Below are 55399 nucleotides of genomic sequence, written 5' to 3'. Positions count from 1 at the left end.
AGTGCCGGAGATGGGCATGCCAGTGTGCTGGTTCTTCAACAGGTCGGTGCAGACCGCGTTCTCGACCCCCGACTGGTTGTTCGTCAGGACGCGCTGGTAAACGCCTGCGATGGCGGCCGAATCGGCGGCACGCTGAAGCTCTCGCTTCCACAGCACCCACTGGATCGTATCGACCGCCAGACCGGCAAAGCCGATCAGCAATGGGAAGGCCGCAGCCGCGATCAGCAGGAAGTTGCCCCGCTCGTTCCCCAGCAGTTTGCGCAAGAATTTGACCATCTAATATCCCCGGGACGTCATCCGTTCCGGCAAGCCAATAGACGGGTTAAGGTGAGCGAAACGTTGTCGCGACTGGTTAACGCCGCACTGACCTTCTCTGCCCTGTCCCCTTGCGGTACAGCGTGTTGTTCCTATAATACAGCGGGAAGGCGCTTGCAGCGACCGGGATGGGCGTCCATTTCGTGGGCCGACAAGCGAAGACGAGGAAATTATGGCCAGCGACCCTACCGCGACCACGACTACGACGGCGACGAAGCTCAAGCTCGATCCGCCGGCCCCGCTCCAGCCATTGGTAGCAACCGAGGCGGCGGGACTGGTGCCGCTCAAGGCCGAGGAGACGAGCGAGCTCGACAGCAGGGTCGACAAATATGTCGAGGAGCTGGCGGCGCTCGACAGCAATTCGCCCGAGTTCGGCAAGAAGGTCGACCAACTGACCACCATGGGCCGCAAGGAAATCGCCGACGCGGCGGGCGCATCGAACCGCTTTCTCGACCGACCGGTGAAAGCGATCGATTCGGACAGCGGGATCGGCAGCGACCTGACCGAGCTTCGCCGCACGGTCGAGGCGCTCGACCCCAAGGGCGCAAGCAAGCCGCGCAAGCTGCTTGGCATCATCCCGTTCGGCAAGTCGGTCGACCGCTATTTCGACAAATATCGAAGCTCGCAAACGCATATCTCGCAGATCCTGAGCAGCCTGGCCAACGGCAAGGACGAGCTGCTGATGGACAATGCGGCGATCGACACCGAGCGCGCGAACCTGTGGAAGATGATGCACAAGCTGGAGCAGATGATCCACATCTCCAAGAGCCTGGACGGCAAGCTGGAAGACAAGGCCAACGAGCTTGACGCTACCGATCCCGCGAAAGCCAAGGCGATCCGCGAAAGCGCGCTGTTCTACACCCGCCAGCGGACGACCGACTTGCTGACCCAGATGGCGGTGAGCGTTCAGGGCTATCTGGCGCTCGACCTGGTCAAGAAGAATAATGTCGAGCTGGTGAAGGGAGTCGACCGCGCGTCGACCACGACGGTGTCGGCGCTGCGCACGGCGGTGACCGTGGCGCAGGCGATGACCAACCAGAAGCTGGTGCTGGAGCAGGTCACCGCGCTCAACACGACGACCGCGTCGATGATCGATTCGACCGGCGAAATGTTGCGCACCCAGACCGCGGCGATCCACAGCCAGGCGGCGTCGTCGACGATCCCGCTCGAGACACTACAGCGCGCGTTCCAGAATATTTACGACACGATGGACCAGATCGACAAGTTCAAGTTCGAGGCGCTGGCCAACATGAAGCAGACGGTCACCACGCTGGGCTCCGAAGTCGAAAAGTCGAAGGGCTATATCGCGCGGGCCGAAGGGGTGAACCAGGGCAGGATCGAAAGCAGCGCGTCGCCGCTGACCCCGATCGAGGCGCGCTAGGACCATGACGACGGACAAGGTCGAACGGGCGATTGCGCGTTTCGACCGCATTACCGAGACGCTCGATGCGCGCGGCGGGACGAGCCGTGAGGCGGCAAAGCGCGAGCGCCAGCGGCTCAACCGCGGGCTTGGCCGGACCGCGGGGCGCGTCGGCGTGGCCGTGGTCGCGGTGGGGGTGCTGACGATCGTCGTGGGCATGCTGATGCCGATCGGGATGTTCGGTTTCCTGGCGGCGGTGGCGCTGGCGGTGGGGATTGCCGCAATCCTGATCGCGATGCCGGTGCGCGAGGGGATCGCGCCGCCATCGGTGACGCCGGACCTTGCCAACGGGCCAATGGTCGACCGCTTCGACAGCTATTTGTTCCGCAGCCGCAAGGCCCTGCCCGCCCCGGCTCAGGCCGAAATCGACCAGATCAGCGCGATGTTGCCGCGGTTGAAGGAAACGTTGGTGCGGGTCGAGACTCTCGATCCCGCAGCACAGGACGCGCGGCGACTGATGTCGCTGCACTTGCCCGGGCTGATCGATCGCTATGCCAATGTGCCGGCGGGGTATCGCGGGGAGAGCGATGGCGAAGGGGTGAGCCTTGAGCAGAGGCTGGTCGACGGGCTGGCGGCGGGGCGCGCCAAACTGATCGAAGTGGCCGACAATCTGGCCCGCGCCGATGTCGCCGCGTTCGAAACGCAGGGGCGGTTCATCGAAAGCCGCTATGGCGAGGGCGATGGCGTTTGAGTGCTGAGACTGTTTAGTAGCCCATCAGCCCAAATACTTCGCGGCGGCTGCGCTGATCGTCGCGAAAGCAGCCCATGATCCGGCTCGTCGTCATCATCACGCCGGGCGTGTTGACGCCTCGGGCAGACATGCAGGCGTGGCTGGCCTCGATCACCACCGCGACGCCGTGGGGGTGGAGATGCTCCCAGATACAGTCTGCGACCTCGGCAGTGAGCCGCTCCTGGATCTGCAAGCGCCGGGCAAAGCCATGGAGCACGCGGGCCAGCTTCGAAATGCCGACGACCCTGTCGCGCGGCAGATAGGCAATCGCCGCCTTGCCGATGATCGGTGCCATATGATGCTCGCAGTGCGACTGGAACGGGATGTCCTTCAGCAGGACGATCTCGTCATAACCGCCGACCTCCTCGAAGGTGCGATGAAGATGGACCCCGGGGTCTTCGCCATAGCCGCGGGCATATTCCTTCCATGCCCGGGCGACGCGCTGCGGAGTGTCCAGCAGGCCTTCGCGGTCGGGATTGTCGCCGGCCCAGCGGATCAGCGTGCGGACGGCATCCGCGACATCGTCGGGGACCGCGATCTTGGGGGTCTGCTCGACCAGGTCGCCATCATCGGGAGAAGCAGTCATGATTGACGATCCTTGAAAATTGGTGGCCTCGGAGGGACTCGAACCCACGACCTACGGTTTAGGAAACCGACGCTCTATCCACCTGAGCTACGAAGCCACGGCGCACTCGATACGGGGAGCGGCACGCATAATCAAATGGCCGGGATCGGGCGGCGATGCTCGAGCGCGGGGACCCGGGCGCGGACCTCGGCGATGCGGGCAAGGTCGACCTCGGCAAAGGCCAGGCGCGGGGTGTCGCCGGGGCCCATGTCGAGCAGCGGTTCGCCCCATGGGTCGATCACCAGACTGTGGCCGTAGGTGGCGCGATCGTCCTGGTGGCGGCCTCCCTGAGCGGCGGCGATGACGAACAGCCCGGCCTCGATCGCGCGTGCTCGCAGCAGGATGTGCCAGTGCGCCTTTCCGGTGGGCACGGTGAAGGCGGCGGGGACGGCGATAGTGTCGGCACCCGCTTCGGCCAGGCGGGCGAACAGGGCGGGGAAGCGCAGGTCGTAGCAGATGGTCAGACCGAGCGTGCCGACCGGGGTGTCTTCGACCAATGTGACGGCTTCGCCCGGGCGGTAGGCAGCCGATTCGCGCCAGCGTTCGCCGGTGGGCAGGTCGACGTCGAACAGATGAATCTTGTCGTAGCGGCCACGGATTTCGCCCGCCGGGTCGATGACGAAGCCGCGATTGGCAAAGCGTCCGTCGCCGGCCTGGAGCGCGAGACTGCCGAGGTGGATCCACAGTCCGCCGCGCGCCGCCGCTTCGCGCACGGCGGCAAGCGTCGGATCATCCTGTTCGGCGACGACATGGCCTCGTGCGCGATCGCGGTTGGCGTCGAGCAGCCCCGACATTTCGGGGGTGAACAGCATCGCCGCCCCGCCCGCCGCCGCATCGCGCGCCGCCGCCACCAGGCCGGTGCGATTGGCGGCGGGGTCGATCCCGGTCTGCGCTTGGTAAAGGGCGACCCGCGCCATCAGCCCGCCCCGGTCACGCCGCGAGCAGTGCGTCGAGCTTGCCCCGGCTTTCGAGCGCCATCAGATCGTCGCAGCCGCCGATATGGCGGTCACCGATGAAGATTTGCGGGACCGACGTGCGGCCCTTGGCGCGCTGGATCATTTCCTCTTTCTTCGGGCCACCCTGGTCGACGACGATATTGTCGTGCGCGACCCCCTTGGTGGCCAGCAACTGCAGCGCGCGGACGCAATAGGGGCAGGTCGACTTGGTATAAATTTCCACTTTGGCCACGAACGACTCCTTGTTGGCGATGAATATCAAAGCTGGCGATGAACATCAGGCCACGAATATAGGATTGCGAACGACCCGCGACCAGCACAGCAATTCAATATGGGTCGCCCCTGCCCGCTTCAGGGTCCGGGCGCAGGCGTTGGCGGTACTGCCGGTGGTCAGCACGTCGTCGATGAGGATCAGGGTGCGGCCATCGCATGCCTCGCGAACAGCGAACGCGCCGCGCACAGTTTTCTCGCGTTCGGCAAAGTTCATTCCCTTGAGCGGCGGGGTGGCGCGGGTGCGGCGGAGCAGGCGCGGCGCGACCTCAAGCCCGCGCATCCGCCCCAGTTCACGCGCGACAAGCAGCGACTGGTTGAAGCCCCGACTGGCGAGGCGGCGGCGATGAAGCGGCACGGGCACGAGCAGGGCATCGGCGGGGATGTCCCCCAGCAGCGGCGCCATGAACCGGGCCATCGCCTTGGCGAGCGCGATCTTGCGGCCATATTTGAGGCGGATCGCGACGGTTCGGGCGATGTCGCCATATTCGACCGCAGCGCGGGTGCGCGCGATCAGTGGCGGCCGGGCCAGACAGGCGGCGCACGTCCCGCTGTCGGTCGCGGCGAGCGGGATGCCGCAGGTCACGCAGCCCGAATTGCCGAGGAAATTGAGGCTGGTCCAGCAGGGGGGGCAGAAGCTGTGAATCGCCTCGACGATCGCGCCGCAGCCGGGGCAGCGCGGCGGAAGCGCGAAATCGAGGATGACCCGCCCGCCTGCGACTATCCAGCCCCTTGTCGTGACGAAGGCACCGCTCCACAAGCCGCCGCGATGAACCATTCCCTGTTCGATGCGAGCTTGCTCCCCTTGCGCCGCGCCCGGGCCGACGCGATCGGCGCCGACTATTTCCTGCATGAACGCGCATTCGACGAATGTCTCGACCGAATTGCCACGGTGCGGCGGGGATTTGCCAGCGCGCTGATGCTGGGCGAGGCGCGACCGGGGTGGATCGAGCGATTGCGCGCGGCCGGGGTCGACGAGGTCGCGGTGATTACTGGACCGGGCGACCCCCTGCCCGCCTTCGCGCCCGAGCTGTGCGTGAGCGTCGGCTATTTCGACACGGCCGACGAATTGCCGGCACTGCTCGGGCTGCTGCGGATGGCGATGGCGCCGGGCGGATTGCTGATCGGGGCGTTTGCCGGGGGCCAGTCGCTGCCCATGCTGCGCGCGGCGATGGCGGCTGCGGACCGGGCCGACGGTGCGGCGCGAGCGCATCTGCATCCGATGATCGACGCGGCCAGCTTTGGCGGATTGCTCGGCGCGGCGGGCTTTGTCGATCCGGTGGTCGATATCGACCGGGTGACCTTGTCCTATGCAAGCCTCGACCGGCTGGTCGGCGACCTGCGGGGGATGGCGGCAACCAACCGGCTGATCGAGCGGCCCCGGCAAGGCCTGTCTCGTGCCGGGCTGGCGGCGGCGCGGGCGCAGTTCATCTCGAATGGCGAGGACGGGCGGACAAGCGAACGGATTGAGATAGTGCAATTTTCTGGATGGGCCCCCGAAGGCGCGCCCAACGAACCAAGGTCACCCCGCCGTTAACCCGGTCATCAGCAGCTTTTCTTAACCTTGCCGCTTTAATCGTGGGACCGTGGACGTGGACCAGAGGAGGGGAGGCTGATGGCTATCCCAACAATGTTGCGCAAGCTTCGCGCTGACAAGCGAGGGGCGACTGCGATCGAATATGGACTGATATGCGCGTTGATCGTGATTGCGATGGTCGGTGGCCTGTCGTCGCTTGGCGGCGGCACACTGGGCATGTGGACCAAAATCGCGGACAATGTGACGAATAGCGGATGATCGCCTTGTAGAGTGGACATTTCTCAGATGAGCCGGGACTGGACACCCCGGCCCACCCGATCTGTCAGCGACGCGAGCCGTAAACGACGAGTTTGACTTTCGAGCCGGGGACCAGCCGGCTATTGGCCTGCAGGTTGTTGAGCGATGCGAAACGCTCGACCTGGAAATTGCGATAGGCGGTCCGGCTGGCGAGCGACTGGACCGTGTCGCCCCGACGCACCGTTGTCACCGCGATCACCCTCGGGCGAATCGCCGCCGCTTCGGCCGGGCTGATCCGGCGAAGCGAACCGACCATCGACTGGAATGGCCCCAGACCCTGCCCGCCCTGCGTCAGCGTGACGAAATGATAGGCCTGGGTCGCACTCCACTGATAGGCGAAAATGCTGACATCGACGACGCCGCTGTCGGTCTGGGTGCGTCCGGTGGTGTAATAGGCCGGGATACCGTTGACATTGGTCTGCTGGAGCGGGCCCATCTGGACCTGCGCCTGGCCGCCGGTTAGCTGCTGGAGCACCTGGCCGACATAGGCCTGCATGTCGCCATTGTAGCGACCGGTCGAGAATTGGGCCTTCCCCGGCGTGCCCTCGATGGTCACCGCATCAGCGCCGTTGGACATGGTGAAGCCGGTCGGAATGGTGAATTGCAGGCGCAGGTCGGGGTGGGTGAAGGTCAGCCCCTCGACCACACCCTGTGCCGGATCATCGTCGACCTTGACCCCATTGAGTTGCGCCAGGAAGGCGTCGCGGTTGCGCATCGTGGCACCACTGCGGGCGAACTGGGCGGCAAGCTGGCGCGCCTGTGCAGAGCGGTTTTCCGACAATGGGTGGGTGCTTGCCCATTCGGGGGTCGAGCGGCCGGCCTTGCCCTGGACCCGGGCCTCGAGCGCGGCCGAGCGGGTCAGCGCATCGAGCATGGTCGACGACGCGGTCGGATCGTAGCCGGCCTGGGCGATGTAGCGGATCCCGAGCTGGTCGGCCTCATATTCCTGGCTGCGCGAGAATTTGAGCGTCGACAGCTGGCCGTAGCGCTGGAGCCCCTGGCTGATCAGGCTGCCGAACGGATTGTCGCCCACGACCCCGCCGACGATCGCGCCAAGCACGCTGAGGATGGAATTGCGCGACGACGCCTTCTGGCGGGTGCGGCTATGGTCGGCGGCGACGTGGCCGGTTTCATGACCCAGGACGAATGCGAGTTCGGCCTCGTCGCTCATCAGCCCCATCAGCTGGCGCGTGATGTAGACATAGCCGCCAGCGACCGAAAAGGCGTTCTCGACCGGCGAGTTGAGCGTGGTGAAATGATAGGCCTGGCCGGGATCGAGCGTGCCCGACTGCGCGGCGACCTTGCGCCCGATGGCCCCGACATAGGCCGCGCGGGCACCGGTTTCGGCACCGCCATATTCGGCAATGATCGCCTGATTCTGTTTCGAGGCCTCGGCGACGTCAGCGGGGCGAAGGCTGCGCAGCTGGGCCAGCGCTGGCGCGCCAATGAGGGCGGCGGCACTAAAGAAAAACAGGGACTTGCGCATAATCGACTCCGGAATATTCACGAACGGACTGGCAGGAAAGCGCGGATGTCGCGTGATGGTTCCGTAACGACTTAGCCGATGGCGAGGAACTTGGCACGCCGCTGGGCACGAAGCGCATCGGGCGTGAGGGGGGCGAGGCTGTCGAGCTCCTCGCCGATTGCGTCACGCAGCGTCTCAGATGCGGCCGCCGGATCACGGTGGGCACCACCGAGCGGCTCGGAAATGACACGATCGACTACACCCAGAGCCTTAAGGTCGGCGGCGGTGACCTTCATTGCATCGGCAGCATCGCTCGCCTTGTCGGCGGTGCGCCACAAGATCGAGGCACAACCTTCGGGCGAAATGACCGAGTAGATGGCATTTTCGAACATCAGCACGCGGTTGGCAGCGGCGATCGCCACCGCTCCGCCCGAGCCACCCTCCCCGACGATGATCGCGATCATCGGCACGCCAAGCGCGAGGCATTGCTCGGTCGAGCGGGCGATCGCCTCGGCCTGGCCGCGCTCTTCGGCCTCGACTCCGGGGAAGGCACCGGGGGTGTCGACCAGGGTAACCACGGGCAGGCGGAAGCGGTCGGCAAGCTGCATCAGGCGGATCGCCTTGCGATAGCCCTCGGGCTTGGCCATGCCAAAATTGTGGCGCAATCGGCTGGCGGTGTCGTCGCCTTTCTCATGGCCGATGAGCATGACCCGGCGCTCGCCAATGCGCGCGAGGCCGCCGAGGATCGCGGGATCGTCGCCGAATGCCCGGTCGCCGGCGAGCGGAACGAAGTCGGTCGCGATGCCAGCGAGATAATGTTTGAAATGCGGCCGATCCGGATGACGCGCGACCTGCGCTTTCTGCCACGGGGTCAGCCGGGCATAGGTATCGCGAAGCAGCTTGCTGGCCTTTGCCTCGAGCCTGGCCACATCGGCGTCGATGTCGAGCGCGCCGTTTTTCAGGGCGGTTGCGCGAAGGTCGGTGACGCGATTTTCAAGTTCCGCGATCGGCTTTTCGAAATCGAGATAGGTGATGGCCATGGCGACGTGGGGTAAGGGCGAGCGCCCGAGAGGTCAACGAATTGGCTTACAGTGCAAAAAACCGTGCCAGCCCGCTGGTACAGCACTACTTTGGAACATCGGCCAACGGATGGCGCGCGTTGACCAATTCGACCAGCCGCGCGCTGTCGACATGGGTGTAGATCTGGGTGGTCGCGATGTCGGCGTGACCGAGCAACGCTTGAAGCACGCGCAAGTCGGCGCCCCCGGCCAGCAGGTGGGTAGCGAAGGCGTGGCGCAGGACGTGGGGGCTGACCCGGGCCGGCGCGATGCCCGACGCGGCAGCCATGGCGCGGACGATCTGGAACAGGCGGACCCGGCTGAGGTGAGCCTTGCCCCCGGGAAACAGCCAGGGACCATCCTTGGCGAGGGTCTCGCGCCATTTCGCGGCGGCGGCGTGGGCGCGCTGCGAGATCGGCACGAGGCGTTCCTTGCCGCCCTTGCCCTTGAGGATCAGAAACGGCTGCTCGGGGCGGAGCGAGGCCTTGGGGAGCGAAACGAGTTCGGTCGCGCGCAATCCCGAACCGTAGAGGAGTTCGAGCAGCGCAAGGTCACGAAGCGCGGTTGGAGCGCCCGATGCGGCGCGATCCTCGGCCTCGCGGAACATGGCTTCGACTTCGTGGGTGTCGAGGATTCGCGGCAGGGGGCGCTGGTGGACCGGGCGGGGAAGCGCGGCGGAGGGATCGTCCTCGCGAAAGCCCTCGTCGAGCAGGAAGCCAAAAAAGCGGCGAAGCGCGGCGGCGCGGCGGGCGACGGTCGACGAGGCGAGATCGCGCCACGCCTCGCCGAGCCCCTTGAGCGCCTCGACATCGGCGGTCGAGACCTGGCCGAGGGCCTCGGCGCCTGCCTCCAGGTCGCGGCGATAGGCGAGCAGGGTGTTGCGCGCCGCCCCCGCTTCGGCCGCCATCATGTCGAGGAACCGGTCGACCAGCGCGCGGTCGTCGGGGGTCACGACCAAGCGCGCCGTACGGGGCGCGACATCAAAAGCGAGCACCGTACGGTGCGCGACATCAAGAGCGAGCGCCGTTCGGTGCGCGACATTAGGAGCGACTCAGTGCTTCGGCGGCGATCATTCGGGCGTTGAAGCGCTGGCCGGTCTCGTTGAGCGCCTTGACACTGTGGAGCAGGAAGCGCGCCGGGACCGCGCGCCAGGTGGCGGCGTTGAACGACAGGCCGGCGAGGATGGTCGCGCTGCCCCCCTGCCCGCGCCTGGCCGCGCCCTTGATCAGCCCGCTCCATTCATCCTGCCGCCCAAGGCCATAACCATAGCGATCGGACAGGCTGAGCGCGGTCGCGTCGTCGATCCGCCCAAGACCGGCAAGCCCGGCGACGAGCAGTGCGCCGCGGCGGCCTTCATCACCATCGTTGCGCCCGATGAAGCTGGAGATTCGCCCGCTGCTGGTATCAAGCCCGGCGGTCGAGGGCGCGCCAAGCACGAGCATCGCCCAGCAGCGGTCCTCGGCAGCATCGTCCATCTTGGCGACGACCGGTGCCCAGCGCGCGGCATCTTCGTCGAGCCCGGCGGCGAGCATCGAGGCGATGAGGTCGGGGGCGTCCTTCTGGAGCGCCGCGTCGGGGGTGATTCGGCTGGCGGCGATGCCGAGCATGGCGCGGGTCGCCTCGACTTCGAGCGGGCCCCTGGCCTTGTCCCACAAGTGCCGCATCGCCGCGAGCCTGGCATTCTGGTCGTTGCCGACAAAGGCGAGGCGCAGCTGGAATGCGTCGGTCTGGGCGAGTTCATCAGTATCGGTGCGGTCGTAAAGGGCGGCGTAGAGATCGATCAGCGACTGGCCCGAGAACACCCCGAGCCCGGCACCGGTACGCATCGCGGGCAGGCGCTGTTCGGCCGACAGCATCGGCGCCCGCGCCTGCCATGCGCGCAACTGGAGCGAGGCCTTGTCGAACAGGCGGTCGGGCGGCGCGAGGCCGGTCGCGCTGGCGAGGCCAAAGCGCCACGCACTGAGCTGTTCGACCCCGTCCCATTCGATCGTCACGGCGCGGGCGGTATTGGCGCCGGCCCCGACCAGCTTGTCGGCCAGGCTGACGTCGATCCCGCCAAGGCGACTGCGGCGACGCGACTGGTTGATGTCGGCAGCCGCAGTCTCGGGATTGCCCGACAGCGACGAGCAGATGGCATCGACCAGCGGAGCAATGCCCGGTTCGATATCGCCCATGTCGGCGCGCATCGGACAGAGAGCGGCGGGGTCGGCGCTGGCAAGTGCGCTCTGGACCGCGATTTGCGAGAGCTTGGGGGTGAAATCGGCGACGTCGACCCCGGCAACGAGCATCCGCGCGGCGTCCGCCTCGCCCATCCGCAGGAGGAGCCAGGCACGCTCTGCGACCCAGTCGGCGGGGTCGACACCATAGGGCGCCGGGGCGCGGGCGAGGAGTGCATTGCGAAGCGCGATATGCAGCCAGCGCGACGGCAATGTGCCTTCGGTCGAGCGCATCGCGCGTTCGAGGAACAGCCCGCTGGCGGCGCCGAACGGGTCACTGCCGAGGCCGAGCGCGGCAGGATCGAGCCGCCCGACGAGCGACGGATCGCGGCGGGCGGCGTCGGGCACTTCGGGCGGATCGGCGGCATTGGCTGCAGCGACGTCGGCACTGTCGAGCGAATCGCTTTCGGCGACCTGAACCTCGCTGCCACCGGTGGCAGGCGCAGGGGTGGTGTCGGTCGCGGTCGCCGGGGCGGCTTCGGTCGTAGGGGTGTCGGACTGGGGACGCGAAGTCGTTGGCGAGGTAGCGGGGCGCGGGGTGGTAGTGCCAGACTGGCGCGGAGGCGAAGGAGGGGGCGGGGGCGCGGGATCGCCGAAGCCCGGCGGCAGGATCGACGTCGGTCGCTCCTGCGCCAGCGCGGGCAGCGCCAGCACGACCAGCGCCGCTGCGGCGAAGAGCTTAGTGCGCTGCCGATTCACGAGCGACGTCGACCTCGACCGGCTGAACCGGGCCCATCTTGGCGTTGTGCGACAGGAAGAACAGCAGCCCGACGATCAGGACCAGCACGATGCCGAGCGGGACGAGCGGGTTGATCGGTCGTCGGCGCATCGGCGCAGACTGGATTTGATTGAGCGACGAGCGGGCCATGAATATGTCCTGGGAAAAAGGGTCGCTTAGGCTTTTGCCCGAGTGGGGCCCCCCATGTATAGCCCTGCCTTGTGCAAAAAATGCTTCTCCCCCTCGACCGCCCGGTTGTCCTCGTCGGCCTGATGGGGGTTGGCAAGTCGACCATCGGCAGGCGGCTCGCGCGGCGGCTGGGGATCGACTTCATCGACAGTGACGATGCCATTGCCGACGCCGCCGGCGCTTCTGCCGGTGACGTGTTCGAACGTTATGGCGAGGCGAGCTTTCGTGACGGCGAGCGGCGGCTGGTGGCGCGGCTGGTCGAGGGGCAGGTGCGGGTGATTGCCACTGGCGGCGGGGCGTTCGTCGATCCGCAGACCCGGTTGTTGCTCAACGAGCGGGCAATCACGGTGTGGCTCAACGCTCCGGTCGCGGTGCTGGCCGAGCGGACGGCGCGACGCGACACCCGGCCGCTGCTCAAGGGACCCGACGCGCGGCAGGTGCTGGAGCGGCTCGCGAAGGAACGGGCGGGGGCGTATGGCGAAGCGCATATCCATGTGACGAGCAGCCAGGGGGCGCATGGCGAGGTGGTCGAGACGATCGTCGTCGCGCTCCAGCGGCGGCTTCGCGAGGCGGGCTAGGCGGCGTCTTCGATCGCGGCGAGGAGAGCGCGGAAGGGGAGGAGGATGGCGCCGTGACGGCCGGTCCTGGAGCGCGCCGGTTCGAGGATTTCGAGGCCGGGCCATGGGGTGTCGAGAGGAGACGCTTGGACACGGTGCCGTAGCCAGTCTTCAATAGCCTCTAGGGCGGACCTAAGCTGTTGTTTCGATTGACCTATTGCGTGGGCGGCCATGAGTGCGGCGCTGGCCTGGCCGAAGGCGCAGGCGGTCACTTTTTGGCCGAGCTCCAGAACCCTCCCCTGCCCGTCCAGCCTGACCGTGACGACGACCCGGCTGCCGCAGGTGGGGGAGCGGAGGTCGGCGGTGCCGTGGGGGGCGTCGAGCAGGCCGAGGTGGGGGATTGCGCTGGCAAGGCGGAGGATGTCGCGGGTGTAGAGCGGATCGCTCACGCGCGGCGCCACGTCGTCCCGGCTGGGCTGTCCTCGAGGATGATGCCGTCGGCGGCGAGTTCATCCCGGATGCGGTCGGCGGTTGCGAAATCGCGAGCGGCTTTGGCGGCGCTGCGGGCGGCGATTTGCGCGTCGATTTCCCCCGAACCGGATCCGTTTTGGCCTCCATTGGGGGAGATGTCCGGTCCTTTGAACCAAGTCTGAGACGACATACCGAGCAGGCCGAGTATCATGGCCCCTGAAAGAGCCCGGCGAGCATCGTCGAGCACGGAGTCGGAGACATTATCGGCAAATAGCGCACCCCCAAAGCCAGCACCGATCGCAGCAATGGCGAGCGGCGTGTTGAGATCATCGCCGAGGGCTTCAAGCATCGGTGCGCCCGGGTCATGCGCGGCACGCTCGACGGGGTTAGTGGCGGATGGGCCATTGATCCGTTGATCAGCCCCGCTCTGTTTAGTCTGGTGGTCTTCGAGCACGACCTTGGCTCGGTACCAGCGGTCGAGGGTCGCCTTGGACTGAGCGATAAGCGCGTTCGTCCACGGCAGCGGGGACCGATAGTGGGCTGAGAGCAGGGCCAACCGCAACGTTTCGCCGCGGTGGCCGTCGGCGAGGAGTTGGTCGATCATCACCACGTTGCCGAGCGACTTGCTCATCTTCTCCGCGCCCATGTCGACGAAGCCGTTGTGGAGCCAGTAATTGGCCAAGGGCGCGCCGGCGTGGGCGCAGCGGCTTTGGGCGAGTTCATTTTCGTGGTGGGGGAAGATCAGGTCCTGCCCGCCGCCGTGAATGTCGATCGTCTCGCCCAGGTGCGCGCGGATCATTGCGCTGCATTCGATGTGCCAGCCGGGGCGCCCCCTGCCCCACGGGCTGTCCCAGCCGATGACGTCGGGAGTGCTTGGCTTCCACAGGACGAAGTCGGCGCCGTCGCGCTTGTAGGGGGCGACCTCGACCCGGGCGCCGGCCAGCATCGACTCGCGGTCGCGGCGGCTGAGCATTCCATAATCGGGGTCGGAAGCAACCGCGAACAGGACATGGCCCTGCGCCTCATAGGCGTGACCCTTGGCGACGAGGTCGGCGATCATCGCGACCATTGGCGCGATTTCAGCGGTGGCGTGGGGGGCAAGGTCCGGCGGGGCGACCCCGAGCGCGCCGGTGTCGGCGAGGTAGAAATCCTCGAAGCGTTTGGTGATGACCGAGGGATCGACGCCCTCGTCCTTCGCGGCGGCAATGATCTTGTCGTCGACGTCGGTGACGTTGCGGGCATAGACCAGGCTGTCGGGCCCGTAGGTGTGGCGGAGCAGCCGGGCGAGCGTGTCGAACACCACCGCCGGGCGGGCGTTGCCGATGTGAGCGCGGCCGTAGACCGTAGGCCCGCAGACATACATGGTGATGCGGCTGGGGTCGGCGGGGATGAACTCGCGCTTCTCGCGCGCCATCGTGTCGTAGAGGCGGATCATTTGCCGGTCGGCCCCTGCGCCGCGACGTGGCGGCGGGTCTCGACGAAATCGACGATCGCGCGGCCGCTGGCGTTGAGCAGGGGGAAGGTCCGCGAGGCGCGCAGCCATTCGGGGCGTTTGGCCTGCGTTCCCCAGATCATGTCGGTGCTGAGGTTGACGAACAGGAAGAACAGGGTTGCGGCGAGGAGGCCCTTGAGCATGCCAAAGCCGCCGCCGAGGAGGCGGTCGATCGGGCCGAGGATCGATCGCTTGGTCTTCCCGCCGATGTTGCGCGCGGCGAGGCGGATGGCGAAGAAGGTCGGCAGGAACAGCAGTGCGAAGGCGAGCGCGGCGGCGCCCGAAGCACTGCCGACGACATGCGCCGCGAGATAGGCCTGGACCGGGGTATGGAAGGCTTTGAGCACGACGATCGCCGCGATCCACGCCGCGAGGCTGAGAATCTCATGCGTGAAGCCACGCAGGAAACCGACGAGGGCGCCGCCGCCGATGAGCAGGAGGACGAAGATATCGAGCGCGGTCATGACAGTCCGCTAGCGAAGGCGGCGCCCCAGCGAAAGGGCTGATAGCCGCAGCGAGGCCGCGACGGTGGGTGGATGGAGCTAGGCGACCTGCATGATGCGCGGCGCCATGGCGTGCCACCACTGGGTTCCCCACAGGCCATGAAGAAAAAGCGCAAACGGCAGATTGATCATCAGCCAAATCCAGTAGGCCCGATGAACCCGTCGATTGCGGTACACATCCCATGCGAACATCGGCGCCACCGCCAGCAGCGTATAAAGATCGCTAGCCAGGAAGCTGTTCGGAATGGTCGTCGGCAACCACGCAATGCGGTCGATTCCGGCCGGCAGGGCCATGGCCGTTGCGAGTATCATCATCCGCTTATGCAGGCCGGAATCGACGCGCCGCGCGCGCAAGCCAATCAGCAGGAACACCGAGAACAGGATCCCGATCCGTAACTGGACCAGCAGGATATTATCGCGCCCCTGCATCCGCTGCACCAATTCGTCATGCATCGAGGGCGAGGCAGCCAGCATCGCGTGCCAGCCAAAGAGATACATTGTGTGTGCCAGGAGGAACCCGGCCACGACCATCGCCGGCGCGACGATAAATGATGCGACACCCAACTCGCGGTGCAAGGCCCCCCGGCCGGTCGCCATCAGGAAGGTCTGCGTCCACAACAGCACAAGGAAGCTTCCCATCAGGACGGCGTGGACGTGCATGATGAGCGGAAACGGTGGCCGTTCCCCGGCGTTGACGGCCGCGATCTTGGTCAGTGAATCGGGGATGAAGCCGAGCAGCACGAGCAGGATGAACAGCGACACGGAAATGACGTAAATCCAGCGGTCGAGGAACGCCGCGCGGGGCGTCCCCGTCAGCCGATCGGGCAGTGCCCCCTCACGCGCAAAATTCAATACCCCGGTCGCCATGATTGTTCCCCCGACTCACCATGAGAACTGGCCCCGTATGCGGCGGGTCGCATGATATCGGGATTAGGCGACTTCGACCAGACCATTGCCATGCGTCGTCTTTTGCGCGAGCTATTAGCGGCCCAAAATCTGATCCACCAACGAGCGCAAATTGCCGAAGCGGGTCAGGGCGATGCCGCCCTCTCCTTTATCCACACCGGCCGGGACCCAGGCGCGGGCGAAGCCGAGCTTGGCGGCTTCCTTGAGGCGGAGAGCGGCGTGGCCGACGGGGCGGACTTCGCCGGACAGCGCGATCTCGCCGAGCACGACCGAATCGCCGGGGACGGGGCGTTCGGATAGCGCCGAGACGAGCGCGGCTGCGACGGCGAGATCGGCAGCGGGGTCGGAGAGTTTATAGCCGCCAGCGACGTTGAGATACACTTCGGCGGTGGCGAAACTCATCCCGCAGCGCGCTTCTAGCACGGCGAGAACCATGGCGAGACGGCCTGCGTCCCAGCCGACCGCCGCACGGCGCGGGGTGGCGCCGCTGGCGAGACGGACGACGAGCGCCTGGATTTCGACGAGGACCGGGCGGGTGCCTTCCAGGGCGGGGAAGACGGCGGTGCCGCTGACGGGCTCGCCGCGCTGGGTGAGGAACAGGGCGGAAGGATTGGGGACCTGGGTAAGGCCAGCGCCTTCCATCGCGAAGACACCGATCTCGTCGGTCCCGCCGAAGCGGTTCTTGACCGCGCGGAGGATGCGATACTGGTGGCTGCGCTCGCCTTCGAAACCGAGCACGGTGTCGACCATATGTTCGAGCACGCGTGGACCGGCGATCGAACCGTCCTTGGTGACGTGGCCGACGAGGACGACCGCGGTGCCGCTGTCCTTGGCATAGCGGACGAGTTCCTGGGCCGAGGCACGGACCTGGCTGACGGTGCCGGGGGCGCCCTCGATCAGGTCGGAGTGCATCGTCTGGATCGAATCGATGACAAGCAAGGCGGGGGGTTCGCCCTGCCCCAGCGTGGTAAGGATGTCGCGGACCGAGGTGGCGGCGGCGAGGCGGACGGGGGCACCGCCAAGGCCAAGGCGGATAGCGCGCAGCCGGACCTGGTCGGCGGCTTCCTCGCCCGACAGATAGACGACGTCGCGCCCGGCGCTGGCCATGTTGGCGGCGACTTGCAGGAGCAGGGTCGACTTGCCGATGCCGGGGTCGCCGCCGATCAGCGTGGCCGAGCCGGGGACGAGCCCGCCGCCGACGGCGCGGTCGAATTCAGCAATTCCGCTGGCGAGGCGGGGAGGGAGCGCGACCGCGACGTCGAGCCCGACGAGATCGATCGCGCGGCCGCCAGTGGAGAGGTCGTGCTTCTGCGCGAATACGGTGGAGAGGGCGGCGGCCTCCTGCTGGATCGAGTTCCACTCGGCGCAGTCGGGGCATTGCCCCTGCCAGCGCGACTGGGCCGAGCCGCAGGCGGTGCAGACGTAACGGGTTTTGAGCTTGGCCATTGCGTTGGATGTAGCGGCGGGGGGATTGCGCCGCTAGAGCCACAAGGTGAATTGGATCCCGTTGCCTCTCAGAATCCCCGCATTTCGCGCTTATTGGCTGGCGCGTTGGACATCGACCATTGCCCAGCTGGCGATGGTCGTCGTCATCGGCTGGCAAGTCTATGATATTGCCCGTCGGACGATGCCGCTCAACGAGGCGGCGCTGCGGCTGGGGATCATCGGGGTGGTGCAGTTCGCGCCGTTGTTCCTGCTGGTCCCGCTGTCGGGCTATGCCGCCGACCATTTCGACCGGCGCTGGGTCGGGCGGGGGACGATATTGCTCGAGTTGGGCTGTGCCGCCGCGCTTGGCTGGTATGCGTGGCACGGCACGACGACGCTGACCGCACTGTATGTGGTGGCGGCGCTGCTGGGGGTGGCGCGGAGCTTTTCGGGGCCGGCGTTCCAGGCGCTGGCGCCCAATTTGGTGCCGCGCGAGATATTGCCGCAGGCGATCGCGCTGTCGTCAATCTCGTGGCAGTCGGGGTCGATCATCGGCCCGGCGCTGGGCGGTTATCTTTACGCGATCGGGCCGAGCCTGCCCTATTCGGTGAGCGCGGTCCTGTTCGGGATCGCAGCGGTGGCGACCTTCGGGATTCCGGCGGTGGCGCGGCCGCTGGTCGATACGAGCATAAGTTTCTGGCGGCGGACGACCGAGGGGATCCGCTATGTGCGGACCAACCGGCTGGTGCTCGGCGCGATCAGCCTGGACCTGTTCGCGGTGCTGCTGGGCGGGGCGACGGCGATGCTGCCGGTTTATGCGCGCGACGTGCTTCATGCCGGGCCCGAGGGTTTTGGCAACCTTCGGGCGGCCCCTGCGGTGGGCGCGACGCTGACCGCGATATGGTTCTCGTTCCGGCCGATGAAGACCAATGTCGGCGCCAAGATGCTGTGGGCGGTGGCGCTGTTCGGGACGGCAACGGTCGTGTTCGGCCTGTCGACGTCGATGGCGCTGAGCCTGGTCGCGCTGGCGGTACTGGGCGCGGCGGACATGTTCTCGGTCAATATTCGCCAGTCGCTGATCCAGCTCCACACCCCCGACGACAAGCGCGGGCGGGTCGGGGCGGTCAGCTCGCTGTTCATCAGCGCATCGAATGAGCTGGGCGAGGCCGAGAGCGGTTTCCTCGCCGCTTTGATCGGGCCGGTGACAGCCGTCGTCGCCGGGGGTATCGGGGCGATCGTGGTGGTCGCGCTGTGGGCGTGGAAATTTCCAGAGTTGCGCCTTGCCAAGAGTTTCGACCCACCCGATCTAAGCCCCTCGACCAAACCCCAGGAGCCCGCGACATGAAGGCCAATTCGATCCTCGACACGATCGGCAACACCCCGCACGTGCGCGTCAACCGACTGTTCGGCGGGCGCGCCGAAGTGTGGTCGAAGAACGAGCGATCCAATCCGGGCGCATCGATCAAGGACCGCATCGCGCTGGCGATGATCGAGGACGCCGAGACGAGCGGCAAGCTGCAGCCGGGCGGCACGATCATCGAGCCGACATCGGGCAATACCGGGATCGGACTGGCGATGGTCGCCGCGGTCAAGGGCTACAAGCTGGTGCTGGTCATGCCCGAAAGCATGAGCCTGGAGCGGCGGCGGTTGATGCTGGCCTATGGCGCGACCTTCGACCTGACGCCGCGCGAAAAGGGCATGAAGGGCGCGATCGCCCGCGCCGAGGAGCTGGTCGGCCAGACACCCAATTCATGGATGCCGGCGCAATTCGACAATCCCGCCAACATCACGATCCACGAAACGACGACGGCACAGGAAATCCTGGCCGATTTCAAGGACTCGCCGATCGACGCGATCATTACCGGGGTCGGCACCGGCGGGCATCTCACGGGGGTGTCGCACATCCTCAAGAAGGCGTGGCCGGGCCTCAAGGTGTTCGCGGTCGAGCCGACGCTGTCGCCGGTGATTTCAGGTGGCGACCCGGCCCCGCACCCGATCCAGGGGATTGGCGCGGGGTTCGTCCCGACCAACCTCGACATGGCCGCGATTGACGGCGTGATCCTGGTCGCGCCCGAAGATGCCAAGGAATGGGCCCGGCGATCGGCGCGCGAGGAGGGCGTGCTGGTCGGGATTTCGTCGGGCGCGAGCCTGGCGGCAATTGACCAGAAGCTGGCCGAGCTGGGCGACCATCCGCGCATCCTGACGTTCAACTATGACACGGGCGAGCGCTATCTCTCGGTGCCCGATTTCCTGCCCGAATAGCTAAGGCTAAATTTACCCGCCGAAATGGAAATATTGTTAACTTACCGCCGCTAACAAGGTCCGCGAAAGTGGACCAGTCATGCGTCAGGCGAGATTCGCGAGTGCAGTAGAAGGGATTGAGGCCGGCCGCAGCGCAAGCGTGGCCGAAGCCCTGTCCTTCGACGTGTCCCCCAAGGACAGCGCGCAGGACGAAATGCTGGCCGAACAGCGCGTTGCGCAGCTTTACCATGTCCCGCTGCTGCTTGGCGCGATGCACTTGCTGTGCGCGGTGGCACTGTTCATCAATTCGATCATGCGTGGCGACCTGGTCGTGGCGCGCGCGGTGGCCGGCGCACTGTGCGTGGCGATGGCGCTCGACCTTGTTGCGGCGGCGGCGATCCGATTTCGCGCGCAGGTCAGGCTCTCGCCCCACGTCGTCACCCGGCTGGTGTGTGCCTATGTCATCCTGGTCAGTGCGCAATGGGCGTGGCTAAGCCACAGTGGTGCGGGCAACCCCGCGCTGGTGGCGTCGGGATTGCTGCCCTTGATGATCGGCGCCGGAGTGACCGTCACCGCGATCGTCGCGATCGAATCGCCGGCGATCACGGTGCTGTGTGGCTTTGTCGGGACGACGGCGAGCGCAGTCGTCAGCGAGCGCGGCAATTTCGTGCTGGGGATTGCAGCGCTGTCGTTGGTGATCGTCGCCTATTCGGTGGCGGGCGCGCGGACGATGATCGCCGGGGCACGACGCAGGTTGCAGCTCGACGCCGACGCGCAAAAGGCGCTTCGCTTCGTCACCGAGTTCGAGAATAGCGGGCGCGGCTGGTTCTGGGAGACCAATGCGCAAGGGACACTGTCCTATGTGTCGCAGCAGTTGGCGGACGATTTCAAATGTACGGCGGCGCAGATGCTTGGGCGCCAGTTCACCGACCTGCTGTCGGTCGGGGTCAGCACCAGCGAGGGGCCGGTGCGCGAGGAACGGACGCTTGGATTCCACCTGTCGGCACGCTTTCCATTCTCCGACGTGGTGGTCCGCGCGGCGAGTGACGAGGATATTCACTGGTCGCTGTCGGGCAATCCGATTTTCGACGAGCATGGCCGATTCTATGGCTTTCGCGGGATCGGCACCGATTTGACCGAGCAGCGCCGGTCGGAGCAGGAAATCAGCCGCCTGGCGCGGTATGATTCGCTCACCGGCCTGCCCAATCGGGCGCTGATGCGGCAGACGCTCGACGAGGCGTTGCGCAACGCCGCGAGCCGACAGAAGGGCTGTGCGCTGTTCCTGATCGACCTCGACCGGTTCAAGAATGTCAACGACACGCTGGGCCATCCGGTCGGCGATGCGCTGCTCCGCCAGGTAGGCCAGCGGCTGACCAGCGTGATGGGCGACCATGGCAAGGTCGGCCGGCTGGGCGGTGACGAATTCAAGGCGGTGCTGCCGGGCATGGTCGATGTCGGCCTGCTCGAGTCGCTCGCGCGCACGCTGATCGAGCAGATATCTCGGCCTTACATGATCGAGGGCAATCGCGTGACGATCGGCGCTTCGGTCGGGATTGCGATCGGCGATCCGGGGCGGAGCTGCGCCGACAGCATGGTGCGCAATTCGGACCTGGCGCTTTACGCCGCCAAGGCCGCCGGGCGCGGCAAGCACATGTTCTACGAAGCCGCGATGCACAGCGATGCGGCCGAACGCCAGGCGCTGGAAAACGACCTTCGCCAGGCGCTCGATCGCGACGAGATGTGGGTCGCCTACCAGCCGATCGTGCGCACCGCAGGCGAGGAAGTGTGCGGCTTCGAAGCGCTGCTGCGGTGGAAGCATCCGACTCGCGGGGCAATCTCGCCCGACAAGTTCATAGAGCTTGCCGAGGAATGCGGGATGATCAGCAAGATCGGGCAGTGGGTGCTGGAAACTGCGCTGATGGAGGCCGCCAACTGGCCCGACCATGTGCGCATCGCAGTCAACCTGTCGCCGATCCAGTTCAACGATCCGGGAATTATCGATGTCGTTGCGGTCGCGCTGAGAAAATCGGGGGTTCGCGCCGAGCGGCTCGAGCTCGAGCTGACCGAGGGCGTATTCCTGGCCGAAAGCGATGCCACCGACGAGACGTTCGCCAAGCTCAAGAAACTGGGTGTGCGGCTGGCGCTCGACGATTTCGGGACGGGCTATTCATCGATGCGCTATCTGAAGAAAGCGCCATTCGACAAGATCAAGATCGACCAGAGTTTCGTTCGCGGGGCGGCGTCGAGCGTCAATCGCAACGGGGCGATCATCCGCGCGATCGTGACGCTGGCCGAGAGCCTGGACATGGATACCACCGCAGAGGGGGTCGAGACTCACGACGATCTTCAGTTGATCCGCGAATTGGGGGTCAGCCAGGTCCAGGGCTATATCTTTGGCAAGCCGGTCGGCTGGGAAGAAGCGCGCGCGGTGGCCAATTCGACGCGGGTCGAGGCCGATGGCTATGACTGCACGCGAGAACCACGCCACCGGCTGATGCGCCGCGCGGTCGCCTCGATCGGCGGGGTCCGGACCGAGATCAAGCTGCGAAACATCTCGATCATGGGCGCGCTGGTTGAAACGCTGCTGCCGGCGACTCCGGGGCAGACGCTAACAATCGATATTGTCGGGGTCGGACCCGTCGTCGGCACGGTGCGCTGGGCCCAGGCCGGTCAGTTCGGAGTGCAGTTCACCGAACAGTTCGACCTGAGCCGACTGGCGCCCAAGGCGGTCGACAACGGCCAGCCGAAAAGCACTGGCTGGCACGCGTCGGCAACGCGCAAGGCGGGCTAAAACGCCTCCATCGGCAGCGCCATCAGCGTCTCGGCACCGGCCTCGACCTTGCGGCGGAGGGCTGAAGCACCGGCCAGCTCGCGGGTCGCATAGAAGCGTGCGGTGACGATCTTGGCCTCATGGAAGCCGCGATCCTCGCTGACGTCGCCCTTGAGCTTGTCGCTGGCGGCGGCGATCTTGAGCCACATCCAGCCAAGGGTGACCATACCCATCAGCTGCATATAGGCATAAGCGCCGGCGCCGATATTCTCGGGGTTGGCCATGCCGTTCTGGGCAAACCACATGGTCGCGGCCTGAAGCTGGCCAAGGGCTTTTTCGAGCGGCTCGGCAACCCCGGCGGGATCGCCCGCGGCCTTGGCCTCCGCAATGTCACGGCTGAGCAATTCGAAATAGGCGCGGATCGCGCGGCCGCCATTCTGGGCCAGCTTGCGCCCGACGAGATCCATCGCCTGGACCCCGTTCGTGCCTTCGTAGATCTGCGCTATACGGGCGTCGCGAACGAACTGGTCCATGCCCCATTCGCGGATATAGCCGTGGCCGCCGAACACCTGCTGCATGTTGACCGCAACTTCGAACCCACGGTCGGTGAGGTAGCCCTTGATCACCGGAGTGAGCAGCGAGATGAGGTCGTCGGCCGACTGACGCTCGTCCTCGGTCGCGGCCTTGTGGGCGAGATCGACCTGGAGCGCGCCCCACAGAACGAAGGCGCGCGCGCTCTCGTTGAAGGCTTTCGCCTCCATCAGCATGCGGCGGACGTCGGGGTGGACGAACAAGGTATCGGCCTTGGCATTCGGGTCGCGCTTGTCGGGCAGCAAGGCGCGGCCCTGGCGGCGGTCCTTGGCGTAGGCAACCGCGTTCTGATAGGCGACTTCGCCCTGGGCAAGGCCCTGCAGGCCAACGCCGAGGCGGGCCGCGTTCATCATGATGAACATCGCGGCAAGTCCCTTTTCGGGCTCGCCGACCAGGAAGCCGGTGGCGCCGTCATAGTTCATGACGCAAGTCGAATTGCCGTGGATGCCCATCTTGTGCTCGATCGAGCCGCACGACAGGCTGTTCTTCTGCCCCAGCGAACCGTCGTCATTGACCATGAACTTGGGCACGATGAACAGCGAAATGCCCTTCACCGTATCGGGTGCGCCGGCAATCTTGGCCAGCACGAGGTGGATGATGTTGTCCGACATGTCGTGCTCGCCCGACGAGATGAAAATCTTCTGCCCGCTGATCGCATAGCTGCCGTCGGGATTGGGATCGGCCTTGGTCTTGATGAGCCCAAGATCGGTGCCGCAATGCGGTTCAGTCAGGTTCATCGTGCCGGTCCAGGTGCCCGCCACCATGTTGGGGAGATAGGTCGCCTTTTGCGCGTCAGTGCCCTTGGTCAGGATCGAGGCGATCGCGCCGGCGGTCAGGCCGTGGTACATTTCGAACGCCTGGTTGGCCGACAGGACATATTCGCTGATCGCGGTCGAAATGACGTGGGGCAGCCCCTGCCCGCCGAATTCCTCGGGGGCTGACAGCGTGGTCCAGCCGCCGTCGCAAAACTGCTTGTAAGCATCCTTGAAGCCGGTCGGGGTCGTGACACTGCCGTCGGGATGGCGGGTACAGCCTTCTTCGTCACCGACGCGGTTGAGCGGGGCGAGGACTTCGCTGGCGAAGCGGCCGCCCTCGGTCAGGATCGCCTCGACAAGATCGCTCGTCGCGTTCTCGAAACCCGGCAGGTTGGAGTGATTGGCAAGGCCGACGACATGGTCGAGCAGGAAGCGCGTGTCGCGGACGGGGGCGGTGTAACTGGGCATGATCAGTCCTTCGGTTGGCCGGAGACCAGGGCGATGAATTCGTGGAGTTCGGTGAGCGTGGCGTCGATGTCGTGGCGCTGGCGTTCGAGCGCGGCCACCCGTTCGCGGCAGCGTTCGAGGGTCACGAGCCGCTGGGTCTCGCGCTGGTCGCCAACATCGTAGAGGTCGATCATCTCGCGGATCGTCGCGAGGCTGAACCCGACGCTCTTGCCGCGCAGGATCCAGGCGAGGCGGGCACGGTCGCGTTCGGAATAAAGCCGCTGGAGCCCGCGCCGTTCGGGCGAGATGAGCTCTTCATCCTCGTAGAAGCGGAGCGCACGGGCGGTAACGCCGAACTGCTCGCACATCTGGCCGATCGAGAAGAGTCGTTCCTGAAGCATGGCGACGTGCTACCTGCCCTTTACGCGAACGTCAAGTTCAAGTGCGATGGTCCGCTGCTGTCAGCGCGAGGCGAGCCGTGGTTCGGCGGCCAAGCTGCTTCCCGGCAGCAGGAAACGAACGCGGCGCGTGGCGAAGTCGATCGACACCTTGTCGAAGCCGCGCAGAGCATTCATTCCCAGCAGCAGCGCTGGACGATCGCCAAGCTCAAGCTGGCCGAACACCGGCGAATCGGTGAAGGCGATATACAGATGCTGCAATTCGACCCCGTCGAGGTTGAGCGACGCGATACGGTACAGCTCGGCCTGCACCTTCTCGCCGGCAACGGTCAGCAGCTCGATCGGTTGACCCGAAGCACGATTGCCGAGCAGGCGGCGGCGAAGGGCGCCATTGCCGATCGTCACCTGGCTACCGGTGTCGATCACGACCGTCGTCGGCGAGCCGTCGACCGTTGCATGGGTGAACATCAGGCGGCCGTGACGGCGCCGCGCCTCGACCACGATCGTCCCGCTCTCGGCCGGAAAATCGGCGGCGCGCGACGGGCTGACCCCCATGATCCCGCGGCGAAAGTCGAACAGCACGCGCGATGCGACCAGGCTGTCGACGCCAAGCAACCCGTCGGCACCGATATGCTCGGTCTCGAGCGTCGGCGCGGCGACGACCGAGAAACGGCGGGTCGCGACTTCAATCTCGCCGATATCGACCGTGGCGACAATGCTCGGGCCTGCGACGCTCTGGATTCGGGTCAGCGGTCCGGGTGGCAGCGACAGACGCTGGGCCAGTTGACGCGAGATGATGGTTCGCTCGGCACCGGTGTCGACAAGAAAATGATAGGGGCCTTTGGTGCCAACCCGGACCGCGACGGTCATCCGGTTATTGGCGTCATTGGCAATGCGAAGATCGTGCGCCTGGTCCGCCGGGGTCGCTGGCGGTGGCAGTACGGGGCCCGGCGGCGGAGCGGCGGCCATTATCAGCGGAAGCAAGACGGTCAGGCGGATCGAGCGCATGGCACGGCCTTTCGCGGGCCGAGGGCTTGGGCCCGGCCGCAAGATTACGCTTGTCCGCGCCACGCGGCAAGCGTGCCGGGCAAGCGCCCTCCCCCCGGCCAGCCGCACCCTATTTTTGCTTGTGCATCCGCTTGTGCATTGCGCGGTGAGCCTTGTGATGCGCCATCATTTTGGCGCCGTGCCCCTCGTAGGTCTGGGTGCAACGATCGGTCACGGCCTTGGTGCACGGGGGCATGTCGCCGACGGCCGCAGCGGGGGTGAATACCGACGACTGGTTGGGGTTGACGGTGACCGTTGCGCCCGGCGCAATGGTCAGCGCCTGGTTGACGCCGGTCGGGGCGGTCGCTGGAGCCGAGACGACCGCGATGCCGCGCGCATCGGTCCCCGTCCCGCCACGAGACTGGGCGGCGGCCGACCCGGCAGCAAGGCTGGCGGCGATCATCGCGCCGGCGATCAGCGTGAAATTGTTCATGGCAACATCTCCTGTTGTGCGTGGCCGGCGCGCTGCGACAGCGCGACCGGGCAAGACCCTAAACGCGAGGCGCGCCGAATGTTTCATTGTCCACCAGCGGCGGGAGGCGCTGGACACCTACAATCGATTGGGTAGGCTGAAACCCCGCTTTTACAATCCTTTGATGCCACGAAGCCCCGCCAATGTGGGGCGAACCCTAACCAATCAGTAACGCCCTGAAGCTTATTCCTTGAGCACAGGGCAGCTCAATGGGGTCGCTCACGAACCAGTCACGACGGCCAGGGAGCGACTCAGTGGACGAACAGCCGGTCGAGACGACCATCTACAGCCTGTCCGAAATTCCCCCGGCGGCGCCCGATGATCGCCGCGAGGGTGAGCGTCATCTGACGCTGTATCGGGTTGGTTCGGTGACCATCGACCAGCGCCGCGAGCTGTGCCTGATCAAGAATATTTCGGCCGGCGGGATGATGATCCGCGCGTATTGCCCGATGCGCGAAGGCATGAAGCTGGCGGTCGAGCTCAAGAGTGGGCAGCCGATCAAGGGCGTCGTGTCGTGGGCTCGCGAATATAACGTCGGCGTGACCTTCGACCAGACGATCGACGTGATCGAGATCTTGTCCGCGTCGATGGACGGGCCGCGACCGCGCATGCCGCGGATCGAGGTCGAAACCTATACCACGGTCCGCGAAGGCGCGACGACCTACCGGATGCGCGCGTGCGACATCAGCCAGGGCGGAATCAAGGTTGAATCGCTGACCATCCTGCCGCGCGGCAGTGATGTCGTCGTGACGCTGCCCGGCCTGGCCCCGGTGCCGGGCGTGATCCGCTGGGTCGACGAGGGATTTTGCGGGATAACCTTCAACCGGCTGATCGCGCTGCCGCAGCTGGTCAACTGGTTGCAGGAACAACGCGGCGGCATTCGCGCGGTCGGCTGAACCCAGGTCAGTCGGCGATGTAAGGCGAGCGCGGCGACCAGCGATCGCCGATGTTGAGCTCTTCTGTGCTGAGTTGGCGCGTGTGAAGTGCTGGCCGGCGAAAGTCCGGCTTGACCCGCGGACGCGGCGCCGGGATGTGGCGAAGCACCAGGTCGGCGTCGAGCTTCTCGGCAAAAGCGAGCCCGGCGCGCTTGCCTTCGACCCAGGCGATTCGCCCTTCGAGGGTAAGCTCGGCCTTGCGAAATACCACCTCGGCGCCCTCGACCGGAAGCTTGTCGCCTTCGATCAATGCGCCTTCGGACGAGAGGTTACGAAGCTTGACCGGGAGCGAAACTCCCGACAGCTCGATCGACGCGCTGAGCAGCACGTTCGACCTGCGAAACCGGCGATTTTGGGTCGTGCTGCTTTCGTCCATGTGCCCGGACTAGCGGCGAGTGGTAAAACATCGTTTAAGATCGCCATGATCATTTCGCCCATCCGACTGATTTTTGTGGCTCTTCTGATCGCGGTCGCGGTGGCGTGCGGGATGTGGGGCGGAATTGGCAATCCGATCGACGTCGCGCTGATCCGCGACGGGATATCGGCGCGGGGGGCAGGTCCCTTTCCGACCGCGGCGGGACTGTTCCTCAACTATGTCGGGGGCGCGCCGGCGACGATCAGCTTGTTGGTGATTGGCGCGGCGATGCTCTATTTTCGGGGGCATCGGCGAGACGCGGCGTGGTTCGCGGGGATCGTCATCGTCGGGCGCGGGCTGGTCGAGGCGATCAAGCTGGCGGTGCACCGCGCCCGCCCGGCGCTCGATCCGCATCCGGTCGTCACCCATTCGCTCAGTTTTCCCAGCGCGCATGCCGCCAATTCGATGATCGTGTTCCCGGCGCTGGCGCTGTTTTTCGTACGGCCCGCGCATCGCCCGGTGGCAATGGCGGCGGCAGTGCTGGCAAGCCTGGTTGTCGGTGCGTCGCGGCCGCTGCTGGGGGTGCACTGGCCAAGCGACGTGGTCGCGGGCTGGGCGATCGGGGCGGCGTGGCTGACGCTGGCCTGGTCGATCGCAGAGCGGTCAGTGGCGGACCAGCTTCACCATGATATTGTTGGCGGGCATGGTCCGGCGATCGTCAAGCAATAGGCCGCGAGCTTTGGCCTCGCGCGCGAAGTCGGCGAGGTTGCGAAGTCCCCAGCGCGGATCGCGCGCGCGCAAGTCCAGGTCGAAGACCTGGTTGGAGGGGACGGTGGAGACGTCTTCCTCGATCCACGGGCCGTAGAGGATCAGCGGTGCGCCCGGCGACAGGATCCGCGCCGCGCCGTCGAGCAGGCCGAGCGCAGTTTCCCACGGGCTGATGTGGACCATGTTGACGGCCACGACGGCATCGGCGGCGGCGATCGGCCAGTCGGCGGAGGCGGCATCGATCGACAGCGGAGCGCCCAAATTGGTCGGCCCCGCCCCGCGCCACGCCTCGATCGACGCGAGCGCAGCGGGGTCCACGTCCGAAGGCTGCCATAAGATCCCGGGGAAACGGGCCGCATAGGCAAGCCCATGCTCGCCGGTGCCACTGGCCAGCTCGAGGATGAGCCCCGTGGGCGGGAGCCACTCGGCCAGCACGTCGCCGATCGGGCCGACGTTGCGAAGCGCCGCCGGGGCCGAGCGGCGCGGCTCGTCGCTCGGGCTCTCGTAGAAGCGGTCGCTCATCGTCCTCCCAATTCGGCCCCTTCGCCGCTGTCGGCACCATCGGGCGCCGGGGTCTTCCACGCAAGGATCGGCTTGCGCGCGGCAAGCGTCTCGTCGAGGCGGCGGCGCGGGGCGTAGATCGGGGCGGCCTTCAGTGCCTCGTCCCCTGCCCTCGCGCGGATGGCGATCGAGCGGAGCGCGACGATGAACTGGTCAAGGCTGGCCTTGCTCTCGGTCTCGGTCGGCTCGATCAGCATCGCGCCGTGAACGACCAGCGGGAAGTACATCGTCATCGGGTGGAACCCCTCGTCGATCAGCGCTTTCGCGACATCGATCGTGGTGAATCCCTCGGCAAAGCCATGGTCGGAGAAGATCGCCTCATGCATGCATGGCCCCGAGGGAGCGAAGGGCGCGTCGAGCACATCTTCGAGGCTGCGCAGGACATAGTTGGCGTTGAGCACGGCATCCTCGGCGACCTGGCGAAGGCCGTCGGCGCCGTGGCTCAGAATATATGACAGGGCGCGGCTGAACATTCCCATCTGGCCGTGGAAGGCGACCATCCGGCCGAAGGCGTCGGGGTGGTCGTCGGCGGCATGTTCTTCCTCGACCAGCTTGAAGCGTCCATCGGCCTGTTTCGCAACGAACGGCAGCGGGGCGAACGGCGTCAAGGCTTCCGACAGGACAACCGGGCCCGATCCGGGGCCGCCGCCGCCGTGGGGAGTCGAGAAGGTCTTGTGGAGATTGATGTGCATCGCATCGACGCCGAGGTCGCCGGGGCGGACCCGGCCAACGATCGCGTTGAAGTTGGCGCCGTCGCAATAGACGAAAGCACCGGCGGCATGGACCGCGTCGGAGATTGCCTTCATGTCGGGCTCGAACAGGCCGCACGTATTGGGGTTGGTGATCATCACTGCCGCGACGTCCGGCCCAAGGCGGGCTTTCAGCGCTTCGAGATCGACCCGCCCGGCAGCGGTCGCGGGGATATCCTCGACCTTGTAGCCGGCGAAGGCAGCGGTCGCGGGGTTGGTGCCATGCGCTGATTCGGGGACGAGCACGACCGACCGCGCATCGCCGCGCGCCTCGAGCGCGGCGCGGATCGAGAGGATTCCGCACAGTTCGCCATGGGCACCGGCCTTTGGCGACATGGCGACTGCGGACATTCCGGTCAGCGTGATGAGCCAGTGAGCGAGCGTGTCGATCAGTTCGAGCGCACCCTGAACCGTCTCTTGCGGCTGGAGCGGGTGGATGTCGGCAAATCCGGGCAGCCGCGCCATCTTCTCGTTGAAGCGCGGGTTGTGCTTCATGGTGCACGATCCGAGCGGGAACAGCCCGAGATCGATCGCGTAATTCTGGCGGCTGAGGCGGGTGTAATGGCGCACGGTCTCGGGTTCGGAGAGGCCGGGGAGGTCGAGGCTGGTGCGGGCAAGGCCGGCGATCCGCTCTGTCCCGGCGCGTTCGACATTAGCGAAATCGACCCCGGTCTGATCCCGCGAGCCGATTTCGAACAGCAAGGCTTCTTCCAGCATCAAGGCGCGGTTGCCGGTGGTCGTCGCGGGAGCGTTGCCGTGAACGTCGCTCGGAGCGGACGGGCGCCAGCCCGACGGGTTGATGGTCATTGCATTGCCTCCCTCAGCGCCGCTTCCAGCGCGTCAATATCCTCGTCGGTGACAGTTTCGGTCACCGCGATCACCAACCCGTTGGCCAGGCTGCCTTCAGCCGGATACAGCCGCCCGAGCGACACACCGCCGAGCACTCCCGCCGCGACCATCGCACGGACCGCGGGGCGCGCCTCAACCGGAAGGCGGAGGGTGAACTCGTTGAAGAAAGCCTCGCCAATGAGCGACACGCCGGGAATGGCGGCGAGGCGATCGGCAACCTCGACGGCGCGGGCGTGATTGATTTGTGCCAAGGTCCGCAAGCCCTTTTCGCCAAGTAGGGTCATGTGGACACTGAACGCCAATGCGCAAAGGCCCGAATTGGTGCAGATATTGCTCGTCGCCTTCTCGCGGCGGATATGCTGCTCGCGTGTCGACAGGGTGAGCACGAAGCCGCGCTTGCCCTCGGCATCGATCGTCTCGCCAGCTAGCCGCCCGGGCATCTGCCGGACATATTTTTCGCGCGTCGCGAACAGGCCGACGTACGGCCCTCCGAACTGCAGCCCGACCCCGATCGACTGGCCCTCGCCAACGACGATGTCGGCGCCCATTTCGCCCGGCGCCTTGATCAGCCCGAGCGCGACGGGCTCAGTCACCACTGCGACCAGCAGCGCGCCAGCGGCATGAGCGGCGTCGGCGATCGGGGTGAGGTCTTCGATCCGGCCGAGAATATCGGGATATTGGACGACGACGCAGCTGGTGTCCTTGTTGATCGACGCGATCAGGCGGTCGGTATCGGTACCATCGAACGTGGGAACGGCGGTATCGAGCATGTCGCCGGTGAACCTGGCCATCGTCCTGGCGACCGAGACATAATGCGGGTGGAGACCGGAGGAGAGAATTGCCCCCGTCCGCCGCGTGATCCGCCGCGCCATGCCGATCGCTTCCCAGCAGGCAGTCGAACCGTCGTACATCGAGGCATTGGCGACCTCGCACCCGAGCAGCCGTGCGACCTGGGTCTGGAATTCAAACAGGACCTGGAGCGTGCCCTGCGCGATTTCGGGTTGGTAGGGGGTATAGGCGGTCAGAAACTCGCCGCGCTGGATGATATGGTCGACCGACGCCGGGACGTGGTGCTTGTAGGCGCCGCAGCCAAGGAAGAAGGGCACTGCGCCCGCGACCGTATTCTTGGCCGCCATCGCGCCCAACTGGCGCTCGACCGACAATTCGGAGGCATGCATCGGCAAGTCCCGGATCGGCCCGTCGAGCCGCGCCTCGGCGGGAACATCGACGAACAGGTCGTCGATCGAACCGGCACCGATGACGGCCAGCATTTGGTCCCGGTCGGTATTGCTCAGCGGCAGATAACGCATCGTTTATCCCTTGGCCTTGGTGGCAAGAAAGCGGAGCCGCACATAGTCGGCGACCCAATTGCCGGCGCGGTCGCACAATTGTGGGCGAAGCAAGTCGACGACCTCGCCGATCATCGCCTCACCGCCGCCGCCGAAGAATCCGTGACGAAATGTTTCGAGCCACGCCGCCATGCCGCTGTCGAGCGGGGTCGGGCGCGGGACGAGGTCGCACGAAATGATATCGAACCCGGCGCGTGCCAGTCGTTCCTTGGTTTCGGTTACGGTCGGATAATATTGCTGGTCGGGCGCATCAACCCCGTGCCGATTGGCGACCGCCCGAATAGCCGTGCGGATCGCGGCTATATTCCCAAATCCTCCGCACTCGACCGCGAAACGCCCACCCGGGATCAGCGCCCGGTAAACACCGGCGAACACCGCGTCATGGTCCGGCATCCAGTGCAGTGCGGCGTTGGAGAAGACCGCGTCATACTCCGAGTCAAACACAAGCCGCTGGCCATCTCCCGCGATGACATCGATCCCGCGCGCCGCCGTTTTCGCCAGTAGTCCGGGATCAGGATCGAACCCGGTGACGATGGCGCCCGCGTCTACCAACCGTTGAGTCAGCACTCCGTCGCCGCAGCCCAAGTCCAGGATGCGCTCGCCCGGCTTGGGCGCCAGCAACGTCAGCACGGCCCCGCCCAACGCGGGCACGAATGCCGCATGCTCGGCGTATGCTTCGGCATCCCAACGCTGGACGGCATCTTCACTCACAGCGTTTCGCACCACGCGCGGTAGGCTGTCTCGTCCATCAGGCCGTCTAGCTCGGACGGGTCGGACAAGGTCAGCTTGAAGAACCAGCCGCCCTCCTCAGGCTCGCGGTTGGCGAGCGCCGGGTCATCGCCGAGTGCGGCATTGGCCTCGGTCACGGTGCCGCTGACGGGTGCATAGACGTCGCTGGCTGCCTTGACCGATTCGACGACCGCCGCCTCGTCACCCTTCGCCAGCGTGCGCCCGGCCTCGGGCATTTCAGCGAAGACGATGTCGCCGAGCGCGGCCTGGGCATGGTCGGAAATGCCGACCGTGGCGCTGTCGCCATCGACGCGGACCCACTCATGATCCTTGGTGAAATAGAGGCTCATCGTCAGGCTCCCTGAACTGGCATTGGTTTGCGGTGATAGCGGTGAGGGACGAACGGCACGGCGGTGACCGTAGCGGGAAAGATCTTGCCGCGTTGTTCGAGGGTGATGGTGGCGCCGGGCTGGCCGAGCGCGGTGGCCACATAGGCCATGCCGATCGGCATCGAGCGGCTTGGCGAGAAGCCGCCCGAGGTCACCCGACCGACTTCATTGCCCTCGCCGTCGAGGACGCGGGCGCCTTCGCGGACCGGCTGGCGACCATCCAGCGTGAAGCCGACGCGGGTCAGCGGGGTGCCGTTCTCGATCTCGGCGAGGATTCGCATTGCCCCGGCGAAGCCACCCTCGGCGCGGCGGCGCTTGCCGATGGCAAAGCCGAGCCCGGCCATGATCGGAGTTGTCTCGCGGTCGAGGTCGTGGCCGTAGAGCGGTAGTCCCGCCTCGAGCCGGAGCGAGTCGCGGGCGCCAAGCCCGATCGGGCGAATCCTGTCGTCGGCGGTTAGGAGATCGGCGATGGCCGTGGCGGCGGTTGCCGGGATCGAGATTTCAAAGCCGTCCTCGCCGGTATAGCCCGAGCGGCTGATCCACGCCGCCTGCCCGCCAAGCGTGAAGGCGGCGCCCTGCATGAAGGAAAGATCGGCGATTCCCGGTGCAAGCGTGTCGAGCACGGCGACTGCGTCGGGACCCTGAAGGGCGAGCAGTGCCTGCTCTTTCATGTGATCGACCACGATCCCGCGTGGCAGGCGGCGCTCAAATTCCTGAATGTCGCCAGCCTTGGTCGCGCCGTTGACCACCACATAGAAGTGGTCGCCTCGGCGGGTTGCCATCAGGTCGTCGATGATCCCGCCGGCATCGTCGAGCAGCATCGAGTAGCGTAGGCGCCCGTCCTTGAGCAGCATCAGCTCGCCCGGAAGCAGCGTCTCGAGCGCCTTGTCGACCCCGGCACCGCTGACGATCAGCTGACCCATGTGGCTGACGTCGAACAGCCCGGCATGTGTGCGGGTCCACAGATGCTCGGCGATGATGCCATCATACTGGACCGGCATGGCGTAGCCCGCGAACGCGACCATGCGCGCGCCATGGGCACGGTGCCACGCGTCTAGCGGCAGGGTAGCCGGTTCTGGCATGACGGAAGTGGCTTGATCGTCCACGGCGCAAACTCCAAGGGTCCGAGGGCAACGCCTTCGCGGTGCCTTGAAAATTCGGACCCCCGTCTGTCGCTAAGACCTGAGAGCTTTCCCCGCGGGCGATGCCCCGAGTTACCCCTTCGGCGGCCTTCGCCGACGCGGCGAAGACACTTTCCAGACTGTCAGACCCGCGCGGTCCTGGTGCCTGAGAGATTCCGGGGGCGGTTGCTCCTTCGGCGTTCGAGGCTTGCGACCCGAACTCTCCCGCGCGGCCTTCCGGCGCGAACGTCGGTGACAGATCAAGCCTTGGCGAGGGCCCAGCGCGGTGTCAACGCGCGATCGGGACCGCGACAAACATTCGCCGCTTCCGCGCCTCGCCTGCAACGAACGCCGGGGACAGGAGTTTTGCCGTCGGGCCGCATTGAGGCTCGATGTCAGGAGTACCCCTTATGCGAATCAGGATGATTGTTGCGCTGGCCACGCTGCCCGTGTCGCTGGCGATGGCGGCAAGTCCGGCCGAAGCCAAGGGCTGCATCCGCGGCGCGGTGGCCGGCGGAGTCGCAGGTCATTATGCCCACCATCACGCCGTCATGGGCGCCATGGCGGGCTGTGCCGCCGGCCATTATTACTACAAGCACAAGGCCCGCACGGCGATGGTCCGCCACTAACAGCGACGGTACCTCGCCCGGCGCTCGGCCCTAGCGAGTGGCGTTATAGCGGAGCTGGGCGTCGGACAGCTGGAAGCCGAGCAATTGCTCGAACGTCGCGCGTGCGACGGCGGCGCGAACGGCGGGCTTCGACATGGGATCGACCGCGGCCTCGATCTCGCCCGGCTTGCGATTGCGGGTGAGTTCGCGCGTGACGTCGGCGGGTAGCGTCGCGGCCGATTTCGACACCCGGATCGTGGCCTGGCCGCGGCCCGAGCCGCGTTGTGATCCAGCGGCAAAGTCGAGCGCAACGGCACTGACCTGCTTGGCAATGACGGTCGATCCGCCCTGCATCGCGACGTTGAAGGTCGGCAGCACGACCTGGCGCGCAGCCCCGCGATCGCGCCGCGTGGCGACCACATCATAGCTAGCGACGCTGGTTACCGTCGTGCCGTCGTCGGTGCAGGTGGCGCGGACGTTGGTCATGGTCGCGGCAACGTCGATCGATGCGGCGTCGATGTTTCCTGCCGGATCAAACAGGGTGACGTCGCCCGTCCCGGCCACGATCCCGACAAGCGGGCAGGAGGAGCGGGTGACGTAGACACCGCCATCGGCAATCTGTCCCTTGCGCGAGCATCCGGCAACGAGCGCGGACGACGCGACGAGGGCGATCAGGGCGGCGGTGCGAAGCTTCACGGGGCATTTTCCTTCGGACAGGCAACGCGGGCATGGTGTGGGCCGAGCGTCATAAGAATATGGCGTTCATAGGAAGCGCCTTGGCTGGCTGCAAGCAATCGCTTACATCGCCGGACAATGTCCCAGACCCCTTCCTTCAACCCGGCCCGCCCGCCGCTCGACGTGCTGATTGCCGCACCGCGCGGCTTCTGCGCCGGGGTCGACCGCGCGATCAAGATCGTCGAACTGGCCATCGAGCAGCATGGCCCGCCAGTCTATGTCCGCCACGAAATCGTCCATAACCGCTTCGTCGTCGACCGGCTGGCCGGGATGGGTGCGGTGTTTGTCGACGAGCTCGACGATGTCCCCGACGGTCGCCCGGTGGTGTTTTCGGCGCACGGCGTGCCCAAGGCGGTTCCTGCCGCCGCGCAGGAACGCGGGCTCGACTATCTCGATGCGACCTGCCCGCTGGTCAGCAAGGTCCACCGCCAGGCGGCGCGGCTGATCGAGACCGGGCGGCACATATTGTTCATCGGTCATGCCGGGCATCCCGAAGTGATCGGAACCTTCGGCCAGGTGCCACCGGGCGCAATGACGTTGGTCGAGACCGTCGAGGATGTGGCGGCATTGAACGTCGTTGACGAGAATAATCTGGCGTTCCTGACCCAGACTACGCTGTCGGTCGACGACACGGCAGAGATCGTCGAAGCGCTCCAGGCGCGCTTTGCAACCATCAAGGGCCCGCGCGGCGAGGATATTTGCTACGCCACGTCGAATCGCCAGGCGGCGGTCAAGCAGATCGCGGTGCAGTGCCAGCGAATGCTGGTTATCGGCGCGCCGAACAGCAGCAATTCGATGCGGCTGGCCGAAGTCGCCGAGCGCCTCGGCACGCCGTCGCGACTGATCCAGCGGGCGAGCGAGATCGACTGGGAGTGGCTCGGTACGCCGGCGACGATCGGGCTGACCGCCGGTGCGTCGGCTCCCGAAGTGCTGGTTCGCGAAGTGCTCGATGCGCTAACCGAGCGGTTCGACATCCATGAGCACGAAATGGCGCATGTGCCCGAGGATATGGTGTTCAAGCTGCCGCGCGAGCTGGTCGGCTGACGTGACCGAATTGCCAGTCGTCGAAATGTTCACCGACGGGTCGTGCCGCGGCAACCCCGGCCCGGGCGGCTGGGGAACACTGATCCGCATGGGCGCGCGCGAGAAGGAATTGTCGGGCGGGGAAGCGGTCAGTACCAATAACCGGATGGAGCTGATGGCCGCGATCGAGGGATTGAACGCGCTTACCCGCCCGTGTCGCGTCACGCTGGTCACCGACAGCGTCTATGTCCGCGACGGGATCACCAAATGGATCCACGGCTGGCGCAAGAATGGCTGGCGAACGGCGGACCGCAAACCGGTCAAGAATGCCGAATTGTGGCAGGCGCTGCTGACCGCGTCCGAACCCCACCGGATCGAGTGGAAATGGGTCAAGGGCCATAGCGGCCACGCCGAGAATGACCGGGTCGATGCGCTCGCTTGTGCCGCGGCGGACGCTCAGCGCCCGGCGAAGCGCTTCGGGTCGTAAGGCGCAGGGTCGATCCCGACGACCATCGAGTCCGGGTTTGTACCGAGCAATAGCGCCGCGGCAAGCCTTGCCGCTGCTGGAGCCGTCTGGATGCCAAAGCCGCCCTGCCCCGCAAACCAGAAGAAGTCGCGGCCCGGATCGTTGAAGCCGAACACCGGCAGCCGGTCGGGGGCGAAGCTGCGCAGTCCCGCCCAACTGCGCTCGACCCGCTCGACCGGCCAGTCGACCGCACGCTCGAACCGGTCGATCGCGACCGCGATATCGATCTCTTCGGGCTGGGCATCGCACGGATCGGTGGCGATCTCGTCGTGCGGGCTGACCCACACGCTTTGGTCAGTTTCGCCCTTGAAATAGAAGCTGCCCGCTGCGTCGAGAACTTGCGGCAGGCGCGATATCCCCGACCGGCCGACCTTCAGCTGGACCATCGTGCGGCGCTTGGGCGCGATGCCGATGGGGGCTATCCCCGAGGTGCGCGCGACCGCATCGGCCCAGGCACCGGCGGCGTTGACCAGGCATGTCGCCCCGACCTGCCCGCCCCGTTCCAAGTCGATGATCCAGCCATCGCCTCCCCGGGTTGCGCAAACCAGCCGCGAACCGATCCGCACCACGCCCCCGCCCCGCCTGAATTGGCGCAGATAGGCGGCGTGAAGCGCGGCGACGTCGATGTCCGCGCAGCCGGGCTCGTTTAGCGCCTGGACAAAGGCAGGGCTCAATCCCGGCACCGCCCTGTCGAGCTCGGCACGGGTCATCAACCGGGTCTCGACCGATTCGGGAATATGCACGAACGCGTCGGATCGACCGCTGGCGTCGACGTGAATCGCACCGCGAGGACGCAGGAAGCCGGCTTCCGAAAATAAAGTTGGCGGCGAATCGAGGAAGCCTAGCGACGCTTTCGACAACAGCGCGACCTGCGGCCCGCCATAGCTTTCGAGCCAGAATGCCGCCGATCGCCCGGTCGAGTGCATCGCCGGATGCTCTTCGGCCTCGATCAGCAGAATGGACCGGTCGCCCATCCCGGTCCCAACCAGCTCTGCGCCCAGGCTTGCCCCGGCGATTCCGCCGCCGATAATGACGATGTCAAAACGATCCATTTGTCCCGGTTACGGTTTGGAAAGGCCCGCCGTCTAGGGGAAGTGGCCATGACCAATTTTGCCTTAACCGATTTGACCCTCGCCGCGCTTGCGGTCCTGCTGCTGATCGCGGCGGTGATCGACATCCGCACCTTCACGATTTCGAACAAGCTGGTGATCGCGGTCGCCCTGCTGGCGCCAGTCTACTGGTATGCAACCGGGACCCCGCTGTGGCCCGACGCGGGCTATCGGGTCGCGATTGCCGTAGCGCTGTTCGTCGTGCTCGCAGGCGCCTTCTATATCGGCATGATGGGCGGCGGTGACGTCAAGCTCGCCGCCGCGCTGGGGCTGTGGTTTGCGCCATCGGCAACGCTGCTCTGGCTGATCATCATGTCGATGGCGGGGGGCGTCCTGACGCTCGTCGTGCTCATCGCCCACAAAGTCCGGTCCCGCGAGGGACGGCCCGAGATCCCGTACGGGGTCGCGATCGCGTTCGGCGGCTTATGGTTAGTCGCCCAACGGTTTCTTAACCATTTTGCCTGATGTCTGAGAAGATTGAGGTAACCCTCTAGGGGAGGCGTAATCGCCATGGACGTGAAGAAAGTTGCACTGCTCATCGGAGCACTGCTGATCGCGGTGATCACCGCGGTTATGGCCAAGAATATTTTCACGGGTGCGGGGGCTCAGACGGCCGCCGCAGCGCCGGCGGTTCCGCTTGGTCCCAAGGTGCTGGTGGCGCGCAAGCCGCTCACAGTCGGTTCGATGATCGAGCCTGACAGCTTCTCCTATCAGCCTTGGCCGAAGGAACTCGTCCAGGGCGCCTATTACTCGCAGGGCTCGGCCGATGGCGATCCGCAGAAGATGGTCGGCATGGTCGTCCGCAATGCAGTGACCGCCGGTGAGCCGCTGACCCGCGGCACGCTGGTCGGCCCGCAGGATCGCGGCTTCCTTGCCGCCGCACTCGGGCCGGGGATGCGCGCCGTCACGGTGCCCGTCACCCAGACGACCGGCGTTGCCGGCTTCGTCTTCGCCGGTGACCGCGTCGACATGGTCCTTACCCAACAGGTCGAAGGCGGCGGCGATGGCCCGGCGCTCAAGGTCAGCGAGACGATCGTCCGCAACCTTCGCGTTCTTGCCACCGATCAGGCGATGGACCAGGTCAAGGACAAGGACGGCAAGATCACGGTCAAGCCGTCGACCACGGTCACGCTCGAAGCCACCCCGCGCATCGCCGAGAAGATCGCCGTCGCCCAGTCGATGGGCCAGCTGTCGCTCAGCCTGCGCTCGATTGCCGACACGACCGCCGAGCTCGAGCGCGCCGTTGCTACGGGCCAGGTCAAGATCCCGGCTGGCACCAACCCCGCGCAGGAGCGCCAGATACTCCTGGCGGTGGCTAACCAGCCGCTCGATTCAAACACCACGTTCACCACCGGTGGCGATGTGTCGCGCTTTCAGCGTCGCACCGTTCCCAGTCGTCCGGTTTCGGAAAGCCAGTCGGCCGGCGGTTATGGCCGCTCGCCGATGATGATCGGTGCCGGTGCTGTCCCGGCCGGTCCGTCGGTCCGCATTTCACGCGGCAACTCTGTCACGATCGTTCCTGTGGGGGCTCGCTAAGATGACCAGTAATCGCACCAAGCGTCAGCACCGTCTGGGCACTGCCCTCGCCGCGCTGGCCATCGGCCTCGGCAGCGTCGCCGTCGCCACCCCGGCCACTGCGCAGCCCCAGGCCGCGCGCCCGTCGGAAACGCTCAACCTGTCGAAGGGCACGGGCAATATCGTGCGGCTCAGTTCGCCGATGTCCGATGTGTTCGTCGCCAATGACGCCATTGCCGATGTGCAGGTTCGCTCGTCGACCCAGCTCTACATCTTCGGCAAGGGTGCGGGAGAGACGACCGTCTATGCGACCAACAAGGCGGGCCGGGTGGTCTATGCCGCCAACGTCCGCGTCGGGACCAACAGCGGTTCGGTCGACGAGATGATCCACCTGGCGATGCCCGATGCCAACATCCAGGCGACGCCGATGAACAATCTGGTGTTGCTGACCGGAACGGTCGCCAGCCCCAATGACGTCGCCGAAGCCCAGCGGCTGGTCCAGGCCTATGTCGGCCCCGAGACGCAGGTTATCAGCCGGTTGCGCTCTGCGACCCCGCTGCAGGTGATGCTCAAGGTGCGCGTCGCCGAGGTCAATCGCTCGATCCTCAAGAAGGTCGGGATGAACCTGTTGTCCAGGGATGGCACCAGCGGCACGAAGTTCGGCGTTGCAAGCGGCGGCGCTGACTCTGCGGTCACGAGCAGCAATCCATTCACACTCAACAATTTGGCAGGCGGTACCAACCTCGGCATCGCGGGCAAGTTGTTCGGGCTTGACCTGCTTGGCTCGCTCGACCTTGCCCAGACCGATGGGCTGGTAACGACGCTCGCCGAGCCCAGCCTGACCGCCTTGTCGGGTGAAACCGCCAGCTTTCTTGCTGGCGGCGAATTCCCAATCCCGGTCGGTCAGGGCAACGGCGCGATTGGCGTCGAATATAAGCAATATGGCGTCGGGCTGGCCTTCACCCCGATTGTCCTCGCCGACGGCCGCATTTCGATGCGCGTCCGCCCCGAGGTCAGCGAGTTGAGCGATGCCGGCTCGGTGACCCTTGGCGGCTACAGGATCCCGGCGCTGACGACCCGTCGCGCCGAGACCACGGTCGAATTGGGATCGGGCCAGTCGTTCATGATCGGCGGGCTGCTTAAGAACAGCCATTCGAACAGCATCCAGAAGGCGCCGTTCCTTGGTGACCTGCCGATCCTGGGTGCGCTGTTCCGCTCGACCAGCTTTCAGAGGGACGAGACCGAGCTAGTGATTGTGATCACGCCCTACCTCGTTCGGCCAACCTCGGGTCAACTGGCCCTGCCATCCGATGGCTATCGCGTTCCGACCGATGGCCAGCGGGTCTGGGAAGGTCAGACGTCCGACGGCCAATCGGGTCCTCGTTCCAGCCTTTCTGCCCCTCGCCCCGGCATGATGGCCCCGGTCACCGGTGCCGCAAGTGTCGGTGCTGCCACCCCTGCCCCCGGCTTCAAGCTGTGATCGGCCAACGGAAGGACAAGATCATGCGTCATTCTCTCTTGATCCTCGCCGCGGCGAGCAGCCTTGCCGGGTGCGGCCATGTCGCCCCCGTCACCGATGCCCGACGCGGGCTCGCTCCGGTCCATGTGCCGGTCGTCACTCGCGAAGACTTTGCGTTCGACGCCGCGGCGCCCGACGGATCCCTGGCCTCGGGTGAGCGCGCTCGCCTCGATGGCTGGTTCCAGGGCCTTGCGCTGGCATATGGCGACACCGTCTATGTCGAGGGCATGGACTCGGCCGACGCCCGCAACGATGTTGCTCGCGTTGCCGGCCGCTATGGCCTGCTCGTCGCCGACGGCGGTCCCGTCCTCGCCGGCGCCGTCCCTCCCGGAATGGTCCGGATTGTGGTCAGCCGCACGCGGGCTTCGGTTCCGGGTTGCCCCGACTGGAAAGAGGCTTCGCAGCCAAACTACAACAATCACTCGGGCAGCAACTTTGGCTGCGCGACGAACAGTAACCTGGCCGCAATGATCGCCAACCCGGAGGACCTGGTTCACGGGCGTGGTGGCAGCGACGTCGGCGATACGCGCACCGCGACCAAGGCAGTCGATGCCTATCGCAATGCCGTGCCGACCGGGAACAAAGGCCTGCTCGATATCAACACTACCAAGAAGGGCTCCAACTGATGAACGCTCCCTTCCACGCTCGCGCAGGAATGCGCGACCCGTTCACGGCTTTCGTGTGCGACGACGCTACCGCCGATATGCTTCGGCCGGTCGCGGTCGAGCACGGCTGGTCGCCGGAAAAGGTCAACAAGGGCGGGCTGCGCAACGCGGTCCAGTCGCTGTCGGTGTCGGCCAGCCCGAACATCCTGTTCGTCGACCTGTCGGAATCGGGCGATCCGCTCAATGACATCAACGCGCTCGCCGAAGTGTGCGAGCCCGGGACGATCGTCATTGCCGCGGGCCAGGTCAATGATGTCCGCCTGTATCGCGACCTCGTCGCCAGCGGCATCCACGACTATCTGCTCAAGCCGTTCACGGTCGACCAATTGCGCGATACGTTTGCCCACGCTCAGTCGATCCTGGCGGGCCCGCGCGGCGAGGCCCAGGTCGACAAGCCCCACGTCATGACCGCCGTGATCGGCGTTCGCGGCGGAGTCGGCGCCTCGACGCTGGCCACCAGCCTCGCCTGGCTGCTCGGCGAGAAAGCGCATCGCTCGACCGCGCTGCTCGATCTCGACGTTCACTTCGGCACCGGCGCACTGGCGCTCGACCTCGAGCCGGGCCGCGGCCTGACCGACGCGATCGAGAACCCCAGCCGCATCGACGGTCTGTTCATCGAACGTGCGATGGTTCGTGCCAATGAGCGCCTGTCGGTGCTCTCGGCCGAAGCTCCGATCAACACGCCGCTGATCACCGACGGCACCGCTTTCTTCCAGCTTCAGGAAGAAATGCGCAACGCCTTCGAATCGACCGTCATCGACCTCCCGCGGCAGATGCTGATCCAGTACCCGCACATGGTCCATGACGCGCACGTCGCGGTCGTCGTCGCCGAGCTTACCCTCGCCGCGACCCGCGACACGATCCGGATCCTCGCCTGGCTAAAGGCGCATGCGCCCCAGACCAAGGTGATCGTGGTCGCCAACGCCGTACCCTCGGGCGGCGCGCTGGAGATCAGCAAGAAGGATTTCGAACAGTCGATCGAACGCCCTGTCGACATCGTCTTCCAGGAAGACGGCAAGCTTGCAGCCCAGGCCGCCAAGCTTGGCAAGCCGATGGCCGAAGTCGCGACCGGCAAGATGGCGGCACCGTTCGCGACCTTGTCGAACATGGTGCTTAGCCACGCCAGCGAAGACGGCGGCGCGGTCGAGACCAAGACCACCGCGCTTGGCGTCAAGCCCAGCCTGGCGGGCAATCTGAAGTCGATGTTCGCCAAGAAGGCGGCGTGATGTTGCGTGGCGGGAGCGGCACCGGATCCCCGGTGCGCGTCCCCGCCCTCACTCGGGACGGGACGGCAAGACGATGATGCTGACCATCATGCTGGCGCTGGCAATGGGCGCGGTGCTGCTGCTGCTCTTCACGGCGTTCAAGGGCCCTTCGCAGTCCAAGGCGCTCAAGCGGCGCATGGAATTGCTGAAGGAGCGGCACGCCGAAAGCGTGCTCACCGCCAACGCCAACGCGCAGATCCGCAAGCTGATGCAGGCACGCGACAGCCGCGTCGAAAGCATGGCCTCGTCCCTGATCCCGAAGCCGGCGCTTCTGCGCAAGCGTCTCGACCAGACGGGCAAGCAGATCAGCCTTGGCAAATATGCCATCATCTCGATCGGCCTGTGGTTGTTCATCGGCTCGATGCTGCTGATCAAGGGCTTGCCGTGGTACCTGGCGTTCATTGTCGGCACGTTCGTCGCACTGGGCGTGCCGCACTGGGTCGTCGGCAAGATGATCACGCGGCGCGTGAACAAGTTCAACACCAACTTCCCCGACGCGATCGAATTGATCGTTCGAGGCCTTCGTTCGGGCCTGCCGATCACCGAAACGCTCGGGATTGTCGCGCAGGAGCTTCATGGGCCGGTCGGCGTCGAGTTTCGCACCGTCACCGACAAGATGAAAATCGGTCGGACGATGGAAGTCGCGCTTCAGGAAACCGCCGATCGCCTGGGTACGGCCGAATTCCAGTTCTTCGTGATCACGCTTGCGATCCAGCGTGAAACCGGTGGCAACCTGGCCGAAACCCTGTCGAACCTCGCAGACGTCCTGCGCAAGCGCGCACAGATGAAGCTGAAGATCCGCGCGATGAGCTCGGAATCCAAGGCTTCGGCAATGATCGTCGGCGCGCTGCCGTTCATTGTGTTCGGCCTCGTCTACATGATGAACCCGACCTACATGGGCAAATTCTTCTCGGACCAGCGACTGATTGTCGCCGGACTTGGCGGCATGTGCTGGATGAGCATCGGTGTCTTCATCATGGTCAAGATGGTCAACTTCGAAATTTAGTGGGACGCAACCGATGAACCCCAATGTTCACCCGACCCTGCTTGGTTTCGACGTCATCTGGGTGGCGACGATCCTCAGCGCCGTCGCGACGATGGCCGTCCTCGTTGCCATCTATGCTGCGACCACGGTCAAGGATCCGATGGCGCGCCGGGTCAAGGCGCTTAATGACCGCCGCGAGCAGCTGAAAGCCGGCATCGTCGCGTCGACCAACAAGCGCAAGAAACTAACCAACAAGAACGAGGCTGCAGACCGCATGCGCTCGTTCCTGGGCAGTCTCAAGATGCTTCAGGACGACCAGATCCAGAAGGCGCAGATCAAGCTGGGCCAGGCCGGTATCCGGACCAAGGATCTCGCCTTTTTCATCATCTTCGCGCGCTTCATCCTGCCGGTGGTGCTGGGCGGCACCGCGATCATCGCCGTCTACGTTTTCAACGCCTTCCCCAGCTGGGGCTGGTTCAAGCATTATGCGTTCGTCGCCGGCACGCTGATCCTAGCCTACAAGGCGCCCGATATCTGGCTCAAGAACAAAGTCACCAAGCGCAGCCACATGGTCCGCAAGGGCTTGCCCGACGCGCTCGACCTGCTCGTCATCTGCGCCGAGGCCGGGCTCACCGTCGATGCCGCCTTTGGCCGTGTCGCTCGCGAACTGGGCAAGGCCTATCCCGAGCTCGGCGACGAATTTGGGCTGACCGCAATCGAGCTTGGCTTCCTCAACGAGCGCCGCCAGGCGTTCGAGAACCTGGCCCAGCGTGTCGACCTGGAATCGATCCGTGGCGTGGTCACCACGATGATCCAGACCGAGAAATACGGGACGCCGCTGGCCTCTGCCTTGCGCGTGCTGTCGGCTGAGTTCCGCAACGACCGGATGATGCGTGCCGAGGAAAAGGCCGCTCGCCTGCCCGCGATCATGACCATTCCCCTGATCATGTTCATCCTGCCGACCCTGTTCGTCGTCATCCTCGGGCCCGCAGCCTGTTCGATCAACGACAGCTTCATCCACGGCCATTGATGCCCCGCAAGGGGGTCCGTCGCCGAGGCTGACCGCCGCCGCTCCCTTCCGGGGAGCGGCGGTTTTCGTTTCGCAGCCGGTCGGATGGAACACTCGGCAATCCTGCGCGCTTATGGCCTCGTATATCGTTCGAGGAGCAGCATATGTTGACGTTCACCAGCGACCAGTGGGTCATCGTTGCCCTGATCTTCGTTCTTGGCCTGCTGGTCGGTGCGTTCATGGCTTCGGGTGGCGGGCGCAAGTGGAAGCAGCGCTACAACACCGAACTCGACCGCCGTCGCGAGCTCGAGGGCACCCACACCGCCCGCGAAAAGGAATGGCGTGAACAGGAAAGCCTCCACGCCGCAGCGCTGAAAGACCGCAGCCGCGATCCCGTCGTCACGCCGCGCGATCCGGTCGTCAATCGTGGCCCAGCCATTGGCAGTCGCGATTCCATTCCGGTGGTGGATCGCAATAACGACGGCGTGATCGACGATCGCGATCGGTAACGGCAATTCCCTCTCCCCCCGGGAGAGGGCGACTACCCCTCGATCTTCGAAAAATCCGCCACCCGGTGAACGGCGTCCTTGAATCGCGCGAGCAAGTTCAGGCGTCGCGCTCGGATCGCCGGGTCAGGGTCATTGACGATAACCCCCTCGAAAAACGCATCGATCGGCGCGCGCAGTGAGGCGAGTGCAGCCATCGCTGAAGTAAAGTCCTCGGATGCGATGGCAGCATCGGCACGAGTTTCGGCCTCACCAAGCGCAGCCACGAGTGCGATTTCTTCGGCGGGTCCTACAGCGTCGTCCTGGGCTTGACCCGGGACCCGCATTCCGTCGTCCACCGACAAGGCAGGCCCCGGGTCAGGCCCGGGGTGACGACCGTCGCTAGGGCTTTCCTTCTTTGAGATATTCGCGGCGCGCTTGTAGCCAGCATGAAGGTCGCGCCCCTCGCCCGTCTCGACAAACGCCTGCAACGCCTTCACGCGAGCGAGCAAGCGAACAAGATCATCTTCTCCGCCGAGCGCAAACACGGCATCGATTAGGTCATGTCGAACGCCGGCTTCGCGCTGTTGGACTTTTAGTCTGTCGGCGAAGAAGTAGCGCAGCTGTTCGAAGCCGTCCGCCAAGCCAAGATAATCTCGCGACGCAAATTCCGGATATTGCTCGAAGACATATGAAAGGCGCGTTCGAAGGTGGCTCTCTACGATAAGCGAGATCGCGCCGATGGCGGCTCGACGTAATGCATATGGATCCTTCGATCCCGTTGGAAACATGTCACTCCCAAAGAACGCCATTAGCGTATCCAGCTTGTCCGCCAGACTCACCGCGACCGTCACCGGCGCGGTCGGCACTTCATCGCCCTGCCCGACCGGCTTGTAATGATCGCGGATGGCGTCGCTGACCGCTTTGGACTCGCCCTGCGCCGCCGCCAGATAGCCGCCGATCACCCCCTGCAACTCAGGAAATTCGCCGACCATGCCAGTGACCAGATCGGCCTTGCATAGTTCCGCCGCGCGCCGTGCGTCCGCCGCCGAGCAACCTTTCACAATCCCTTCGGTCACCAGCCATTCCGCCAGCTTCGCAACCCGCTCGACCTTGTCGGCGACGCTCCCCAATTTCTCGTGGAATACGATCCCCGACAGCTTGGCCGCCTGCTGCTCTAGCGGCACCTTGACGTCCTGCTCCCAGAAAAAGCGCGCATCCGACAGCCGCGCGGCAAGCACCCGCCGATTGCCTTCGACGATCGCCGCCCCGCCCTCGTTCGCGGCAATGTTCGCGGTGCACACAAACGCCGGTGCCAGCGATCCATCATCGCGCCGCATCACGAAATATTTCTGATTGGTCCGCGCGGTCAGTTGGATCACTTCGGGCGGCACGTCGAGATAATCGGGGTCGAACATCCCCAGTAACGGCACCGGCCACTCGGTCAGCCCGGCATTTTCGACCACCAGCCCCTCGTCCTCGACCAAGGCATGGCCCGCTTCGGTCGCAGCCGCCTTCGCCCCGTCGCGGACAATCGCCTCGCGCTCCTGATGATCGACGATTACATGGCAGGCGCGCAATTTCTCGGCATAGTCCGACGCCCCGCCGATCGTGATCGGCCCGGGATGATGGAAGCGATGCCCCAGCGTCGTCGCGCCGCACGTGACGCCGTCGATCGCAACCGGCACAATCTCGTCGCCCAGCAACGCCACGATCGAGTGCAGCGGCCGCACCCATCGCAGCGCGCTCATGCTCGCCGAGGCCGCGCCCCAGCGCATCGATTTCGGCCACGCGAAATCGCGAATGATCCCGGCCACCGTTTCGCCCAGCACTTCGACCGCCGCCCGTCCCGGCTTGTCGATCACCGCGAACCAAACGCCGTCGCGTTCCTCGAGCTGGTCCTGAGCCAATCCCGTCTTGCGCAAGAAACCCTCAAGCGCCTGCGCCGGCGCCGACGAGCGCGGCCCCTTCACCTCCTCGCGCACCGCCTGCGTCTCCGACGGCACCTCACGCGCGATTAGTGCCAGCCGTCGCGGGGTCGACCAGACGTCGATCGCGCCGTGCGACAGCCCGGCCTTGGCCAAGCCTTCGGCAAACATCCGCCCCAGATCATTGCGCGCCTTGGCCTGCATCCGCGCCGGAATTTCCTCGGACAATAGCTCGAGCAGAAAATCATGGTGCGTCACGCCGCATACCCCTTGGCGTCCATCCATGACGCACACGCGCCCTTCGCCAGGTCGCGGACGCGGCCGATATAGGCCTGCCGCTCGGCGACGGAGATCACTCCGCGTGCCTGGAGGGTGTTGAAGATATGGCTCGCCTTGATCGCTTGCTCATAGGCCGCGATCGGCAGTTTGACGGCCAGGCAATTCTCCGCCTCCGCCGCCGCCTTTTTGAACAGGTCGAACAATGCCTCGGTATTCGCCACTTCAAAATGATAGGCCGACATCTGCCGCTCATTGTCACGGAACACGTCGCCGTAGGTCACGCCTTCGTTATTGAACTTGAGGTCGAACACATTGTCGACCCCCTGAATATACATCGCCAGCCGCTCGAGCCCGTAAGTCAGCTCTCCCGCCACCGGCTTGCAGTCATAGCCGCCGACCTGCTGGAAGTAAGTGAATTGCGTCACTTCCATTCCGTCGCACCACACTTCCCAGCCAAGTCCCCAGGCGCCCAGCGTCGGGCTCTCCCAGTCGTCTTCGACAAAGCGAATGTCGTGCTTCAATGGATCGATCCCGATCGCATCCAATGACCCCAGGTACATCGCCTGCAGGTCCGCCGGGCTCGGCTTGAGCATGACCTGATATTGATAATAGGCGCCAAGCCGATTGGGGTTCTCGCCATAGCGGCCGTCGGTCGGCCGACGACACGGTTGCACATAGGCGCATTTCCACGGATCGGGCCCCAGCGCGCGCAGCACCGTTGCCGGGTGGAACGTCCCCGCGCCCATTTCCATGTCATAGGGCTGGAGGATCAGGCAGCCCCGATCGCTCCAATAATGGTGGAGGGTCAGGATCAGGTCCTGGAAGGAAAGCGGCGCGGTCATGGCCAGCGGCTTTGGCCGATCAACAAACCCCCGGCAAGTGGACGTTCATGGCCCGCGTTCCTACATTAACGCTCAAAGCTGGTTTCAAGGAAGTATCGATGCGCCTGACGACATGGATGAAGCGCAGCCTTGCGTTGCTCGGCGGGGCCGCGCTGGCCAGCTGCGCGACCGTTCCGCCGCCTGCCGCGACCGCGGCCGCCAAGCCGGCGCTGTGGCGCGTGTCCGACCCCGATACGAACATCTATCTGTTCGGCACCTTCCACATGCTGCCCGAAGGCTATTCGTGGGAGACCCCGGCGATAAACGACGCCGTCGCGAAATCGGGCCAGCTCTATGTCGAAACGCTGATCGACGAAAAGCATCCCGAGCTGATCGCCGCCGAGCTTGGCCGGCTCGGCTTCGACGCCAGCCTGCCGCCGCTCGCCAACCGCATCGACCCCGCGCTCCGCCCGCAACTCGCCGCCGCGATCACGGCGAGCGGGGTACCTGCCGCTTACTATGACAAGATGAAAAGCTGGGCCGCCGCGTTCACGCTGGTCGGCACCCAGTTCAAGCAGCTCGGGCTCAAGGGCGAGGCCGGGGTCGAACCCGTGCTTCGTCATCAATTCGAAGGCGCGGGCAAGCCGGTTGGCCAGCTCGAAACCAATTCCGAACAGCTTGGGTTCTTCAACAATCTGTCCCTCCCCGCCCAGCGCGCCTTCCTCGAAGGGGCCATCAGTGAGCCCGACAAGCTGAAAGGCGAGTTCGCCGGCATGCTCGCCAGCTGGACCAAGGGTGATGTCGCCGGAATCGCCAGCAGCTTCAACGCCGACCTGTCCGACAGCCCCGAGTTGCGCGCGGCCCTATTGTCACGCCGCAACGCCAACTGGACCCGCTGGATCGAACAGCGGATGCAGCAGCCCGGCACGGTCATGGTCGCGGTCGGTGCAGGTCACCTTGCGGGTGACGAGTCGGTGATCAAGATGCTGGAAACGCAGGGGTACAAGGTGACCCGGGTGCAGTGAGGGTCAGGCTGCGCGGGCAGCCGGGGATCCGCGCAGCAGGCCCTCGGTGCTGAGGTCCTCGTCGATTTCCGGCCAGTAAATGCCATAGCCCGCGCCCGCCTTTTCCCAATGGGACCGCTGCTTGGCGGTGGCGTGAAGCAGGCGAGGATACCAGGCAAGCGGGACCGAAATCGTCCGTCCGTCCATTAAATCGACGATCAGGCTCGCATCGTCGAAGCGCACATCTAGAACGCGCTCGTCGGTGATCTTAGCTGAAATATTCATGCCACGCCTCCGACAGCCGCTTCCGGTGCTCATCGATCATCTCAACAATGCCACGAATCTCGTGCGCGCGGAAGCCACGGCTCTTCGCGACTTCGACCGGTTCCAGCCAAATCTTGATCGTTGCCTCTCCGCGGTCAACGTGGACGTGCGGCGGTTCGTTTGGCTCGTGGCTATAGAAATAGAAGCGAAACGGGCCGATCCGCATGACGGTCGGCATTAGGCAACCTCCTCCCCCACCGGCGGCTTGTTGTGCCCGAGCAGCCGCAGCACCTCGTCCGCCGCGTCGGCCAAATTCGTCCCCGGGCCGAAGATCGCCTGCACCCCCGCCGCGCGGAGCATCGCATAGTCCTGTGCCGGGATGACCCCGCCGGCAAACACCTTGATGTCCGCCCGGCCCATGTCCCGCAGTTGTTCGATCAACTCGGGGATCAGCGTCTTGTGCCCGGCGGCCAGGCTCGACGCACCAACCGCATCGACGCCCCTTTCGACCGCTAGTTCGGCTGTCTCGCGCGGGGTCTGGAACAGCGGTCCGGCAACAACATCGAAGCCCAGATCGCCGAACGCCGATGACACCAGGTTCGCCCCCCGGTCATGCCCGTCTTGGCCCATTTTCGCGACCAGCAGGCGTGGCTTGCGCCCGAGCCGCTGCGCGACGGCCTGCGTCCCGGCGATCGCATCCGACCAGCGCTTGTCGCCGCGCTGGCCGTAAATGCCCGACACCGGGGTCGGCGCGGTCGAATAGCGCCCGAACACCCGCTCCAGCGCATCGGAAATCTCGCCGAGCGAACAGCGCACCTGCGCCGCGTCCACCGCCAGCGCGAGCAAATTTTCGCCGCCTCGCGCCCCCGCCTCCAGCGCATCCAACGCCGCGCGCGCCCTCGCCTCATCACGCCCCGCCCGCATCGTCTCCAGCCGCGCAATCTGCCCGGCACGCACCTTGGCATTGTCGATCTCGAGGAAATCGAGCGTCGCCTCCTCCGCCAGTCGATATTTGTTGACGCCCACGACCACCGTCGCGCCCGTGTCGACCTTTGCCGCGCGCGCTGCCGCTGCTTCCTCGATCCGCATCTTGGGCAAGCCCTCGGCGACCGCTTTGGTCATCCCGCCATGCGCCTCGACCTCGTCGATCAGCGCCTGCGCCTTCTCCTCGAGCGACCGGGTCAGCGACTCGACGTACCATGACCCGCCGAGCGGATCGGCGACGGCGGTCACCCCGCTTTCCTCGGCCAAAATCAGCTGCGTGTTGCGCGCGATCCGGGCCGAGAACTCCGTCGGCAACGCGACCGCCTCGTCGAGGCTGTTGGTGTGCAGCGACTGGGTTCCCCCCAGCACCGCGGCCATCGCCTCGATCGTCGTGCGGATGACATTATTGTACGGATCCTGCTCGGTCAGCGACACGCCGCTGGTCTGGCAATGCGTCCGCAGCAGCTTCGACTTCTCCGATTTCGCCCCAAGGTCGGTCATGATCCGCCCCCACAGAGTCCGCGCCGCGCGCATCTTGGCGACTTCCATGAACAAATTCATGCCGATGCCCCAGAAGAAGGACAGGCGCGGCGCGAACGCATCGATGTCGAGCCCGGAGGCCTGCGCCGCCCGCACATATTCCATCCCGTCGGCAAGCGTGTAGGCCAGCTCCTGAACCGCCGTCGCCCCAGCCTCGTGCATATGATAGCCCGAAATCGAGATCGAGTTGAACTTGGGCATTTCGCGCGATGTGTAGGCGATGATGTCGGCCACGATCCGCATTGAGGGCTCGGGCGGATAAATGTAGGTGTTGCGGACCGCGAACTCTTTCAAAATGTCGTTCTGGATCGTGCCCGAGAGCAGCTTGCGGTCAACCCCCTGCTCCTCCCCTGCGACGATGTAGAAAGCCAGCACCGGCAACACCGCGCCGTTCATGGTCATCGACACCGACATTTCATCGAGCGGAATACCGTCGAACAGCAGCTTCATGTCTTCGACCGAATCAATTGCGACACCGGCCTTGCCGACGTCCCCGGTCACGCGCGGATGGTCGCTGTCGTACCCGCGATGCGTGGCGAGATCGAACGCGACCGACAGCCCCTTCTGCCCGGCCGCAAGGTTGCGGCGATAGAAGGCATTCGATTCCTCGGCGGTCGAGAAACCCGCATATTGGCGGATCGTCCACGGCCGCCCCGAATACATCGTCGCGTATGGCCCGCGCGTGTAAGGCGCGACGCCGGGATAACCGCTGTCGATTTGCGCCACATCCTCGGGCCCATAGACCGGCTTGAGGGTGATCCCCTCGAGCGTCTCGCGGGAGAGATCGGCGCCGCGCGATTCCTTGGCGGCAAGTTCGGTCCAGCGGTCAAAATCATTCGTCATCAAAAGGGCCTCAATGCGCCTGCTTGGGCGTTTCCATAATTTCGGTCAGCACCCCGCCCATGTCCTTGGGGTGGAGAAAGAAGATCGGCGTCCCATGCGCCCCGATCCGTGTGTCCCCAAGGATCCGCGCCCCCTTCCCCTCGAACCACTCGCGCGCCTCGTCAATATCCGCCACCTCGAAGCACACATGATGCTGCCCCCCGAGCGGATTTTTGGCGAGGAAATTGACGATCGGCGAATCCGCCCCGAGCGGCTCGATCAGCTCGATCTGGCAATTGGGCGCATCGACAAAACACACCCGAACGCCCTGCTCGGGCATGTCGAACGGCGTCCCGATCGCGCTCGCCCCCAGCACATCGCGATAAGTCGCGACACTCTGCTCGATCGAAGGGGTCGCGACCCCGATATGGTTGAGGCGGCCGATTTTCATGGGCGGTTTCCGTCATTGCGAGCGGAGCGAAGCAACCCAGTTTCCTGCCACTGGATGGGGTCCTCGCTTTGAGGGTCAATAAAGAGCAACGCTGTCATACAAGTCGTTCCACTCCGGGTTTGAACTTTCGATCAGCGCCAGCTTCTTCGCGCGAGAACCGCCCTTGATCTGCTTCTCTCGGGTGATTGCACCTTCCATCGTGTCGCCATTCTCGAACCACACTAGCAGCTTACAACCATATTTCTTTGTGAACCCGGCGATAACGCCTTCGCGATGTTGCCAAGTCCGTTGAACGAGGTTCGACGTGACCCCTGTGTAAAGCGTCCCGTTACGACGACTGGCCATGATATAAACTGCCGGTTGCTTCAAATGCCGAATGCCAATCCTTGCGAGGGACGCAGCGAACAAGCAATCCAGGCTTGCGAAACTGGTTTGCTTCGCTGCGCTCGCAATGACGGGCGAGGATCACAACGGAATATTGTCATGCTTTTTCCACGGGTTCTCCAACTGCTTGTTCCGCAGTTTCCGTAACCCCAGCGCCACCCGCCGCCTTGTCGAATGTGGCATGATCACCTCGTCGATGAAGCCCTTGCTCGCCGCCACGAACGGGTTCGCAAACCGTTCTTCGTACTCGCGCGTATGCTCGGCGATTTCCTCCGCCGTCTTCCCGCGAAAGATAATCTCGACCGCGCCCTTGGCCCCCATCACCGCAATCTCGGCGGTCGGCCAGGCATAGTTCAGGTCGCCGCGCAGATGCTTCGACGCCATCACGTCATACGCCCCGCCATAAGCCTTGCGCGTGATCACCGTGATCTTGGGCACCGTCGCCTCGGCATAGGCAAACAGCAATTTCGCGCCATGCTTGATGATCCCATTATGCTCCTGCGCGACCCCGGGCAAAAACCCCGGCACGTCGACGAAGGTCAGGATCGGAATATCGAACGCGTCGCAGAAGCGAACAAACCGCGCCGCCTTCTTCGACGAGTTGATGTCGAGGCACCCCGCCAGCACCATCGGCTGGTTGGCGACCACGCCGACCGTGCGCCCCTCGATCCGGCAGAAACCGATGATGATGTTGGCGGCATGCTTTGGCTGGACTTCGAAGAAATCGCCCTCGTCGGCGACCTTCCGGATCAGCTCGTGCATGTCATAGGGTGTCGCTGCCGATGGCGGCACCAGCGTGTCGAGGCTTGGCTCGGCGCGATCCCACGCATCGTCGGTTGGCCGCTCGGGCACGTCATGGCGATTGCTCAGTGGGAGGAAATCGAAAAAGTCCCGCGTCGCGAGCAGCGCGTCGATGTCGTTCTCGAACGCGACATCGGCCACCCCCGATTTCTGGGTATGCGATATCGCCCCGCCGAGTTCCTCTTGCGTCACGATCTCGTTGGTCACCGTCTTGACCACTTCCGGGCCGGTCACGAACATGTAGCTCGAATCCTTCACCATGAAGATGAAGTCGGTCATCGCCGGGCTGTACACCGCGCCCCCTGCGCACGGCCCCATGATCAGGCTCAGCTGCGGCACCACGCCCGACGCCAGCACATTGCGCTGGAACACCTCGGCATAGCCGCCCAGTGACGCCACCCCTTCCTGGATCCGCGCGCCGCCGCTGTCGTTAAGCCCGATCACCGGCGCCCCCACCTTCATCGCAGCGTCCATGATCTTGCAGATCTTCTGTGCGTGCCGTTCGGACAGCGAGCCGCCGAACACGGTAAAATCCTGCGCGAACACGAACACAAGCCGCCCGTTGATCGTCCCTGACCCGGTCACGACCCCGTCGCCCGGGAATTTCTGCGTCTCCATCCCGAAGTCGGCGCAATTATGCTCCACGAACATGTCGACTTCCTCGAACGAACCCTGGTCGAGCAACACCGTCAATCGTTCGCGCGCAGTCAGCCGTCCCTTGGCATGTTGCGCTGCAATACGTTGCTCGCCTCCGCCCAGTTTCGCCTCGGCCCGGCGTTGTTCCAGTTCGTCGATCGTCGTTGCCATCATTCGCTCCTGCCTGCTTTCTCCCTTCCACGCCGTGCGATTACCCGTCAACCGCGTGATCTTTTCGCATGTGCACAAATCTGTCGTGGCATAGGGTCGGTCGCGGAACCGTCGGCCGGTGCACACCGTTGTAATGAGGTAATGTTTTCAACAGGGAGTAGGCGATGATCACTGGTGTTGGCGTATCGGTCGGTTCCGCTGGAGAGGCTCTGCGCCCGCCCGAACATGCACCGATGATCCTGTGCTTTTCGCACCTGCGGTGGGAATTTGTTTTCCAGCGTCCCCAGCACCTCCTTACCCGCTTCGCCCGCAAGGCCCCTGTCGTCGTGTGGGAAGAACCGATCGATGCCGATGACGGCGCCTCGCCCTCGCTCCACATCCGCCCCGCCGCCGATTGCGCTGCAGTTACGTTGATCACTCCGCGCCTGCCGCCCGGCGGGTCGGAGGATGAGCGCGACGCCCTTTTGCGCCAATTGCTCGACGGCTATCTTGCCCGGATCGATCGCGCCTTCGTTGCCTGGTATTATACCCCGATAATGCTGTCTTTCTCGGCGCATCTGAAGCCCGCCTGCACGGTCTATGACGCGATGGACGAACTCGCCAATTTCCGCTTCGCTCCGCCCAAGCTGCTCGATCTCGAGCGCCAGCTGCTCGAGCGCGCCGATGTCGTCTTCACCGGCGGCTACTCGCTTTATGAATCCAAGAAGCAGCGCCACGGCAACGTCCATCCCTTCCCTTCGTCGGTCGACGTCGCCCACTTCGCCCAGGCGCGCGCCGGACTGCCCGATCCCGCCGATCAGGCGGCCCTTGCTCACCCGCGGCTCGGTTTTTATGGCGTGTTCGACGAGCGGATCGATCTTGACCTGATCGCCGCCGTTGCCGACGCACGCCCCGACTGGCTGCTCGTCATGGTCGGCCCGGTCGTCAAGATTTCCGAGGATGAACTCCCGCGCCGGGACAATATCCACTGGCTTGGCGGCCGCAGCTACAACGAGCTTCCGGCCTATCTGGGCGGCTGGGATGTCGCGCTGATGCCGTTCGCGATCAACGCTGCGACGCGGTTTATCTCGCCGACCAAGACTCCTGAATATCTCGCTGCCGGCGTGCCCGTGGTCTCAACCCCGATTCGCGACGTGAAACGTCATTATGAGCGTATCGCCGGTGTCCGCATTGCGGGCACTGCCGAGCAGTTCA

At 65.3% G+C, this 55399-nt stretch carries 59 protein-coding genes, 1 tRNA gene and 2 riboswitches (2 of these 62 cut by a window edge); of the genes, 23 read left to right on the top strand and 37 right to left on the bottom strand.

Annotated features, from left to right (window positions below; genetic code table 11):
* A protein-coding gene (locus tag U1700_RS14175) for a TadE/TadG family type IV pilus assembly protein (RefSeq protein ID WP_332753330.1) crosses the window boundary here: on the bottom strand, positions 1 to 276 show its 5' end (the start). The gene continues 1074 nt to the left of window position 1, outside the view; only the first 276 of its 1350 coding nucleotides appear in the window; it begins with the start codon at positions 274 to 276; the stop codon falls past the left edge of the window.
* A 211-nt stretch (positions 277 to 487) separates the two neighbouring features.
* Between U1700_RS14175 and U1700_RS14170 the strand changes: the two genes are divergently transcribed.
* A complete protein-coding gene (locus U1700_RS14170; RefSeq protein ID WP_332753329.1) occupies positions 488 to 1696 on the top strand; it encodes a toxic anion resistance protein in 1209 nt (402 codons plus the stop codon).
* A 4-nt stretch (positions 1697 to 1700) separates the two neighbouring features.
* Positions 1701 to 2426, top strand: coding sequence for a hypothetical protein (locus tag U1700_RS14165; protein WP_332753328.1), 726 nt, complete (start codon positions 1701 to 1703; stop codon positions 2424 to 2426).
* 13 nt (positions 2427 to 2439) lie between these two features.
* On the opposite strand, the gene folE is transcribed toward U1700_RS14165, so the two are convergent.
* From folE to U1700_RS14140, 5 genes are all read right to left on the bottom strand, one after another.
* Positions 2440 to 3051: a GTP cyclohydrolase I FolE gene (folE, locus tag U1700_RS14160; protein ID WP_332753327.1), complete on the bottom strand. Its 612-nt coding sequence runs from the start codon at positions 3049 to 3051 to the stop codon at positions 2440 to 2442.
* A 20-nt stretch (positions 3052 to 3071) separates the two neighbouring features.
* Positions 3072 to 3148: transfer RNA gene (locus U1700_RS14155), tRNA-Arg, on the bottom strand.
* 34 nt (positions 3149 to 3182) lie between these two features.
* Positions 3183 to 4007, bottom strand: a complete 825-nt coding sequence (locus tag U1700_RS14150) for a carbon-nitrogen hydrolase family protein (RefSeq protein WP_332753326.1) — start codon at positions 4005 to 4007, stop codon at positions 3183 to 3185.
* A gap of 13 nt (positions 4008 to 4020) precedes the next feature.
* Complete coding sequence (grxC, locus tag U1700_RS14145) at positions 4021 to 4278, bottom strand: glutaredoxin 3 (RefSeq protein WP_332753325.1); 258 nt, start codon at positions 4276 to 4278, stop codon at positions 4021 to 4023.
* Positions 4279 to 4323: 45 nt separating this feature from the next.
* A complete protein-coding gene (locus U1700_RS14140) occupies positions 4324 to 5094 on the bottom strand; it encodes a ComF family protein (protein WP_332753324.1) in 771 nt (256 codons plus the stop codon).
* Here U1700_RS14140 and U1700_RS14135 point away from each other — a divergent pair.
* Together U1700_RS14135 and U1700_RS14130 are read left to right on the top strand one after the other, a co-directional pair.
* A complete protein-coding gene (locus tag U1700_RS14135; RefSeq protein WP_332753323.1) occupies positions 5086 to 5853 on the top strand; it encodes an SAM-dependent methyltransferase in 768 nt (255 codons plus the stop codon). The two genes, U1700_RS14140 and U1700_RS14135, sit on opposite strands and share 9 nt — an antisense overlap.
* A 78-nt stretch (positions 5854 to 5931) precedes the next feature.
* Positions 5932 to 6111, top strand: a complete 180-nt coding sequence (locus U1700_RS14130) for a Flp family type IVb pilin (RefSeq protein WP_332753322.1) — start codon at positions 5932 to 5934, stop codon at positions 6109 to 6111.
* A gap of 64 nt (positions 6112 to 6175) precedes the next feature.
* On the opposite strand, the gene U1700_RS14125 is transcribed toward U1700_RS14130, so the two are convergent.
* The 5 genes from U1700_RS14125 to U1700_RS14105 form a co-directional block, all read right to left on the bottom strand.
* On the bottom strand, positions 6176 to 7636 hold the full coding sequence (locus U1700_RS14125; protein WP_332753321.1) for a M48 family metalloprotease: 1461 nt from the start codon (positions 7634 to 7636) through the stop codon (positions 6176 to 6178).
* 71 nt (positions 7637 to 7707) lie between these two features.
* Positions 7708 to 8655, bottom strand: a complete 948-nt coding sequence (locus tag U1700_RS14120) for an acetyl-CoA carboxylase carboxyltransferase subunit alpha (protein ID WP_332753320.1) — start codon at positions 8653 to 8655, stop codon at positions 7708 to 7710.
* 85 nt (positions 8656 to 8740) lie between these two features.
* On the bottom strand, positions 8741 to 9625 hold the full coding sequence (locus U1700_RS14115) for a tyrosine recombinase (protein WP_332753319.1): 885 nt from the start codon (positions 9623 to 9625) through the stop codon (positions 8741 to 8743).
* A gap of 88 nt (positions 9626 to 9713) precedes the next feature.
* Positions 9714 to 11588: a hypothetical protein gene (locus U1700_RS14110; RefSeq protein ID WP_332753318.1), complete on the bottom strand. Its 1875-nt coding sequence runs from the start codon at positions 11586 to 11588 to the stop codon at positions 9714 to 9716.
* Entirely contained in the window at positions 11569 to 11757 is a 189-nt protein-coding gene (locus tag U1700_RS14105; RefSeq protein WP_332753317.1) for a hypothetical protein, read from the bottom strand. The genes U1700_RS14110 and U1700_RS14105 overlap by 20 nt, the downstream gene beginning before the upstream one ends.
* 80 nt (positions 11758 to 11837) lie before the next feature.
* On the opposite strand from U1700_RS14105, the gene U1700_RS14100 reads away from it, so the two are divergent.
* Positions 11838 to 12374, top strand: a complete 537-nt coding sequence (locus U1700_RS14100; RefSeq protein ID WP_332753316.1) for a shikimate kinase — start codon at positions 11838 to 11840, stop codon at positions 12372 to 12374.
* On the opposite strand, the gene U1700_RS14095 is transcribed toward U1700_RS14100, so the two are convergent.
* The 5 genes from U1700_RS14095 to radA all read right to left on the bottom strand — a co-directional run bounded on the left by U1700_RS14095 (position 12371) and on the right by radA (position 17171).
* Positions 12371 to 12802, bottom strand: coding sequence for an iron-sulfur cluster assembly scaffold protein (locus U1700_RS14095; RefSeq protein ID WP_332753315.1), 432 nt, complete (start codon positions 12800 to 12802; stop codon positions 12371 to 12373). The genes U1700_RS14100 and U1700_RS14095 overlap by 4 nt on opposite strands.
* Positions 12799 to 14259 (bottom strand): cysteine--tRNA ligase, encoded by a 1461-nt coding sequence (gene cysS / locus U1700_RS14090; RefSeq protein WP_332753314.1) that lies wholly within the window; start codon positions 14257 to 14259, stop codon positions 12799 to 12801. Before cysS ends, U1700_RS14095 begins: the two co-directional genes overlap by 4 nt.
* Entirely contained in the window at positions 14256 to 14780 is a 525-nt protein-coding gene (locus U1700_RS14085) for a CvpA family protein (RefSeq protein WP_332753313.1), read from the bottom strand. Before U1700_RS14085 ends, cysS begins: the two co-directional genes overlap by 4 nt.
* Positions 14781 to 14858: 78 nt before the next feature.
* On the bottom strand, positions 14859 to 15686 hold the full coding sequence (locus tag U1700_RS14080; protein ID WP_332753312.1) for a hypothetical protein: 828 nt from the start codon (positions 15684 to 15686) through the stop codon (positions 14859 to 14861).
* 114 nt (positions 15687 to 15800) lie between these two features.
* Positions 15801 to 17171, bottom strand: a complete 1371-nt coding sequence (radA, locus tag U1700_RS14075; protein WP_332753311.1) for a DNA repair protein RadA — start codon at positions 17169 to 17171, stop codon at positions 15801 to 15803.
* Between the two features lie 61 nt (positions 17172 to 17232).
* Here radA and U1700_RS14070 point away from each other — a divergent pair, with 61 nt between their 5' ends.
* From U1700_RS14070 to U1700_RS14060, 3 genes are all read left to right on the top strand, one after another.
* Positions 17233 to 18495 carry an MFS transporter gene (locus U1700_RS14070; protein ID WP_332753310.1) on the top strand — a complete coding sequence of 421 codons (1263 nt, stop codon included), beginning with the start codon at positions 17233 to 17235 and terminating at the stop codon, positions 18493 to 18495.
* On the top strand, positions 18492 to 19412 hold the full coding sequence (gene cysK / locus U1700_RS14065; RefSeq protein WP_332753309.1) for a cysteine synthase A: 921 nt from the start codon (positions 18492 to 18494) through the stop codon (positions 19410 to 19412). The genes U1700_RS14070 and cysK overlap by 4 nt, the downstream gene beginning before the upstream one ends.
* 139 nt (positions 19413 to 19551) lie before the next feature.
* Complete coding sequence (locus U1700_RS14060; RefSeq protein WP_332753308.1) at positions 19552 to 22182, top strand: putative bifunctional diguanylate cyclase/phosphodiesterase; 2631 nt, start codon at positions 19552 to 19554, stop codon at positions 22180 to 22182.
* Here U1700_RS14060 and U1700_RS14055 read toward each other — a convergent pair.
* The 4 genes from U1700_RS14055 to U1700_RS14040 form a co-directional block, all read right to left on the bottom strand.
* The gene (locus U1700_RS14055; protein WP_332753307.1) at positions 22179 to 23975 is read right to left on the bottom strand and encodes an acyl-CoA dehydrogenase C-terminal domain-containing protein; all 1797 of its coding nucleotides are present in this window, start codon (positions 23973 to 23975) and stop codon (positions 22179 to 22181) included. The genes U1700_RS14060 and U1700_RS14055 overlap by 4 nt on opposite strands.
* Before the next feature lie 2 nt (positions 23976 to 23977).
* Entirely contained in the window at positions 23978 to 24355 is a 378-nt protein-coding gene (locus U1700_RS14050) for a MerR family transcriptional regulator (RefSeq protein WP_332753306.1), read from the bottom strand.
* Between the two features lie 60 nt (positions 24356 to 24415).
* The gene (locus tag U1700_RS14045; RefSeq protein ID WP_332753305.1) at positions 24416 to 25360 is read right to left on the bottom strand and encodes a retroviral-like aspartic protease family protein; all 945 of its coding nucleotides are present in this window, start codon (positions 25358 to 25360) and stop codon (positions 24416 to 24418) included.
* Between the two features lie 109 nt (positions 25361 to 25469).
* Positions 25470 to 25832: a hypothetical protein gene (locus tag U1700_RS14040; RefSeq protein ID WP_332753304.1), complete on the bottom strand. Its 363-nt coding sequence runs from the start codon at positions 25830 to 25832 to the stop codon at positions 25470 to 25472.
* 293 nt (positions 25833 to 26125) lie between these two features.
* On the opposite strand from U1700_RS14040, the gene U1700_RS14035 reads away from it, so the two are divergent.
* Entirely contained in the window at positions 26126 to 26767 is a 642-nt protein-coding gene (locus U1700_RS14035) for a PilZ domain-containing protein (protein ID WP_332753303.1), read from the top strand.
* Positions 26768 to 26774: 7 nt separating this feature from the next.
* On the opposite strand, the gene U1700_RS14030 is transcribed toward U1700_RS14035, so the two are convergent.
* Complete coding sequence (locus U1700_RS14030) at positions 26775 to 27182, bottom strand: PilZ domain-containing protein (RefSeq protein WP_332753302.1); 408 nt, start codon at positions 27180 to 27182, stop codon at positions 26775 to 26777.
* Between the two features lie 75 nt (positions 27183 to 27257).
* On the opposite strand from U1700_RS14030, the gene U1700_RS14025 reads away from it, so the two are divergent.
* Positions 27258 to 27890, top strand: a complete 633-nt coding sequence (locus U1700_RS14025) for a phosphatase PAP2 family protein (protein ID WP_332753301.1) — start codon at positions 27258 to 27260, stop codon at positions 27888 to 27890.
* Here U1700_RS14025 and U1700_RS14020 read toward each other — a convergent pair.
* Genes U1700_RS14020 through gcvT form a run of 6 tightly spaced genes read right to left on the bottom strand, consistent with a single transcriptional unit; the run spans position 27825 to position 33637 of the window.
* Positions 27825 to 28451, bottom strand: coding sequence for a DUF938 domain-containing protein (locus tag U1700_RS14020; protein ID WP_332753300.1), 627 nt, complete (start codon positions 28449 to 28451; stop codon positions 27825 to 27827). The genes U1700_RS14025 and U1700_RS14020 overlap by 66 nt on opposite strands.
* The gene (gcvPB, locus tag U1700_RS14015) at positions 28448 to 30046 is read right to left on the bottom strand and encodes an aminomethyl-transferring glycine dehydrogenase subunit GcvPB (RefSeq protein ID WP_332753299.1); all 1599 of its coding nucleotides are present in this window, start codon (positions 30044 to 30046) and stop codon (positions 28448 to 28450) included. The genes U1700_RS14020 and gcvPB overlap by 4 nt, the downstream gene beginning before the upstream one ends.
* Entirely contained in the window at positions 30043 to 31398 is a 1356-nt protein-coding gene (gene gcvPA / locus U1700_RS14010; RefSeq protein ID WP_332753298.1) for an aminomethyl-transferring glycine dehydrogenase subunit GcvPA, read from the bottom strand. Before gcvPA ends, gcvPB begins: the two co-directional genes overlap by 4 nt.
* A gap of 3 nt (positions 31399 to 31401) precedes the next feature.
* Positions 31402 to 32148 (bottom strand): class I SAM-dependent methyltransferase, encoded by a 747-nt coding sequence (locus U1700_RS14005; protein WP_332753297.1) that lies wholly within the window; start codon positions 32146 to 32148, stop codon positions 31402 to 31404.
* On the bottom strand, positions 32145 to 32516 hold the full coding sequence (gene gcvH, locus U1700_RS14000) for a glycine cleavage system protein GcvH (RefSeq protein WP_332753296.1): 372 nt from the start codon (positions 32514 to 32516) through the stop codon (positions 32145 to 32147). Before gcvH ends, U1700_RS14005 begins: the two co-directional genes overlap by 4 nt.
* Before the next feature lie 2 nt (positions 32517 to 32518).
* On the bottom strand, positions 32519 to 33637 hold the full coding sequence (gene gcvT / locus U1700_RS13995; RefSeq protein WP_332753295.1) for a glycine cleavage system aminomethyltransferase GcvT: 1119 nt from the start codon (positions 33635 to 33637) through the stop codon (positions 32519 to 32521).
* Positions 33638 to 33720: 83 nt separating this feature from the next.
* A riboswitch (glycine riboswitch) is annotated at positions 33721 to 33819 on the bottom strand.
* A 1-nt stretch (position 33820) separates the two neighbouring features.
* Positions 33821 to 33914, bottom strand: a riboswitch (glycine riboswitch).
* Between the two features lie 172 nt (positions 33915 to 34086).
* Here gcvT and U1700_RS13990 point away from each other — a divergent pair.
* Positions 34087 to 34305 (top strand): hypothetical protein, encoded by a 219-nt coding sequence (locus tag U1700_RS13990; protein WP_332753294.1) that lies wholly within the window; start codon positions 34087 to 34089, stop codon positions 34303 to 34305.
* A gap of 30 nt (positions 34306 to 34335) precedes the next feature.
* Here the strand turns inward: U1700_RS13990 and U1700_RS13985 are convergent, their stop codons facing one another.
* A complete protein-coding gene (locus U1700_RS13985) occupies positions 34336 to 34980 on the bottom strand; it encodes a hypothetical protein (protein WP_332753293.1) in 645 nt (214 codons plus the stop codon).
* A 117-nt stretch (positions 34981 to 35097) separates the two neighbouring features.
* On the opposite strand from U1700_RS13985, the gene ispH reads away from it, so the two are divergent.
* A complete protein-coding gene (gene ispH / locus U1700_RS13980) occupies positions 35098 to 36063 on the top strand; it encodes a 4-hydroxy-3-methylbut-2-enyl diphosphate reductase (protein ID WP_332753292.1) in 966 nt (321 codons plus the stop codon).
* Between the two features lies 1 nt (position 36064).
* The gene (gene rnhA / locus U1700_RS13975; protein ID WP_332753291.1) at positions 36065 to 36529 is read left to right on the top strand and encodes a ribonuclease HI; all 465 of its coding nucleotides are present in this window, start codon (positions 36065 to 36067) and stop codon (positions 36527 to 36529) included.
* Here rnhA and U1700_RS13970 read toward each other — a convergent pair.
* Complete coding sequence (locus U1700_RS13970) at positions 36499 to 37620, bottom strand: NAD(P)/FAD-dependent oxidoreductase (RefSeq protein ID WP_332753290.1); 1122 nt, start codon at positions 37618 to 37620, stop codon at positions 36499 to 36501. The genes rnhA and U1700_RS13970 overlap by 31 nt on opposite strands.
* 48 nt (positions 37621 to 37668) lie before the next feature.
* Between U1700_RS13970 and U1700_RS13965 the strand changes: the two genes are divergently transcribed.
* The 8 genes from U1700_RS13965 to U1700_RS13930 all read left to right on the top strand — a co-directional run bounded on the left by U1700_RS13965 (position 37669) and on the right by U1700_RS13930 (position 45144).
* The gene (locus U1700_RS13965) at positions 37669 to 38142 is read left to right on the top strand and encodes an A24 family peptidase (protein ID WP_332753289.1); all 474 of its coding nucleotides are present in this window, start codon (positions 37669 to 37671) and stop codon (positions 38140 to 38142) included.
* A gap of 45 nt (positions 38143 to 38187) precedes the next feature.
* Positions 38188 to 39213 (top strand): Flp pilus assembly protein CpaB, encoded by a 1026-nt coding sequence (gene cpaB / locus U1700_RS13960; protein WP_332753288.1) that lies wholly within the window; start codon positions 38188 to 38190, stop codon positions 39211 to 39213.
* A 1-nt stretch (position 39214) separates the two neighbouring features.
* Positions 39215 to 40672, top strand: coding sequence for a type II and III secretion system protein family protein (locus U1700_RS13955; protein WP_332753287.1), 1458 nt, complete (start codon positions 39215 to 39217; stop codon positions 40670 to 40672).
* A gap of 23 nt (positions 40673 to 40695) precedes the next feature.
* On the top strand, positions 40696 to 41337 hold the full coding sequence (locus tag U1700_RS13950; RefSeq protein ID WP_332753286.1) for a CpaD family pilus assembly protein: 642 nt from the start codon (positions 40696 to 40698) through the stop codon (positions 41335 to 41337).
* Positions 41337 to 42602 carry a pilus assembly protein CpaE gene (locus U1700_RS13945; protein WP_332753285.1) on the top strand — a complete coding sequence of 422 codons (1266 nt, stop codon included), beginning with the start codon at positions 41337 to 41339 and terminating at the stop codon, positions 42600 to 42602. Before U1700_RS13950 ends, U1700_RS13945 begins: the two co-directional genes overlap by 1 nt.
* 73 nt (positions 42603 to 42675) lie before the next feature.
* Positions 42676 to 43647, top strand: coding sequence for a type II secretion system F family protein (locus U1700_RS13940; RefSeq protein ID WP_332753284.1), 972 nt, complete (start codon positions 42676 to 42678; stop codon positions 43645 to 43647).
* 13 nt (positions 43648 to 43660) lie between these two features.
* Positions 43661 to 44656, top strand: a complete 996-nt coding sequence (locus tag U1700_RS13935; RefSeq protein WP_332753283.1) for a type II secretion system F family protein — start codon at positions 43661 to 43663, stop codon at positions 44654 to 44656.
* Between the two features lie 143 nt (positions 44657 to 44799).
* A complete protein-coding gene (locus tag U1700_RS13930) occupies positions 44800 to 45144 on the top strand; it encodes a hypothetical protein (RefSeq protein WP_332753282.1) in 345 nt (114 codons plus the stop codon).
* 32 nt (positions 45145 to 45176) lie between these two features.
* On the opposite strand, the gene glyS is transcribed toward U1700_RS13930, so the two are convergent.
* Both glyS and U1700_RS13920 read right to left on the bottom strand, forming a co-directional pair.
* Complete coding sequence (glyS, locus tag U1700_RS13925) at positions 45177 to 47333, bottom strand: glycine--tRNA ligase subunit beta (protein ID WP_332753281.1); 2157 nt, start codon at positions 47331 to 47333, stop codon at positions 45177 to 45179.
* Positions 47303 to 48169 carry a glycine--tRNA ligase subunit alpha gene (locus tag U1700_RS13920; RefSeq protein WP_332753280.1) on the bottom strand — a complete coding sequence of 289 codons (867 nt, stop codon included), beginning with the start codon at positions 48167 to 48169 and terminating at the stop codon, positions 47303 to 47305. The genes glyS and U1700_RS13920 overlap by 31 nt, the downstream gene beginning before the upstream one ends.
* A gap of 98 nt (positions 48170 to 48267) precedes the next feature.
* On the opposite strand from U1700_RS13920, the gene U1700_RS13915 reads away from it, so the two are divergent.
* Positions 48268 to 49173, top strand: coding sequence for a TraB/GumN family protein (locus tag U1700_RS13915; protein ID WP_332753279.1), 906 nt, complete (start codon positions 48268 to 48270; stop codon positions 49171 to 49173).
* A gap of 3 nt (positions 49174 to 49176) precedes the next feature.
* Here the strand turns inward: U1700_RS13915 and U1700_RS13910 are convergent, their stop codons facing one another.
* The 6 genes from U1700_RS13910 to U1700_RS13885 all read right to left on the bottom strand — a co-directional run bounded on the left by U1700_RS13910 (position 49177) and on the right by U1700_RS13885 (position 54205).
* Positions 49177 to 49437 (bottom strand): DUF2442 domain-containing protein, encoded by a 261-nt coding sequence (locus tag U1700_RS13910; protein WP_332753278.1) that lies wholly within the window; start codon positions 49435 to 49437, stop codon positions 49177 to 49179.
* Positions 49421 to 49654: a DUF4160 domain-containing protein gene (locus tag U1700_RS13905; RefSeq protein ID WP_332753277.1), complete on the bottom strand. Its 234-nt coding sequence runs from the start codon at positions 49652 to 49654 to the stop codon at positions 49421 to 49423. Before U1700_RS13905 ends, U1700_RS13910 begins: the two co-directional genes overlap by 17 nt.
* The gene (gene scpA / locus U1700_RS13900) at positions 49654 to 51783 is read right to left on the bottom strand and encodes a methylmalonyl-CoA mutase (RefSeq protein ID WP_332753276.1); all 2130 of its coding nucleotides are present in this window, start codon (positions 51781 to 51783) and stop codon (positions 49654 to 49656) included. The genes U1700_RS13905 and scpA overlap by 1 nt, the downstream gene beginning before the upstream one ends.
* 10 nt (positions 51784 to 51793) lie before the next feature.
* Entirely contained in the window at positions 51794 to 52213 is a 420-nt protein-coding gene (gene mce, locus U1700_RS13895; RefSeq protein ID WP_332753275.1) for a methylmalonyl-CoA epimerase, read from the bottom strand.
* A gap of 75 nt (positions 52214 to 52288) precedes the next feature.
* Positions 52289 to 52558: a GIY-YIG nuclease family protein gene (locus U1700_RS13890; RefSeq protein ID WP_332753274.1), complete on the bottom strand. Its 270-nt coding sequence runs from the start codon at positions 52556 to 52558 to the stop codon at positions 52289 to 52291.
* Between the two features lie 120 nt (positions 52559 to 52678).
* Entirely contained in the window at positions 52679 to 54205 is a 1527-nt protein-coding gene (locus tag U1700_RS13885) for an acyl-CoA carboxylase subunit beta (RefSeq protein WP_332753273.1), read from the bottom strand.
* Between the two features lie 164 nt (positions 54206 to 54369).
* On the opposite strand from U1700_RS13885, the gene glf reads away from it, so the two are divergent.
* Positions 54370 to 55399, top strand: partial view of a UDP-galactopyranose mutase gene (gene glf / locus U1700_RS13880; RefSeq protein ID WP_332753272.1) — the beginning only. The gene runs 1373 nt beyond the window's last position; 1030 of the gene's 2403 nt are visible here — the first part of the coding sequence; it begins with the start codon at positions 54370 to 54372; the stop codon falls past the right edge of the window.

This window comes from Sphingomonas sp. RB1R13 (assembly GCF_036663775.1).
Lineage (GTDB): Bacteria > Pseudomonadota > Alphaproteobacteria > Sphingomonadales > Sphingomonadaceae > Sphingomicrobium.
Note: the sequence above shows the minus strand (reverse complement) of the source record. Positions and strands in the feature narration are given on the sequence as shown.

Bases quoted from the DNA above. Each gene is read 5' to 3' on its own strand.
- U1700_RS14170 (WP_332753329.1), top strand. From the start codon at position 488: ATGGCCAGCGACCCTACCGCGACCACGACTACGACGGCGACGAAGCTC.
- U1700_RS14165 (WP_332753328.1), top strand. From the start codon at position 1,701: ATGACGACGGACAAGGTCGAACGGGCGATTGCGCGTTTCGACCGCATT.
- folE (WP_332753327.1), bottom strand. From the start codon at position 3,051: ATGACTGCTTCTCCCGATGATGGCGACCTGGTCGAGCAGACCCCCAAG.
- U1700_RS14150 (WP_332753326.1), bottom strand. From the start codon at position 4,007: ATGGCGCGGGTCGCCCTTTACCAAGCGCAGACCGGGATCGACCCCGCC.
- U1700_RS14135 (WP_332753323.1), top strand. From the start codon at position 5,086: ATGAACCATTCCCTGTTCGATGCGAGCTTGCTCCCCTTGCGCCGCGCC.
- U1700_RS14140 (WP_332753324.1), bottom strand. From the start codon at position 5,094: ATGGTTCATCGCGGCGGCTTGTGGAGCGGTGCCTTCGTCACGACAAGG.
- U1700_RS14130 (WP_332753322.1), top strand. From the start codon at position 5,932: ATGGCTATCCCAACAATGTTGCGCAAGCTTCGCGCTGACAAGCGAGGG.
- U1700_RS14125 (WP_332753321.1), bottom strand. From the start codon at position 7,636: ATGCGCAAGTCCCTGTTTTTCTTTAGTGCCGCCGCCCTCATTGGCGCG.
- U1700_RS14120 (WP_332753320.1), bottom strand. From the start codon at position 8,655: ATGGCCATCACCTATCTCGATTTCGAAAAGCCGATCGCGGAACTTGAA.
- U1700_RS14105 (WP_332753317.1), bottom strand. From the start codon at position 11,757: ATGGCCCGCTCGTCGCTCAATCAAATCCAGTCTGCGCCGATGCGCCGA.
- U1700_RS14100 (WP_332753316.1), top strand. From the start codon at position 11,838: ATGCTTCTCCCCCTCGACCGCCCGGTTGTCCTCGTCGGCCTGATGGGG.
- cysS (WP_332753314.1), bottom strand. From the start codon at position 14,259: ATGATCCGCCTCTACGACACGATGGCGCGCGAGAAGCGCGAGTTCATC.
- U1700_RS14085 (WP_332753313.1), bottom strand. From the start codon at position 14,780: ATGACCGCGCTCGATATCTTCGTCCTCCTGCTCATCGGCGGCGGCGCC.
- U1700_RS14080 (WP_332753312.1), bottom strand. From the start codon at position 15,686: ATGGCGACCGGGGTATTGAATTTTGCGCGTGAGGGGGCACTGCCCGAT.
- radA (WP_332753311.1), bottom strand. From the start codon at position 17,171: ATGGCCAAGCTCAAAACCCGTTACGTCTGCACCGCCTGCGGCTCGGCC.
- cysK (WP_332753309.1), top strand. From the start codon at position 18,492: ATGAAGGCCAATTCGATCCTCGACACGATCGGCAACACCCCGCACGTG.
- U1700_RS14055 (WP_332753307.1), bottom strand. From the start codon at position 23,975: ATGCCCAGTTACACCGCCCCCGTCCGCGACACGCGCTTCCTGCTCGAC.
- U1700_RS14050 (WP_332753306.1), bottom strand. From the start codon at position 24,355: ATGCTTCAGGAACGACTCTTCTCGATCGGCCAGATGTGCGAGCAGTTC.
- U1700_RS14045 (WP_332753305.1), bottom strand. From the start codon at position 25,360: ATGCGCTCGATCCGCCTGACCGTCTTGCTTCCGCTGATAATGGCCGCC.
- U1700_RS14040 (WP_332753304.1), bottom strand. From the start codon at position 25,832: ATGAACAATTTCACGCTGATCGCCGGCGCGATGATCGCCGCCAGCCTT.
- U1700_RS14030 (WP_332753302.1), bottom strand. From the start codon at position 27,182: ATGGACGAAAGCAGCACGACCCAAAATCGCCGGTTTCGCAGGTCGAAC.
- U1700_RS14020 (WP_332753300.1), bottom strand. From the start codon at position 28,451: ATGAGCGACCGCTTCTACGAGAGCCCGAGCGACGAGCCGCGCCGCTCG.
- gcvPB (WP_332753299.1), bottom strand. From the start codon at position 30,046: ATGACCATCAACCCGTCGGGCTGGCGCCCGTCCGCTCCGAGCGACGTT.
- gcvPA (WP_332753298.1), bottom strand. From the start codon at position 31,398: ATGCGTTATCTGCCGCTGAGCAATACCGACCGGGACCAAATGCTGGCC.
- gcvH (WP_332753296.1), bottom strand. From the start codon at position 32,516: ATGAGCCTCTATTTCACCAAGGATCATGAGTGGGTCCGCGTCGATGGC.
- gcvT (WP_332753295.1), bottom strand. From the start codon at position 33,637: ATGCCAGAACCGGCTACCCTGCCGCTAGACGCGTGGCACCGTGCCCAT.
- U1700_RS13990 (WP_332753294.1), top strand. From the start codon at position 34,087: ATGCGAATCAGGATGATTGTTGCGCTGGCCACGCTGCCCGTGTCGCTG.
- ispH (WP_332753292.1), top strand. From the start codon at position 35,098: ATGTCCCAGACCCCTTCCTTCAACCCGGCCCGCCCGCCGCTCGACGTG.
- U1700_RS13970 (WP_332753290.1), bottom strand. From the start codon at position 37,620: ATGGATCGTTTTGACATCGTCATTATCGGCGGCGGAATCGCCGGGGCA.
- U1700_RS13965 (WP_332753289.1), top strand. From the start codon at position 37,669: ATGACCAATTTTGCCTTAACCGATTTGACCCTCGCCGCGCTTGCGGTC.
- cpaB (WP_332753288.1), top strand. From the start codon at position 38,188: ATGGACGTGAAGAAAGTTGCACTGCTCATCGGAGCACTGCTGATCGCG.
- U1700_RS13955 (WP_332753287.1), top strand. From the start codon at position 39,215: ATGACCAGTAATCGCACCAAGCGTCAGCACCGTCTGGGCACTGCCCTC.
- U1700_RS13950 (WP_332753286.1), top strand. From the start codon at position 40,696: ATGCGTCATTCTCTCTTGATCCTCGCCGCGGCGAGCAGCCTTGCCGGG.
- U1700_RS13945 (WP_332753285.1), top strand. From the start codon at position 41,337: ATGAACGCTCCCTTCCACGCTCGCGCAGGAATGCGCGACCCGTTCACG.
- U1700_RS13940 (WP_332753284.1), top strand. From the start codon at position 42,676: ATGATGCTGACCATCATGCTGGCGCTGGCAATGGGCGCGGTGCTGCTG.
- U1700_RS13935 (WP_332753283.1), top strand. From the start codon at position 43,661: ATGAACCCCAATGTTCACCCGACCCTGCTTGGTTTCGACGTCATCTGG.
- U1700_RS13930 (WP_332753282.1), top strand. From the start codon at position 44,800: ATGTTGACGTTCACCAGCGACCAGTGGGTCATCGTTGCCCTGATCTTC.
- glyS (WP_332753281.1), bottom strand. From the start codon at position 47,333: ATGGATGGACGCCAAGGGGTATGCGGCGTGACGCACCATGATTTTCTG.
- U1700_RS13920 (WP_332753280.1), bottom strand. From the start codon at position 48,169: ATGACCGCGCCGCTTTCCTTCCAGGACCTGATCCTGACCCTCCACCAT.
- U1700_RS13915 (WP_332753279.1), top strand. From the start codon at position 48,268: ATGCGCCTGACGACATGGATGAAGCGCAGCCTTGCGTTGCTCGGCGGG.
- U1700_RS13910 (WP_332753278.1), bottom strand. From the start codon at position 49,437: ATGAATATTTCAGCTAAGATCACCGACGAGCGCGTTCTAGATGTGCGC.
- U1700_RS13905 (WP_332753277.1), bottom strand. From the start codon at position 49,654: ATGCCGACCGTCATGCGGATCGGCCCGTTTCGCTTCTATTTCTATAGC.
- scpA (WP_332753276.1), bottom strand. From the start codon at position 51,783: ATGACGAATGATTTTGACCGCTGGACCGAACTTGCCGCCAAGGAATCG.
- mce (WP_332753275.1), bottom strand. From the start codon at position 52,213: ATGAAAATCGGCCGCCTCAACCATATCGGGGTCGCGACCCCTTCGATC.
- U1700_RS13890 (WP_332753274.1), bottom strand. From the start codon at position 52,558: ATGGCCAGTCGTCGTAACGGGACGCTTTACACAGGGGTCACGTCGAAC.
- U1700_RS13885 (WP_332753273.1), bottom strand. From the start codon at position 54,205: ATGGCAACGACGATCGACGAACTGGAACAACGCCGGGCCGAGGCGAAA.